Consider the following 56,007-nt stretch of genomic DNA (forward strand, 5'->3'; position numbering starts at 1 on the left):
TCCAGGAAGGTTCGGGCAGTTGCTGCCAATGCGCCTCACTGAAACCGTTGTAACATGTCATCCAATGGATGACAAACATGGTGTCGTCCGATGGATGACTACCTGAGGGAGGTGTCCATGACCCCGGCCGACCAGCCGGCACCGTCCAGCGCCGACATGCCGAGCCCGGTGTCGTTCCTCGCCGCCGCGGCAGCCCTGCACGCCATAGACGACGCCCTGCATGCCGCCCGGCATGAGGTCCCCGAGACTGCCGAGACCCTCGACGTCGGCCCGGAGCAGGCCCTGGCCTCGCTGCTGCTGCTGCGGCAGGTACGCGAGCAGCTCGCCGGATGGGAAACCGGCCTGATCGAGACCGCCCGCCACGCGGGTGCCAGCTGGGCCGACCTCGCCCACCCCCTCGGCGTCGCCAGCCGCCAGGCCGCCGAACGCCGCTACCTGCGCGGCCGGCCCGGCCCGGCCGGAACCACCGGCGAACAACGCGTCCAGGCCACCCGCGAACGCCGCGCCACCGCACGCACCACCGCCACCTGGGCCCGCCGCAACGCAGCCGACCTGCGCCGCATCGCCGGCCAGATCACCGCCCTCACCGACCTGCCGGACGCCGCCCGCAACCCGCTCGACCAGCTCCACGCAGCCCTCGCCCACGACGACCCCGCCGACCTCATCCACCCCCTCAACGCCACCCGCCCCCACCTCACCCCCGACCACCCCGACCTCGCTGCCCAGCTCGATGCCCTGACGAACCCCGCCACGAACCCGGCGGCCTCTCGCCTGAACCGAGATGCGGGATCGACCGTGTGATCAGGCGGCTTCCTGTATCACGTAGCCGTGGACGACGTCGCGCCGTTCCGCGGGACGGGCCTTGTGACGGGTGAGCCGGCGGGTCATCAGCGTGATGGCGGCCCACGTGATCAGCGACTCGCTCATCTCGGGCAGGCGTCCGTGGTCGCGGCAGTGCCGGCGGGCCCTCATGTGGCGCCTACGTGCTCGTCCGCGCGGCCAACGGCAAATCCATCACGGTACGGATCACCAACGAATGCCCCCTGCCCTGCGCACCCGGGCAACTCGACCTCAGTCAACAGGCATTCGTCAAACTCGCCGACCTCAAAGGTCGGCCGGATCCCCATCACCTGGAGCCTGGTGAGCCCCAGCACCTCCGAACCGACATCTACGGCGAACGGCTGACCATCACCGGAATCGCGGTGCGGCCGAACGTCGTACAACCCACCCAGGTCCAGTTCGCCCGACACTGATCCCACCGCCCGCCCAAGGCCGCCGACGACTCCCCACAAGTCTGGACGCCACCTTCGCGGACTACAACGTGCTGCGGGCCGAGGTCGACCGCGCCTGAGGAAGGACGCGGACCGACCTCGGCCCTGATGTCAGGTCAGCCGCCGCTGACGGTCAGGTTGTTGGTGTTGAAGTTGAGCCCGCCGGACGCGACGAGCACCGGATGATCCTCTACGCGCCGGTGAAGCACGTGCGCAGCCGCGGCGCCGCTGCCGTGCTCGCTGCTGGAGGCGCTCGGCGAGGCCGGTTGCTCGTCAGCTCCAGGGAGATGCGGTGAGCCAACTGGTGTCCTGGGGCCACGACTTCGTGGAGTCCCAGGCGTTGGAGCCGCCGTTGCTGGCTATGTAGGCCGTGAAGTTGTAGTGGCGGATGTACTTCGTCGGGTAGTTGACGGACCGGAAGGACTTGCCGACGCCGCTGTTGCCTGCGGTGGGGCAGAAGGTGGCGTCCTGCGCGAAGCTGCCGGCACCGCTGTCGAAGTTCAGGTAGAGCTCGTAGTTGTAGTGGCGCAGGAACTGGCCGGGGTTGTTGGCGGACTCGAAGGACAGGCAGGAGGTGTTGGCCAAGCCGGCGCGGACGATCCAGGTGGCGTCGGCCTTGTCGGTGGCCGGGCTGGAGGAGTTGATGCTGGAGATGACGACCTTGGTGTCGGCGTCGTTGTGGCGGAGGTAGTGCGAGGTGCAGCAGGGGGCGGTGGTGGCCTGCAGGGAGATCCGGGAACCGGGGGTCAGCGAGCCGGTGCTGGTCGAGCCGCTGTTGTAGCCGGCGGCGGTGATGTTGGCCTGTACGGCGTTCTCGGTGGCGTCCGAGGGGTAGCCCTGGGTCATGACGCCTTCGTAGAAGGTGCCCTGGGCCCCCTTGCTGTTGTCACCGCCGATGCCGAGGATGATCGCGCCTTCCTTGTGCATCGGGTTGTAGCCGGAGACGGTGGGGCGTATTCCGTTGTAGAAGGTGGACAGGCCGCCCGACTGGGCGTCGCCGCCGCGGAGGGCCCACTGGTTCGCGCCGCCCTTGAGCATGGCGGTCAGGAACCGGTGGTCGACGCTCGGGTCGCCCGCGTTGAATCCGCGGTTGACCCCGGAGAACAGGCCGTTCTCCAGGTCGGCCATGACCCAGGGGCCGTTGTCGCTGCCCCAGCCCCAGCCCTTGTTGTTGCCGAAGTAGAGGGCCTCCATGTGGCCGTTGCCGGTATCCAGGTTGTTGGTCTCGGCGTTGCCGTAGTCGAAGCAGCAGCCGCCGTTGAAGTGGGTGCCGTCGAAGATCGCGTACATGCCCTCGGGCTGGTCGCCGGTGGCGATGCCGTTGGTGTTGTTGTTGCGGTAGCCGGTGCCGGGGGCGACATAGACGCCGTATGCCTCGTGCCCGCCGACGGTGACCGGCGCCTCGAAGGCGTTGGCGAGGTTGTCCGGCCCACCGGCGGCTCCCCCCGCGGGTGCCTGGGTGAGGTTGTTGCCCTTGCCGGACTGGTCGTAGAGGACGGTGATGACGCAGCTGGTGCCCGCGCAGAAGGAGTCCTGCGCAGCGGCGTTGGCGTATCCGCCGGCGCTCAGCAGGCCGATGTCCTTGGTCGCGTTGTCGGAGGCACGCTTGACCTGGTACAGCGGGCCGTTGTACGTCGCGTACAGGGCGCGGGTGGTGCTGTGTGCGGCAACGCAGGGGGTGCCGCCTGCCGCGTAGATGTCGCATGGCTGCTGGGTGGCCGCCTGCGAGGTGGTGGGCGTGGCGGTGAGCAGGCCGGCGGCGAGTGCGACGGTGGCACCGGCCGAGAGGAGCGCGCGTCTGACGCTTCGTATCCACGGTGGCTTGATCATGAAATGCTCCTTCACAAGGTGGGGTGTGCGGTGAGGCGTCGACGACCCCGCGTTCGGCTATTCGGACAATGTCCGACCTTGCGAACAGAGTGGAATGCGTCGACACCTCCGTTGCTCGTCAGCTCCAGGGCGCGGCGGCGAGCCAGCTGGTGTCCTGGGCCCACGACGACGTGGTGTCCCAGGCGTTGGTACCACCGTTGCCAGCCACGTAGCCGGTGAATCGGTAGTGGCGGACGTACTTGGCCGGATAGTTGAAGGACTGCAGGGAGTAGCCGTTGCCGCTGTTGCCCGGCTTGGAGCAGAAGGTGGCATCGGCGGCGAACTGGCCGGAGCCGTCGTCGGGCTGTAGGTGAAGCTGGAAGGCGTAGTGCCTGAGGTACTTGCCGGAAGCGTCGGCCGACTCGAATGAGATGCAGTCGCTGTTGGCCAGTCCGGCGCGGACGACCCAGGTGGCGTTGCCCTTGTCGGTGGTCGAGCTGCTGGAGGTCACCGGCGCGATCACGACCTTGTCGTCGCTGGTGTCGTGCTGCAGGTAGTCGCCGGTGCAGCAGGAGGTGGTGGCCTGCAGCGACACCTTCGCGCCCGGGGTGAAGGGGTTGGAGGTGTCGGTGCTGTAGCCGGCCGCGGCGATGTTGGCCTGGACCGCGGCGTCGGTAGCATCGGAGGGGTAGCCCTTGACCATGGCGCCCTCGTAAAAGGTGCCCGCGCTCGCGTTGCGGTTGGTCTGGCAGCAGTCGCCACCGCTGCCGAGGATGACGGCACCCTGCTTGTGCATCGGGTTCCATCCGCTGGGCAGTGCGCCGCTGTAGAGCTGGGTCAGGCTCCCGGACTGGGCGCCTGCGCCCTTGAGCGCCATCTGGGTGGTGCCGTTGTTCTTCAGCATCGCGGTGACGAAGCGACTGGTCTCGGAGACCTGGTTGGGGTTCCACGTCTTGCTGCCGCCGGAGAACAGGCCGTTCTCCAGGTCCGCCTGCACCCACGGCCCGGTTCCGCTGCAGCCGCCGAACCAGCATTCCGTGCCGAAGTTGATCGCGTCCATGGCACCGTTGCCGTCGGCCTTGTGGTCGATCTCCGTGTTGCCGTAGTCGAAGCAGCAGCCGTTGTTGACGTGGGTGCCGCTGGTGACCATGTACTCGCCCTCGGGTGAGCTGCCGGTCGGCACGCCCCCAGCGGAGCTGTAGGCGAAGTAGCTGTTGCCGGGCTTGATGTAGAGCGCGTAAGCCTTCTGGCCGCCCACGCTGATCGCTTCGGTGGTCGCGGTGGCCGCCATGTCGGCGCCGCCGGTCCCGCCGGGTCCCTGGTAGACCAGGGTGTTGCCGCCGCCGGTCTGGTCGTAGACGCGGGTGATCGTGCAGGTGGTGCCCGCGCAGAACGAGTCCTGTGCCGCCGCGTTGGCGACGGCTCCGGCCGACAGCACGCCGATGTCGTGCAACGTACTGTCCGAGGCCCGCTGCACTTGGTAGAGCGGTCCGTTGTAGGAGGCGAACAGCGCGCGGGTCGTGCTGTGCGCCGCGACGCACGGCGTGCCGCCCGCCGCGTAGATGTCGCAGGGCCCTTGGTCAGCGGCCTGCGAAGCGCCGGTGAAGGCGACAAGGCCGGTGAGGGCGAGCGCCACTGCAGCCAAGCAGACAACCACCCCCCGGCGCAGTTTTCGGAAAATGAGCAGTTCAGGCACCATGAACTCCCTTGCTCATCGTTACGGGACAGCAACTGTGCATGGGAACCATGCAGGATTCCTTCCTGGGAGACAGAGCGGAAGCCGCTTGTGACCGGGCCTGACAGGTACGGTCACAAGCTTCTGGTCAGGTGCGCGCGGGTCAGCGCTGCAGGGTGAGCAGGCCCGGCCGGTACGGCAGCCTCTCGTAGGGGGTGGTGCTCGGTGTGTTGGGGTCCAGGCCCTGGTAGAGGAACTGCAGGTTGCAGGGGTCGATGGTCATGGTCTGGTCGGGGTTGTTGCGGACCAGGTCACCGTGGCTGATGCTGTTGGTCCAGGTGGCGCCGCTGTTGGCCTTGCCCGCGAAGGGGTTGCTCTCGGTGGCGGCCTGTGCGGTCCACGGACCGTTCAGACTGGAGGCCGTGAACGAACGGAAGAAGCGGTCCTCATTCGCACCGCGAGCCTCGACGATCATGAGGTACTGGTTCTGACCCTGGACCTTGTAGACCTGCGGCGCCTCGAACAGGTTCTTCACCGTGTCGGTCATGACCGTGGTGTACGAGGAGCCGAAGCTGCCCGGGAAGTTCCCGATCGGGATGGTCGACTTGAAGATGCTGCCGTTGTCATTGGCGAAGAACAGGTACATGTTCTGGTCGTCGGCGATCAGGGTCGGGTCGATCGGGCCGCCGCTGGGGAGGCTGCCGGTGAACAGCGCCTGCGGCGCGGACCAGCCGTTGGGGTTGGTGGGGTCGCTGGACGTGCGGTAGGTGAAGGGCCAGGCGGTGCCCCACCCCAGAGAGGCCATCACCCAGATGTTCTTGGGCGCGAAGTAGAACACCTGGGGCGCCACCGCGGACGAGTTCATCGCGGTCTGGGTGGCCGTGGACATGTCCGACCAGTTCGTGAAGGGGCTGAAGCCCATCGAGTGCCAGTTGCCGTCGGAGTACGTCGCGTAGACCAGGTGCTTGCCGTTGTACGTCGTGGTGGTGAAGTCCTTCAGCGAGAGCCACCCGTTGGCCGGCTGCGCCAGCGGACCGGTCGAGGTCCACCGGTACGTCGACGGAAGAGCACACGAGTTGGTCGTCCCCGACAGGCCGGTCCACTTCTGGTTGCCGGCGCCGGTGCAGTTCCAGAGCTGCACAGCCGTGCCGTTGGCCGTTCCGGCGCCCGACACGTCAAGGCACAGCCCGGACTCCACGCCGACGACCGTGCCGTCGGCGTTCACCCGCCACTGCTGGTTCGCACCGCCGTTGCAGGACCAGATCTCCACCTTGGTCCCGGCCGTGGTGGCGTGGCCCGGGACGTCCAGGCACTTGTTGCCGTACACGGTCAGCTGGTTGCTGTCCGTCAGCATCCACTGCTGGTTGGACCCGCCCGTGCAGTCCCAGATCTGCACGTTCGTGCCGTCGGTCTGGCTGGCGCCCGGCACATCGAGACACCGGCCGGAACCAACACCGCGCAGGACGCCGCTGGTGGCCGCCTGAGCCGGACTGGCGACGAGCAGCGCCGCCAAAGAGAGCAGAGCCGCAACCGCGGCGGCGAGCACCGCAGACGGACGTCTGCGGCTGAAACCTTTTCTGTGCATTGGGGCCTCGCAATCCTTGAGTAAGCGGTTCCGGTTGGCCCTGTCGGAGGCTGCCCGGACTGTCGATACGGTGTGGCCCGACCCCGACATGTTCGTCATGTCGAACGAGGGTCGAAGTGTCGAGCAAAGCGGAATGACGGAGAAGGATTAAAAGCTCTGCTTCCGCAACAGCCCCCAGTTCCCCAAGATGCGCCACCGGTTGTCGGCGGTGCCGTCGTCCGCGTCCTGGACCGCGAACGCGCCGACGGCGGTGGAGTTGTCCGCGATGGCGAGCAACTTGCCGCTGTTCACGTTGCGGATCTTGCAGGTCCCGTCTCCCTGGTCGAGCAGCGTCCATCTGTGGTCGGCGGTGCCGTTGTCCGACCACTGCAGGACGGTCGCGCCGTCTGCCGTGGACATGTTCAAGACGCCGAGCACCTTGCCGCTGTGGGCGTTGCGGAAGCGGACCGCGTTTCCGTCGGTGATCATTTGCCAGTTGTGGTCGGCGGTGCCGTTGTCCGACCACTGCAGAGCGCGGCCACCGTCGGCCGTGGACATGTTCTGGATGCCCAGCAGGAGACCGCTGCCCACATTGGCGAGACGGACGGTGGCGCTGGTGTTCCAGTAGACGGTGTAGTTGAAGCCGTGCGCGTCGTGGAACGGGCCCAGGTCGACGGTGGATCCGTTGGCGGTGGCGGTGAAGGCGAGCGAACTGCTGCTGGTCCGTGTGATCGAGGACGTGTTCAGCGTAGGAAGGGAGCTGAGCGCGGTGTCGCCGTAGTTGCCGGACAGGACCACCGGGCCGTAGGTGATCGCGGCGACGTTCGCGTTGTCGTTGGCCACTCGCATGACGACCCGCATGGGCAGGCGGACGGTGACCGTGTCGCCGGAGGCCCACGAGCGGCTCAGGGTGGCGTAACTGCCGGGCGTGGTGGTGATGTTCTGCGTGACGCCGTTGACGCTGACGGTGGCCCCGGAGGTCCAGCCCGGGATGCGGATGCGCATCGCCCAGGTTCCGCTGACGCTGCCGGTGACCTGCAGCGTCGTGGTGTCGCCGACGGGGTACGACGTGGTCTGCGTGACCGTGATTCCGCGCTCCGACCAGTCGAGCACCGAGGGCACGAACAGGTTCACGATCAGTGTGTTGTCACTGCGGAAGTAGACGGAGTCCATCAGCCTGGTATGCATCTCCAGGCCCGTGCCCTGGCAGCACCAGAAGGTGCCGTAGTCGGTGCTCCAGGTGCCGCCGCCCCACGCCGGGCCCACACCGCGCCGGCCTCCCGGGTCGAGCGGGGTGAAGTAGGTGACGTGACCGTGGTCGTCGGCCGGGTTCTGCTGGCCGATCACCTGGTTCAGCCACGCCCGCTCGTAGTAGTCGAACAGTGCGGCCCGGTCCGGGTCCAGCGTGAACAGTTCCCGGGTGAGGGTGAGCATGTTGATGGTGTTGCAGCTTTCGCAGGTGTCCTTGTTCAGGTAGCCAGAGATGGCATTCGGGGCGCGGAAGTGCTCCGCCTGGCTGTTGCCGCCGATGGCGTAGGTGTGCGCGTTGACGCAGAAGTTCCAGGCATTGGCGGCGATGTCCCGGTACCGGGTGGTGCCGGTGGCCTTGTACTCCCGGGTGGCCCCGATCCACTTGGGTACCTGGGTATTGGCGTGCAGTCCGCTGAGCTGGTCCTGGCCGGACGCCAGGGGGTCGAACACCGCGGCATGGTCGAAGCGCCGGGCGGCGGTGAGCCACCGCGCGTCGCCTGTCTGCTGGTAGAGATCGGTCAGCACGGCGTTCATGCCACCGAACTCCGTTCCCAGCATGGCCTGCATCTGCCGGCTGCTCAGCCGGCCGGTGCGCCAGTCGACCCATCCCGCCAGGGCGAGCAGCACGTCCCGGGCCTGTGTGCTGCCGATGTGGCGCCACACGTCCAGCAGGCCGGCGAGGGTCTTGTGGATGGTGTAGTACGGCACGTTGCCGTTGGTCAGGGTCCGCTGCTCGAGAGCGGTGAAGTCGGACTCGGGGTAGCCGGAGAGATACCCGGCGCTGAAACCGGCGGCGCTGTTGTTGGCCTGGCATTTGGCCAACTCCGCGACCATGTGGGTTGCCTTGTCCCGGCAGGTGGTGTCCCCGGTCACCGCGTACAACTGTGCCCAGGCCGTGAGGAAGTGCCCTTGCACGTGGGTGCGGAAGGGAAACGTCGGCGCGTCCCAGCCGCCGGTGGCAGCCGCACCGTTGATGGACAACCGGTGGTTGGCGCGGAAGTTGTACAGCAGTCGGTCGACGTCGACGAACCGCAGGTAGTTCTGCGTACGGTTCTGGTTGTCCAGCCACCGGCTCGCGGTGAGCCGGACCTGGCCGAGTTCGAAGGGGCGCGCGGAGACTCCGATGTCGGCCCTTGCGGGAGGGATGGCTGCCTGGGCGGGGGATGCGCCGATGAAGGATCCGGTGGCAGAGGCGGCGGCGGTGGCCCCGGCTACTTGCAGGAGGCGCCGTCTGCTGACGGAGGAAGACATCTTGCACCTTTCGGTGACGGGAGAGCGATTGCTTGGTCGTTCAGAGCTGTGGAGGGAGACCAGGACCGGTGCCCAGGGGGCGTCCTTCCGGTAGCGGTGAGTGCGACGTACGCGACGCACCCCGGAACGGACACGGTCGGCGGGCGGCTGACGCGGCCTACGGCTTGCGGGCGACGATGTCTGCGGCGGGAGCCGGGGGGATGGAGCGCGTCACCCGCTGCGAGCGGCGACAGAGTCTGCGGACTCCAGGGGGCTAGCGGTGGAGCAGTTTCCCGGCGGCATGTCCTCACTCCGTTCCCGTACGGCAGCACCGCCGCGTGCCCCTTTCGGCTCCCGGATCCTCTCGGAGACCCCTTAGCTGCATGTGCCTGATGTCACGCATGAAACTGCGGCACTCGCCATGCCCGTGTCAACGGGTGTGCAGGGATGAAAAGCACCTTCCGGCTGCGCTTTACTCCCTTTGTGTCTACAAATCTGCCGGTTGCTCGACGCATAAACATGGCATGTCCACGCGCCAGGCGCCGATGGTCCCGGACCGGCTATCGTGCCGGGCGGCAGCGACCCTCCGATCGGGCCAGGCGTGGTAGCACCCAGCCGTGGTGCCGCAGGATCATGCGCATCGAGCGGGGGGGAAGGCCTCAGCCGCAGGGCCGCACTGCGCAGGGTGACGGCCTCCGGGTGGGAAAGCTGCCGGCCCGTCCGGGGCCTGCCGCACACCGCAAGTGTCCTGCTCCGAGCGGTTCCTCCGCGCCGTGGAACTCGAAGCCTCGCCTGGCAGCGACCACCGACAGCGGCATGAACCTCGGAATCCCCTGCCCCCAGGACCGATCGAACGCGGCCCGAGCCACCTGCATCGAGGTGATGCGCCGGCACCTCTGAATGCCCCCGTGATCTTGGTGCCAGCTATCCCTTTGGTGCCAGCTATCCCTCTTTTGTGCCAACTAAAAATCCTCGTCACAGCAGGCTAACGCCGCACCCTCGGCATTCCCAGTCCGATCCAGGCAATGATCTCGCGCTGGATCTCGTTGTTGCCGCCGCCGAAGGTGAAGATGACCGCCGAGCGGTAGCCGCGCTCCAACTCGCCGTGGAGGACGGCGCCGGCGGAGCCTTCCTTCAGCGGGCCCGCCGCGGCGACGGCCTCCATCAGCCAGGCGTAGGCGTCCCGGCGGGCCTCGGAGCCGTAGACCTTGACGGCCGAGGCGTCCTGCGGGGTCAGGGTGCCTTCCTGTACGGCGCTCACCATCTGCCAGTTGAGGAGCTTCATCGCGTCGAGCCGGGTGTGGGTCTGCGCGAGGCGGCGGCGTACCCACGGCAGGTCGATCACCCGGCGGCCGTCGGCGAGTTTGGTCTCCATCGCCCAGCGCTGGACGTCGTGCAGGGCGCGGATGGCCATGGTGCCGTGTGCGGCGAGGGTCACGCGTTCGTGGTTGAGCTGGTTGGTGATCAGCCGCCAGCCCTGGTTCTCCTCGCCGACGCGGCGGGAGACGGGGACGCGGATGTTCTCGTAGTAGCTGGCCGTAGTGTCGTGCGAGGCAAGGGTGTTGATGACGGTGCAGGAGTAGCCGGGGTCGGAGGTCGGCACCAGCAGCATGGTGATGCCCTTGTGCGGCGGGGCCTGCGGGTCGGTGCGCGTGGCCAGCCAGACCCAGTCCGCGGTGTCGCCGTTGGTGGTCCAGATCTTCTGCCCGTTGACGACGTACGCGTCGCCGTCCCGCACGGCCCGGGTCTTCAGGGAGGCCAGGTCGGTGCCCGCGTCGGGCTCGCTGTAGCCGATGGCGAAGTCGATCTCGCCGGAGAGGATCTTCGGCAGGAAGTACGCCTTCTGTTCGTCGGTGCCGAACTGCATGATCGTCGGCCCGACCGTGTTGAGCGCCATCAGCGGCAGCGGTACGCCGGCCTGGGCGGCCTCGTCGAAGAAGATGAACTGCTCCATCGCGGTCAGCCCGCGCCCGCCGTACTCCTTCGGCCAGCCCACGCCGAGCCAGCCGTCCGTACCGAGGCGGCGGACGGTGTCGCGGTAGAACCGCTTCTGCGCGGCCGGGTCGGCGTACCGGGCGTAGGCGTGGTCCGGCACCAGGTCCGCGAAGTAGGCGCGCAGTTCGGTGCGCAGCCGCTGCTGCTCGGGCGTGTGGTCGAGATGCACGGCGCCTCCAGGCTCCCCAAGGGCGGTCCTGACGGCGCACACCGTAGAACGTGTTACAGAAATTGGGAATGGCGTGCCAGGTGGCAATTGGCCCGGGGCTCAATCCAAGGGCTCCTCGGGCTCAGCCCAGGGTCACCAGGAAGTCCGCGCAGGCGTCGGCGCAGGCCCGGCACGCCCTTGCGGCCGACTCGGAGTCGTGCCGGTCCTCGAAAGCGCGCGCACATTCGAGGCAGACCGAGCGGCACCAGTCCAGCCGGACCCGGATCGCCTCCTCGTCCTGCCAGTCCTGCTCGCCGAGGAGGCGGCAGGTCGCGTCGCACACCTCGGCGCACATGACGCCCATGCGGCGGACGCGCTCCTGGCGCTCGGTACCGTCCGGGTCGAGGAGGCCCGCGCGCACCGCACAGGCCCTGGCGCACTCGGTGCACGCCTGGGCGCAGGCGAAGCGGTCCTCCAGGAACCGGTAGAGCTGCTCCTGTGATGCCGGCCGGGTCACACCGGGCGGGTAGCCGGGGCGGGGCGGCGTAAACACCCGTGTCGCGCGGGGGCGCCGCCGGTCGGGGCCGGGTCGCCGTACGTGGACGACCGGTTACCCAAAGTGTCCGGTTCGTCCCGTTCCGGGTGGGGTATTCCTGTCCTATGAGTACCGCAACGATGCAGATGGCCGCGACCAGCGGCCTGATGAGTCTCGGGCTCTTCGTGGTGGCCGTGGGCCTGCTGGCGTTCCTTGCCGGCGGGTTCTGGATGAACTCCCGCATGAAGTACCGCGAGTCTCCCCGGCCGAAGCCCGAGGAGCAGCCGCACCTGCCGCCCGAGGGCCCGATGCACGAGGTCCGGGAGAACCGGGAGTCCCTGGAGGTTCCCGAGATCCCCAAGGGCGGTCGCCCGCTCACCCCTTACGAGGTGGGCAACATCGACTCCAAGCCGAGCGCCAGGAAGGAGCGCCTGCGCTGGAGCAAGGGGTCGAGCGGCTCGTTCGGCGGCGGCGGACTCGGCGCCCACTGAACCCACGCCCTACTGCCCTCCCCCCACCGAACACGACAGCAGTCCCACCGCACACACCACCGGCCCGCGCCGACCGTCCCCGACCCGCCCTAGGAGAGCTTCCGGGCGGCGTCCAGGCGGCCGACGCGGGCCACGTTCTCGCGGTCCACGGCGTCCTCGCTCGGCTCGCCCGCGAACCATGCGTCGAGGATCTCCTTCAGGACCGGCTCGGAGGTGAGCCGCAGGCTCAGCGCGAGGACGTTGGCGTCGTTCCAGCGGCGCGCGCCGTTCGCCGTGTAGGCGTCGGCGCACAGCGCCGCCCGTACGCCCGGGACCTTGTTCGCGGCGATGGCGGCGCCCGTGCCGGTCCAGCAACACACGATCGCCTGGTCGGCCGCGCCGTCGGCCACGTCCCGGGCCGCGGCCTCCGAGCAGGCCGCCCACTGGGGGTCGGCCCCGGGCCGCAGCGCGCCGTGCTCACGCACCTCGTGGCCGCGCCTGCGCAGCTCCGCCACGAGCAGGCGCGCCACGGGTTCATCCATGTCGGAGGAGACGGAGATCCGCATGTCTGGAGCCTAGCGGTTGGACGCATGACCTTCGCTGCCCCAAGCCCGATACTGGTGGCCGAGGTCGAAGGCCCACCTGCCAGGCGTCTGAGGAGAAACCGATGAAGATGCTGATCAACGTCCCGGAGACCGTGGTGGCGGACGCGCTGCGGGGAATGGCAGCCGCGCATCCGGAGCTGACCGTGGACGTGGAGAACCGGGTGATCGTACGCCGGGACGCTCCCGTGGCCGGGCAGGTCGCGCTCGTATCGGGCGGAGGGTCGGGGCACGAGCCCCTGCACGGCGGGTTCGTCGGCCCGGGCATGCTGTCCGCGGCCTGCCCGGGCGAGGTGTTCACCTCGCCGGTGCCGGACCAGATGGCGCGGGCGGCGGCGGCCGTCGACAGCGGGGCCGGGGTGCTGTTCATCGTGAAGAACTACACCGGTGACGTGCTGAACTTCGACATGGCGGCCGAACTCGCCGAGGACGAGGGCATCCAGGTCGCCAAGGTGCTGGTGAACGACGACGTGGCCGTGACCGACAGTCTCTACACGGCGGGCCGGCGCGGCACCGGCGCGACCCTGTTCGTGGAGAAGATCGCGGGCGCCGCCGCGGCCGAGGGACAGCCGCTGGAGCGGGTGGAGTCGATCGGCCGTCAGGTGAACGAGAACTCCCGGAGTTTCGGTGTCGCGCTCAGCGCCTCCACGACGCCGGCGAAGGGCAGTCCCACCTTCGATCTGCCCGGCGGCGAACTGGAGTTGGGCATCGGCATCCACGGCGAGCCGGGTCGGGAGCGGCGGCCGATGATGACCTCCGGGGAGATCGCCGACTTCGCGGTGAACGCCGTCGTGGAGGACCTGCCCCCGCGCAACCCCGTCCTCGTCCTGGTCAACGGCATGGGCGCCACCCCGCTGCTGGAGCTGTACGGGTTCAACGCCGAGGTGCAGCGGGTGCTCCGCGAGCGCGGGGTCACCGTGGCCCGCACGCTCGTCGGCAACTACGTCACCTCCCTCGACATGGCGGGCGCGTCGGTCACCCTGTGCCAGGTCGACGACGAGCTGCTGCGGCTGTGGGACGCCCCGGTGAGGACCCCGGCGCTGCGCTGGGGGATGTGAGTCGCGCCGGTCAACATCCCTACCACACAAGGAGATCCAGTGCTCGACGCCGATTTCTTCCGCCGCTGGATGACGGCGACCGCCGCCTCCGTCGACCGCGAGGCGGAACGGCTCACCGCCCTCGACTCGCCCATCGGGGACGCCGACCACGGCACCAATCTGAAGCGCGGGTTCACGGCCGTGCGGACCGCCCTGGAGAAGGAGGAGCCGCAGACTCCGGGTGCCGTCCTGGTGCTGGCCGGGCGCCAGTTGATCTCGACGGTGGGCGGTGCGTCCGGACCGCTGTACGGCACTCTGCTGCGCAAGACCGGCAAAGCGCTCGGCGATGCTGCCGAGGTCGGCGAGGAGCAGCTGGCCGAGGCGCTGCGGGCCGGGGTCGACGGGGTGATGGCGCTCGGCGGCGCGGCGCCCGGCGACAAGACCATGATCGACGCCCTGGTGCCGGCGGTGGACGCGCTCCGCGAGAACTTCGCCGCCGCGCGGGCCGCTGCGGAGGAGGGGGCGGTGGCCACCGTTCCGCTCCAGGCCCGCAAGGGCCGGGCGAGTTATCTCGGTGAGCGCAGCATCGGTCACCAGGATCCGGGGGCGACGTCGTCGGCGCTGCTGATCGCCGCGCTGGCCGAGGCTGCGGAGGGTTGATCGTGAGCGAGGAGAAGCTGGTCGGGATCGTACTGGTGTCGCACAGCACGGACGTCGCGGTGTCCGTCGCCGAGCTGGCCAAGGGCCTCGCCGGCGGGGCCACGGCCGTGCCCGTCGCCCCGGCGGGCGGCACGGAGGGCGGCGAGCTGGGTACCAGCGCGGAGCTGATCTCCGCGGCGGCGGCCTCGGTCGACCGGGGTGCAGGGGTCGCGGTCCTCACCGACCTCGGCAGCGCGGTCCTCACGGTGAAGGCACTGCTCGCCGAGGGCGACGAACTCCCTGACGGTACGCGGCTGGTGGACGCGCCGTTCGTCGAGGGCGCGGTGGCCGCGGTGGTCACGGCGTCTGCGGGCGCCGACCTGGACGCGGTGGAGGCGGCAGCCAAGGAGGCGTACGACTATCGAAAGGTGTGACCGAAGGGTGCGACTGCGCGAGACGGAGGGACTCGCGAGGACGACAGGGGCCGGGGGCCCGGGCCGATGTCGGCACAGGCGCCCCGGCCGCCCGCGTCGGCGCGGGTTCGGCGACGACAGCGTGTCCGCGCCTGAGGCATGAACTCCCTTTCCTTTTCCGGAAGTTCAGCCCTAGCGACCTCAGCATACGTAACCTCCCGGGGTGGTCACCAACCGCTGCCCTCTTGCTGCGGCCGACCCGGCCGGGCCATATTGGTCCGGACCTTTCCCGTACTGCCGTTCCCGGGAGGCAGAGCCGTGCGACGCGTTCCCCTTCCGCCGGTATTGTCCCCCGCGGCCCTGCTGCTGACCCTGCTGCTGGTCGCGTCCTGCGGCTGGAGCCGGGCGGCCGACGGCGACGACGGCCGCGCGCCCGGCGCCCCGACCGGGGTCACCGCCGCGGCGGGCAGCGCCACGAGCGTGCACGTGATGTGGAACGCCGTGCCGGACGCGCCGGGCATCCGTTCCTATGAGGTCTATCGCGGCACCACGAAAGTGGAGGAAGTACCGGGCGCCCAGCACATGGTGGACGTCACCAGGCTCAGGCCGTCCACCATGTATGCCTTCACCGTCCGGGCCCGGGACACCGACGGGCGTCTCGGCCCGCCCAGCCAGGCGGTGCGCGCGCGGACCCCCGCCCTGACCGCGGCGGACCGCACCGCCCCGACACGCCCGCCGGGACCCTCGGGTCGGGCCGTGGGCAGCCGGGCGGTCCAGCTGTCCTGGACCGCGTCCCGGGACGACCGGGCGGTGGTGTCGTACGACGTCTACCAGGGCGGGGTGAAGATCCACAGCGTGCGCGGGAACCAGACGGCGACCGTGGTCACCGGGCTGCGCCCCGGCACCCGGTACGTGTTCACCGTGCGGGCCCGGGACGCGGCCGACAACCTCTCCCCGGCGAGCGCCCCGGTCCGGATCGCCACGCCGGGCACCGACGACGGGCGGGACAGCGACACCGCGCCCGGCGGCTTCACGGCCACGACCCACGAGGCGGGCGGGGCGTACTACATCGACCTGGCCTGGGATCCGCCGCGCACCGACGGGATGATCACTGAGTACCAGATCCTGCTCGACGGGAGCACGACCACCTCCCTGGTGTGGGGCGGCACACCGCCTCACGGCCGGGCGACGTACAGCTTCTACGCCGGCCGGGACGCCGGGGTGGAACACCGGGTGCGGATGCGGGCGCGGCTGCCCGACGGCACCTGGGGCGGGTACTCCGCGGAGCGGACGGTGACCACGGGCGGCCGACCCGGCTCAACTCACTCAATCGACTCAACCGGCTGATCCAGCTGATCCGGCTGATCGGGCTGATCCGGCTCATCCGGCTGACCCAGCCGATTGAGCCGACCGGGCCGGTCCGCGCGCCCACGGCGTGTCGGCTTGCGCCGGACGAAGGAATCCGTCACCTGGCCGGGTGCGGTCCACGTGCGGAGCCCTCGCGGGCCGCGTTGGCTGCGGGTGAGGCAGCACGGACGCTTCCCCGACCCTCGGCGGCGCATGGGACGTACCGCCACCCGTGCCGCCGGAGGCCAGCCAATGCGCACTAGACGACTCCTTCTCAGCTCCGGCCTGGCCCTCGCGGCTGCCGCCGCGCTCCCGGCCGGGCTCGCCGGGCCGTCCGGCGCGGCCTCGGGCATCTCCGTGAGCACCACCGGGTCCACGGTCTCGGTGGTCACCAGCGCGTGCTCCCAGATCAACGGCAGCTGGGGCACCGCTGCCCTGCTGACCAGCCGTCAGGCGAACTTCTCGCAGGGCCGGCAGGTGAGCCTGTCGGGCACGACCATCAGCCAGTCCGCGGCCTGGTCGGGGGTGAGCTCGGGGACGTACACCGTCGTGGTGATCTGCTCCAGCGGCAGCACGGCCGGCACCCAGTCGGTCAACGTCTCGTCCGGCACGACCCCGACCATCTCGTCGACGACGTCGACGGCGACGGCGACGGCGACGGCGGCGCCCTCCCGGGGCGTGATGGGCGGACTGGGCGGCGCCGCCCGGGACTACGGCACGCTCACCCTGGGGGTGGGCGCGGCGCTGGTGGGCACGGGTGTCATCGGTACGGGCTGGTACCTGCGCCGCCGCTCGAAGCCGTACCGGCTCTGAGCAGCCGTACCGGCTCCGAACTCCCCTACCGGCTCCGAACCCACCGCGCCAGGTCAGGTATTCAGGCGTCCGGGAGCCCGTCCAGCTCCTCCAGGGCGTAGGTGAGCCACTGCGTCCAGAAGGTCTCCAGGTCGATGCCCGCCCGCAGGACCAGATGGCGCAGCCGGTCCTGCGGGGCATCCCGGTCCGGCGGGAAGTCGCGCTTCTCGATGTCCTGGTACTCGGCCAACTGCCGCCGGTGCAGCTCCAGATGGCGGCGCAGGTCGGCCTCCAGGCCGCCCGTGCCGACCACGGCGGCGGCGCGCAGCCGCAGCAGGAGCGTGTCCCGCAGCGGCTTGGGGTCCTGATGGGCGGCCGTCCAGCGGGCCAGTTCGGCGCGGCCCGCGGGCAGGACCTCGTAGCTCTTCTTCTGCCCGCGGGCCGGCTGCTCGGCCGGCAGTGTGCGGATGTAGCCCTCTGCCTCCAGTTTTCCCAGCTCGCGATAGATCTGCTGGTGCGTCGCGGACCAGAAGTACCCGATCGACTTGTCGAACCGGCGGGTCAGTTCCAGCCCCGACGACGGCTTCTCCAGCAGGGCGGTGAGGATGGCGTGCGGCAGGGACATGGGCTCATCCTAAGGAGGCGCGGTGCGCGCCCTACAGCACCGCCGCCACCTCCGTGCCCTGCTTGATGGCCCGCTTGGCGTCCAGCTCGGCCGCGACGTCGGCGCCGCCGATCAGGTGCGCGCTGCGCCCGGCGGCGACCAGCTCCTCGTACAGGTCGCGGCGCGGCTCCTGGCCGGTGCACAGGACGACGGTGTCGACCTCCAGGACCGTGCTCTCCTCGCCGACGGTGATGTGCAGGCCGGCGTCGTCGATCCGGTCGTAGCGCACGCCCGGGACCATCGTGACGCCGCGGTGCTTCAGCTCGGCGCGGTGGATCCAGCCGGTGGTCTTGCCGAGTCCGGCGCCGACCTTGCTGGTCTTGCGCTGGAGCAGGTGGACGGTGCGCGGCGGGGCGGGCCGGCGCGGTGCGGCGAGGCCGCCCGGTGCCGCGTAGTCCATGTCGACGCCCCAGTGCCGGAAGTACGTCTCCGGGTCCTCGTTCGCCTTGTCGCCGCCGTCCGTGAGGAACTCGGCGACGTCGAAGCCGATGCCGCCGGCGCCGAGGACGGCGACGCGCTCGCCGACGGGGGCGCCGCCCTGCAGCACGTCGAGGTAGCCGACGACGCGCGGGTGGTCGACGCCGGGGATGTCCGGGGTGCGCGGGGTGACGCCGGTGGCGACGACGACCTCGTCGAAGCCCTCCAGGTCGGCCGCGCTCACCCAGGTGTCGAGGCGTACGTCCACGCCGTGGGCGTCGAGCTGGTGGCGGAAGTAGCGCAGGGTCTCGTCGAACTCCTGCTTGCCGGGGACCTTGCGGGCGACGTTGAGCTGGCCGCCGACCTCGCTCGCGGCGTCGAACAGCGTGACCTGGTGGCCGCGTTCGGCCGCGCTGACGGCACAGGCGAGTCCGGCCGGACCGGCGCCCACGACGGCGACGCTCTTGCGCCGCCGGGTCGGCGAGAGCACCAGCTCGGTCTCGTGGCAGGCGCGCGGGTTGACCAGGCAGGAGGTGATCTGGAGGTTGAAGGTGTGGTCGAGGCAGGCCTGGTTGCAGCCGATGCAGGTGTTGATGGCCTCGGGCGTCCCGGCGGCGGCCTTGGCGACGAAGTCGGGGTCGGCGAGCATCGGGCGGGCCATCGAGACCATGTCGGCGTAGCCGTCGGCCAGCAACTCCTCGGCGAGCTCCGGGGTGTTGATGCGGTTGGTGGTCACCAGTGGCACGGACACCTCGCCCATGAGCTTCTTGGTGACCCAGGCGTAGGCGCCGCGCGGTACGGAGGTGGCGATGGTGGGGATGCGGGCCTCGTGCCAGCCGATGCCGGTGTTGATGATCGTCGCCCCGGCGGCCTCGATCGCCTTGGCGAGGGTGACGACCTCGGCCAGGGAGGAGCCGCCCGGCACCAGGTCCAGCATGGACAGCCGGTAGATGATGATGAAGTCCTCGCCGACGGCCTCGCGCACGCGCTTGACGATCTCGACGGGGAAGCGCATCCGGTTCTCGTACGAGCCGCCCCAGCGGTCCTCGCGGTGGTTGGTCTGCGCGGCGGTGAACTCGTTGATCAGGTAGCCCTCGGAGCCCATGATCTCGACGCCGTCGTAGCCGGCCTGCCGGGCGAGGCGGGCGGCGCGGGCGTAGTCGTCGATGGTCCGCTCGATGTCGGCGTCGGTCATCGCGCGCGGCGGGAAGGGGCTGATCGGGGCCTGCAGGGCGCTCGGCGCGACCAGGTCCTTGTGGTAGGCGTACCGGCCGAAGTGCAGGATCTGCATGGCGATCCGGCCGCCCTCGCGGTGCACGGCCTCGGTGACGACCTTGTGATGCTCGGCCTCCTCCTCGGTGGTGAGCTTGGCGCCGCCCTCCCACGGCCGGCCCTCGTCGTTGGGCGCGATGCCGCCGGTGACGATGAGGCCCACTCCGCCGCGCGCGCGGGCCGCGTAGAACGCCGCCATGCGCTCGAAGCCGCGCTCGGCCTCCTCCAGGCCCACGTGCATGGAGCCCATGAGCACGCGGTTGGGCAGTGTGGTGAAGCCCAGGTCGAGCGGGGTCATCAGGTGCGGGTATCGGCTCATCCGGCCCTCCGTGCGCAGTGTCGTCGCCTCTTGTTGTAGAGGAACCGCGAGCCTTATGCAACTAGTTGCATAAACGCGCCGAGGTGAGGCCCATCACTCTGTACCTACTAGTATGTACACTCAGGTCGGACCGACGCCCGCTCGGAGAGGAAGTCCCGACATGCCCTTCGTCCGCATCGACACCCTCGGCACCGACCGCGACCGCCTGGAGGCACTGGGCCGGGCCGTCCAGGACGCGCTCGTGGAGACGATCGGTGTCCCGCCCGACGACCGGTTCCAGGTGCTGACCGGCCACGACGGGGTGACCGGCACGCTGCGCTACGACGACTACCTCGGCGTGCGCCGCGACGACGGCCTGGTGTTCGTCGCGATCACCATGCGCTCCGGGCGCAGCGCGGAGCAAAAGCGCGCCCTGTACCGGCGGATCGCGGAGCTGGCGCAGGAGTACGCGGGTACCGAGCCGCGCAACGTGTTCGTCACCGTCACCGAGAACGAGTCCTCCGACTGGTCCTTCGGCCACGGGCTGGCGCAGTACGCCCCGGCCGACGGGGAATCGGCCGGGGCGTTGTCGTAGCGCGCTTGTGTCAGCGGCTTTCCAGGCGGAGGTGGAGGTCCCTCTCCTGGTCGCCGGAGGCCGTGCAGGTCTCGTGGACGGTGAACATGGAGTCCAGGGTGCGGCGGAAGCGGTCCACGGCCCAGTACCCGCCCTGGACGTCCGCCACGACGGAGTGGCCGAGGTGGACCGGCGGGCAGCTCTTCCCGCGGGCCTGCGCCACGTCGTACGTGCCGAGCCACACCATCGGACGGGTCTCGTGGATCTGCTGCGGCACCTCGTCCGGCCCGCGGTCGGAGGCGAAGCACAGGCCGAGCACGTCGAAGACGACGCGGGCGTCCTCCTTGGAGCATCCGCTGATCTCCACCGAGACGGTTTCCGGGTGCGACCGCTCCGTGTTCGTCATTGATCGCTCCTTTCATGGCCCGCTGCGGCGGCACGGGTACCCCCGCCCCACCGCGTCCACCCCCAGCAAAGCACCACCGGCCGGTGAGCACTACCGCTGCGGACCCGGTCAGGTCAGCCGCGGAAGAACGTGTCAGCCCCGGGAGAACTTGTAGGTCTTGCTGTCCGTGAGCACGCAGAACCCCGGTGACACGACGATCGCACGCAGGATGCCGGTACGGCGGTCGTAGTCGATGCCCTCCGCCTCGAAGGTTCCCGAGCAACCGCTGCGCAGCGGCAGTTGGCGCAGGGCCGTGACGTGGCCGGAGACGTCCGCGGAGCCGTTCGGGGCGGCCGACAGGTCGATCTGGAGCAGCGGCTTGGTCAGGCCGAAGAGGCTGCCGTCCGGGTCGTCGGAGGAGCACAGCAGGGTCGTCGGGCCGGAGAAGTCGCAGCCCTGGACGTCACGGACCGGGTGGTCGAGGCGGACCGTGGCGGCCTGCGGGAGGTTCACCGAGGGCGAGGTGCTCGCGTTCACGCCGGGGGTCGGGAAGACCAGCAGGCGGCTCATCGTGCCCCACTCACCCGACAGCATCCACTGGCCGTCCGGGGAGATCGCGTCCCAGGAGTTGTTGAGGGCCTCGCCGGCGCTGAGCGTGTGGACGTACTCCGACCAGGTGCCGCCCGGTGCCTGCACCCGGAACATCTTCGAGTTGCCGGAGTCCCGCTGGTAGGGCTCGATGTAGTAGCCGTTGTACGAGGCATCGGGGTCGCCGACGTGATTCCAGCCGCGCATGGAGACGCTGAAGGGAATGGTTCCGATGCCGGTGTAGTGGTTGGGGCTGCCCGCCGGGACCTCCACCGAGGCCAGGCCCTGGCTCTCGGTCAGCGGGTCGGCCCGGTCTGAGCCGGTCTCGGTCCAGGTGTCGGCCGCGGAGGCGGGTGCCGGTGCGGCGAGGGACACGACGACGGCGGTGGCGAGCGTGACGAGTCCCGTCAGGACTGCGCGACAACGGTGTCTGGCGGTTGCGGGCACGGACGCGGGCATGGCCGACTCCTCGGACGGGGGGTGGGGGCACTCGGTCGGCGGACAGTCTGGCCCGCCCGAGTGGTCATGTACAGACCAAGACAGCAAACATGGGTCCGGACTCTCACGGCCCCGGGCCCCGCGCTGTACGGTCTGGGCAGGAGTCCGCCGCACCGCGCACGCCCCCGGCGCGGTGACTCCGGCGCACGCCTGCCGCCGCGGTGAGAGATGGTGGAGAGATACGGCGACGGAGAGTCGACGGAGAGGCGGGTGTGAGCGCGCTGGAACAAGGGGAGTCGGCACGGGGGACGGCGTGCCGTGCGGACGGGCGAAGGCGGTGCGTGGCATGAGTGCAGCCGAGGTCCCGGCGGCAGCGGACGGCGGCGAGCCTGCGCGCGGTCCGGTGCGGCCGGGCGGCCTGCTCGACGTGCTGGGCGTGGCGTCGGTGGTCCTCGACACCGACGGCCGGATCGTGCTGTGGAGCCCCCAGGCGGACGAACTGTTCGGATACACCGCGCAGGAGGCGCTCGGGCAGTACGCCGCCCGGCTGGTGGTGCACGAGCAGCACAGAGAACTGATCGGCAGGCTCTTCGCCGACGTGATGCGCACCGGGCAGAGCTGGGCCGGCGGCTTCCCGGTCCGGCACAAGGACGGCAGCACCCGTCTGGTCGAGTTCCGCAACATGCGCCTGCTGGACGACCGGGGCGACGTGTACGCGCTCGGACTCGCCGCCGACCAGTCGACCGTACGGCGCCTGGAGCAGGACGTGGCGCTGTCCGAGCGAATGGTGAGTCAGTCACCGATCGGACTCGCCGTCCTCGACATCGAGCTGCGGTTCGTCTCCGTCAACCCCGCCCTGGAGAAGATCAACGGAATCCCCGCCGCCGAGCAGGTGGGGCGCAGGCTGCGCGAGGTGCTGCCGCAGCTGGACGCGGACGTCCTGGAGGGCGCGGCCCGGCGGGTGCTGGAGACCGGTGCGCCGCTGATCGACGACCGGATCGTCGGCCGTACCCCCGCCGACCCCGACGAGGACCACGTGTGGTCGCTGTCGCTGTACCGGCTGGAGGACGCCATGAACAACGTGCTCGGTGTGGCGGTCTCGGTGTCCGACATCACCGAGCAGCACCGGGCCTCCGTGGAGGCCGAGGCGGCACGGCGCCGGCTCGCGGTCATCGCCGACGCCTCCGCCCGGATCGGCACGACGCTGGAGCTGGAGCGCACCGCCTTCGAGCTGGCCGAGGTCGCCGTACCGGAGCTGGCCGACGTGGCGGCCGTGGATCTGCTGGACGCGGTGGTGGAGGGCCGGCCCAGCACGCTCGGCCCGTCGGAGGCCGCAGTGATCCGCGCCCTGGCGGTGCGTGCAGAGGGCGGCACGGACGCCGTACAGGCCGCCGACCCGCCCGGCCAGACCGCCCGGTACGAGCCCGACCGGCTGGTCACCGAGTGCGTCCGCACGGGTGACCCGGTGCTGGTGCCCCAGGTGAAGGACGAGGACCTGCCGCGCATCGCCCGCTCCCCCGAGGCTGCCGTCCTGCTCGGCCGGGCGGGCCTGCACTCGTACCTGGCGGTACCGCTGATCGCCCGCGGCGAGGTGCTGGGCGCCCTCGACCTCAAGCGCACCCGCAACCCGGCGCCGTTCGACGAGGACGACGTGCTGCTGGCCCGGGAACTGGCCTCGCGCGCGGCCGTGCAGATCGACAACGCGCGCTGGTACCAGAACGCCCGCAACACCGCGCTCACCCTCCAGCGCAGCCTGCTGCCGAGCCATCCGCCGGTGACGACGGGCCTGCAGGTGGCCTCGCGCTACCAGCCGGCCGGCGCGACCAGCGAGGTCGGCGGCGACTGGTTCGACGTCATCCCGCTGGAGGGCGGCAGCACGGCGCTGGTGGTGGGTGACGTGATGGGCAGCGGCATCAACGCGGCGGCCACGATGGGCCGGCTGCGCACCGCGACCACCACCCTGGCCTCCCTCGGCCTGGACCCGGCACTGCTGCTGGAGCACCTGGACAAGACCACCTCGGCCCTGGACCACTCCATCGCGACCTGTGTGTACGCCGTCCACGACCCGCATCTGCGCCGGTGCCGGATCGCCAACGCCGGCCACCTGCCGCCCGCCCGGGTCCGCCCCGGCCGGCCGCCGGAGCTGCTGGACCTGCCCACCGGGGTGCCCCTGGGCGTGGGCGGGGTCGAGTTCTCCACCGTCACCGTCGACTTCGAACCGGGCGACGAACTCGTCTTCTACACCGACGGGTTGGTGGAGACCCGCTACCACTCCCTGGACGAGCGCCTGGACTTCATGCTGTCCCTGCTCGACGACCCCTCCCGCCCCCTGGAGGAGGTCTGCGACCTGCTCCTTCGGACGCTGCACCACCCCGACAACCACGACGACGTGGCCCTGCTCATCGCCCGGGCGCAGGAACTGCCGTAAGGGGCACTTTCGTTACGGCTGTTCCCGTACGCCGATCACCACATGCGCGTACGCCTCGTCCGCCACCGCCACACGGGTCGTCAGACCTGCGTCGGTGAACGCCTCCGCGGCGGACCGCGCCTGGCGTTCGCTGGTCTCGGTCAGCAGGCAGCCGCCCGGCGCCAGCCACTCGGGGGCCCCGGCGGCCACCCGGCGCAGGACGTCGAGGCCGTCCGCGCCGCCGTCGAGGGCGGTCAGCGGCTCGTGGTCGCGGGCCTCGGCCGGCAGGAGCGCCACCTCCGCGCTGGGCACGTAGGGCACGTTGGCCGTCAGGATGCCGACCCTGCCCCGCAGTCCGGCGGGCAGCGCGTCGAACAGGTCGCCCGCGTGGGCCGTGCCGCCGTAGGGAGCGAGGTTGCGGCGGGCACAGCGTACGGCGGCCGGGTCGATGTCGGCGGCGTGCACCTCGGCATCGCCCAGGGCGGCACAGAGCGCGGCACCGAGCGCGCCCGAGCCGCAGCACAGGTCGACGACGACCCGCGCCTCCGGGGCCTGGGCCAGGGCCTGGTCGACCAGGAACTCGGTACGGCGGCGGGGGACGAAGACGCCCGGTTCCACAGTGATGCGCAGTCCGTGGAACTCGGCCCAGCCGAGGACGTGTTCGAGCGGGACTCCGGCGACGCGCCGGTCCACCATCGCGGCGAGCTCCTGCGGGCCGCGAGCGGTGGCGAGGATCAGCTCCGCCTCGTCCTCGGCGAAGACGCACCCGGCGGTGCGCAGCGTGGAGACGACGACGGAAGGGGAGAGCGGGGACGGGGAGGGAAGAGAGGGCATGAACACCGAGAGCCTTTCGGAAACCTGAAGCCGAAGGGCGCTCTCGCGGTCACCGGTGCCGGCGTTCCGCGCTGTCACAGACGGCTGTCACAAGAAGAGAGCACCCCAGCTGACACAGCGGTAATGGGTCTCACCTCCTCGACAGCCCGAAGCCGCGCACGTCCGCGGCAGGACGGCCACCATACCCCAGCACCCGCAAAGCCCGTCGTCCACGCCGAGTTCGAAACTGTCTGGCGCCGCGGAGTGGGGGCCGTTACGATCGCCGCGATGACCACGCACTCTGTTTTCAGATTGGGGGACCCGTCCGCGCAAGGTGAGTGCTGATGCTCACTGAAACCGCGTACGGGGATTCCCGGCTCTCTTTGTGGCGGCGCGTGCGCGAGTACGCCGTACCGCCACCCATGATCGAAACCGCGACCGCCCGCCGCCGCGCCGGAGACTGGGCGGGGGCGTGCTCCGCCGCCGGTGTCGACGTCGACCTCGATCTGCGTACCGTCGCCCGCGCCCACGGCCGGGAGCTCGCGGCCCGGCTCCGCGCGGATCTGCGCCGTCTCGCTCCCGATTTGCTGCGCTGGCACATGCCGAGGATCGCGCCCGACGGGCTGTTGCGGCCGGGGCTCACCCTCACGCTGGCCCGCTACGAGGGGCGTGACCCGGCCTGCCCGGTGCACCTCGTGGCACGGACTCCGCCTGCCTGGGCGGACGCCGGCCAGCGGATCGGCCTCGCCCTGTGGGACGGCTCCCGCCCGGCGGCCGGCCACCATCCGCATCCACACCCCAGCCCGCGCTACCGGCTCGATCTGCACCGGCACTTGTGGGACGCCTCCCGGGCCGCGGAGCTGCGTGTCCGGTCCGGGGCCGAACATCCGCCGGGCGACGGCGACTTGGGGCCACCGGACGACGCAGTGCTGGCGGCCGTCCCGGCGGGGCGCGGCTGTGCCGTCGACCGCTGGGCGGCCGAGGCGGGGATCCTGCTGCGCGCGGAAGGGCGAGCCGACGGCACCTTCGCCGTACGTCTGGGCGGCCGGCACCGACTGGTACTGGAGCTGGTCCAGGACGCCGGCGGTCCGGCCTCGCCCGCCCTGCGGCTCGTGGCAGCGCCGGACGGCGACCGCTCCGCGGTGCCCGTGCTGCCCGACGTGGCGACCTGGGTGCCGCCCGACCTGGAGCTGCTCCGCGCGGGTCTGCTCGGCCCCGAGCAGACGCACCCGCTGGTCGCCGCCGCGCTGGTCCCCGGGCACGTGCCGTCCGGTGCGCCGCGCGGTCCGGACCCGGTCGGCGCGCCACGGCTCGTGGAGTGCCGGGGCGCCCAACACCGCATCGGTCTGGTCGACGGCGTACTCGCCCCGCTGGATCACGGTCCGGACGAGGTCCGGCGGGAGGAGCTGCTGGTCGCGCTCGGCGGCACGCCACTCCCCTGTCTGCGGGCCATCGACGAGGCGCACCGGCGCCCGGACTGCCTCACCGGGGTCCGTGAGCGCCTGGACCACGGAGACACCGCCGGTGCGCTGGCCGTGGTCGAGGGGCTGCTGGGACCCGACGCGCTGCTGCGCGCCGGCGCCCTGCGGGACGAGCTGCAGGCGGCGGCGGAGCGCCGCATCGCCTACGGCCTCTACCGGGCGGGGCTGATCGGCACCGGCCCGAACCCCGCTCCTGCGGACCGCCGCCGCACCCGGGCCCACCGCCGCCGCCCACGCCACGCGGTGCGCGGCTGATTCCGGCCCCCATCGCCTGATTCCGGCCCGCTGTCCCCGACGCGGTCTCCTTGTCTTCTTCTCCGGCTCAACAGCCCTTTCTGCTCGGCCTGTTCCGTCCGTCACTCGCCCCTAGGTGATCATCATGCCCCTGCACACCGCTGCCGCCCCGCTGTCCGCCCTTCCTCCCGCCGCTCAACTCGACGTGGCCGCCGGCCTGTTGGCTCTGCTTCGGGAGACAACCACCGAACCCCGCGCCGACATCCAGCTGGAGGCGCTGACCTTGGCCGTTGCCGCCGATCTTCCGGTGCTCCTGTGGGGTGAGCCGGGCATCGGCAAGACCGCGGCCCTGACGCAGCTCGCGACCGCCCTGGACCTGCCGCTGACCACCGTGATCGCCAGCGTGCACGAGCCGTCCGACTTCTCGGGGCTGCCCGTCGTGGGCGACGATCCGGCGGAGCAGGGGGTGCCCATGGCCCCGCCGGACTGGGCGGTGCGGCTGGTCCGGGCCGGCCGGGGCCTGCTGTTCCTGGACGAGCTGTCCACCGCGCCCCCGGCCGTGCAGGCCGCCCTGCTGCGGCTCGTGCTGGAGCGGCGGATCGGCGCGCTGCAACTGCCGCCCGGGGTAAGGATCGTGGCCGCGGCCAATCCGCGGTCCTCGGCGGCCGACGGCTGGGAGCTGAGCCCTCCGCTGGCCAACCGGTTCGTACATCTGCAGTGGACGCACGATCACGACGTCGTCGTACGCGGCCTCGGCGGGACCTGGCCACGGGCGACGCTGCCCCGGCTGGAGCCCGAGAAGCTGCCGGAGGCCGTGGCGTTCGCGCGGCGCGCGGTATGCGGCTTCCTCTCCGCGCGCCCGGGGCTCGTGCACCGGCTGCCCCAGGGCGAGACCCGCCGGGGCGGTGCCTGGCCGTCGCCCCGGAGCTGGGAGGCGACGCTGCGTCTGATCGCGTTCGCGACGGCCGCCGACTCCTCCCGCGATGTGCTGTCCCTGCTGGTCAGGGGCGCGGTCGGGGACGGTCCGGGCCTGGAGCTGCTGGCGAGCCTGGACCGCCTCGACCTGCCGGACCCCGAGGTGCTGCTGGCCGACCCGGCCGGTGCGGTGCTGCCCGAACGCGGCGATCTGCGGCAGGCCGTGCTGGACGGCGTGGTGGACGCCGTCCGCAAACGGCCGGAGCGTCCTCGCTGGGACGCGGCCTGGGCGCTGCTGGTCCGCGCGCTGGACACCGGTGCCCCGGACGTGGTGGTCGTCCCCGCGACCACGCTGGCCTCGCTGCGCCGGGACGACTGGGACGTACCGGCGGCGATCGAGCGGCTCGCCGGGGCGGTGAAACTGTCCCGGAGGGCCGACGACGCGGCGCACCGGGCGAAGGTAGGCAGCGGGGCGCGCCGGTGACGGCGGGCACGCACATGGAGGAGGACGCGCCGGGGGCGCTCGACCTGGACAAGCTCTTCGCCGCCCGGTTGCACGCGGCCCGGGTCCGGCCCTACCTGGCCACCGCGCTGTTCGCGCTGCATCCGGTGGAGTCGCGGCAGGTGCCGACGATGTCCGTCGACCGGCACTGGCGGTGCTATGTCTCGCCGGGGTTCGTGGACCGCATGCCGGTCGAGGAGCTGGCCGGGGTGTGGGTGCACGAGGTGTCGCATCTGCTCCGCGACCATCACGGACGTGGCGACCGGGTCGCGCGGGAGCACGGCCTGACCGGCCCGGGTGAACGGCTGCGGATGAACATCGCCGCGGACTTCGAGATCAACGACGATGTCTACGGTGAAGGGCTGGTGCGGCCGGAAGGCGCCGCGGCCCCAGAGGACCTGGGGCTTCCAGAGGGGCGCCTCATGGAGGAGTACCTGAGGATGTTCCGGCTCGGTGGGCGGCTGGACCGGCTGGCCTGGCTGGACTGCGGCAGCGGGGCGGACGGCCTGGAACGCCCTTGGGATCTCGGTCCGGACGGTGCGCACGGCCTGAGCGACCAGGAGCGGGACGCGGTGCGGTTCCGGGTGGCGCAGGGCATCAACGGCCGCCCCGGCGATGCCCCCAAGGGCTGGCGGCGCTGGGCCGAAGAGGTGTTCCATCCGCCGCTGCCCTGGCGGGAGTTGCTGGGCGCGGCGATCCGCTCGGCGGTCTCCGGTCCGGGCGCGGGCGATGACTACACCTACGGCCGCCCGTCCCGGCGCGCGGCCGGGATGCCGGGGGTGGTGCTGCCGAGCCTGCGGCGCAAGCCGCCCAGGGTCTCCGTGGTGATCGACACCTCCGGGTCGGTCAGCGACACCGAACTGGGCGGTGCGCTCCTGGAGGTCGCCGCGATCTGCCGTGCCGTGGGCGGCCGTTCGGACCTGGTCACCGTGGTGTCCTGCGACGCGGCGGCGCAGAGCGTGCATCCGCTGTGCCAGTCGGCGGGTATCCCGCTGATGGGCGGCGGCGGGACGGATCTGCGGGCGGGGTTCGCCCGTGCGCTGCGCGCACGGCCCCGGCCCGACGTCGTCGTGGTCCTGACCGACGGGCAGACGCCCTGGCCGGACACCCGGCCACCGTGCCGGACCGTGGTGGGACTCTTCCCCCGGCACCGGTCGCCGGCCCGGCGGTGGAACGAGAACAGTCCCGAGTACCGGCCGGACGCGCCACCGGCGTGGGCGCGGGTGGTGACCATCGGGTCTGCGGCCTCATGAGCACTTGCGGAAGAGGGGGCGTCGCCCGTCGGCCGGGTGGCGCCCCTCAGCGCGGATTGCGGTACGGGTCCTCAGACGCCGACCGTCTCCTCGATCTCTTCCTCGGTCTCCGCCTCGGCCTGTTCGTGGGTCTTCCGCTCCGCCTTGCCTTCCGTCTCCAGGTCGGTCCGGTCCGCGGCGGGGGTGGAGTCCGGGAGGGCGGGTGTCTGCTGGGTGGTGCGGGTGCGTTCGTAGCGGCCGGCGGTCGTGGTCACGGCCAGGCCGACGAGGAGCCAGACCGCGAGGGTCCACGCGTTGCGGGCGAGGCCGTCGTTGCCGAAGTAGAGCAGGCTGCGGATGCCCTCGACGAACCCGGCGCCGTTCCAGAAGGCGTGCAGGGTGCCGAAGAAGCCGTTCTGCAGCTCGGGCCGGAACAACCCGCCGGAGCTGGTGAAGTTGAGCATCACGAACAGCACCATCATCGTCAGCGTGGTCCACCGCTTGAGGAAGGTGTGCAGGCCGACGCCGATGAGGAGGATGCCGGCGGAGTACAGCCAGGCCATGCCCCACACGCCCGCGAGGTCGTGGTGCGCGAGGTGGAAGACCGGCCCGGCGAGCAGCGTGCCGATGCCGGCGACCACGGCGGAGACGCCGAGCGCGAGCAGTGCCCGTACCCGCATGGGCAGGGCGGCGCCCGCGGCACCGAGGGCGGCGACCGAGGCGTAGGAGCCGATGCTGACCGCGATCAGGAGGAAGAACAGGCCCTGCCCGGTGGGGTCGTCGGCGACCGGCCGGGCCACGTCGGTGACCTTCAGCGGGACGCCCTCCTTCGCGGCGACCGGCGTGAAGATCTTCTCGACGGCCGTGGCGCCCATGTCGGAGGCGGCGCTCGCCACCAGCAGCTCGGGCGCCTTGGTGCTCGGCACATAGGCGCCGGTGACATCCCGGGACCTGAGCAGGTCGACGGCGTCGGCACGGGTGGCGACGGTTCGGACGTCGAGCTTGTCCCCCGCGGTGTCCTTGACCGTCTGGGCGAACACCTTCGCCTTCGGAGCGGTCCCCACGACGGCGACGGGCAGGTGGTGCGGCTCCGGGGTCACGAAGGCCCCCATGTACGCAAGCCCCATGCCTGTGCACATCAGGAGCGGGGTGATCAGGTGCGTGAGCACATGGCGCAGTGCCGGTGACCTCATCGGGCGCGAACTCCTCAGGTAGTTGGGTTATACAACCTTCACTTCAAGTTGTACTATACAACTAGAGTCCCGGAGGAGGTAATCCCGTGAGCACAGCGAAGTCGGCCGTCGAGACGATCCAGCGCGAGATGACGCGCTTCGCCCGCCGGGCGCGTGCCTCGGCGGGACGCATGCACCCCGAGCTGTCGCTGGTGTCGTACACCCTGCTCGGCCACCTGGAGGAGCGCGGCAGCTGCCGGGCGACCGACCTGGCGGCGCACTACGCCCTGGACAAGTCCACGGTGAGCCGCCAGGTGGCCGCGCTGGAGCGGGCCGGGCTGATCGAGCGCCGCCTGGACCCGGAGGACCACCGGGTCCAGGTGCTGCATCTGACGGAGGCCGGCGAGGAGATCCTCGCCCAGGTCACCCGCAGCCGCCGGGCCGCCTTCCAGGAGCGGCTGGCGGACTGGCCGGAGGAGGACCTGGTGCGGTTCGCGGCCTACCTGGAGCGGTACAACGCCGCCGCGGGCGGCCCCGCGGCCGGCTGAGCCAGGCCCCACCGGATCTCGTACTGTTGAACCATGAACGTCACCCGAGGCTTCACGGGTCGCCCCCGCGTCCACAACCCGGGGCTGCCGCCCGGTCAGTACGACGCGCGCGACGAGTGGCCCGTCCTGTCCGCCGAGGTCACCCCGGACCTGTCCCCCGCCGACTGGTCCTTCCGCATCGACGGCCTGGTGGAGCGGCCGTACACCTGGGACTGGGAGGCGGCACGGGCGCTGCCCGCCGCGGGGTACGAGGGTGACATCCACTGTGTGACCGGGTGGTCGAAGTTCGGCGTGCGGTTCGGCGGCGTCTCGCTGGACGCCTTTTTCAATATGGTGCGACCCCATGGGTCCGCCACACATGCGATCGCCTATTCACACACGGGCTACACCACGAACCTGCCGCTCGCGGACCTCACCGGCGGCCGGGCCTGGATCGCCTGGGAGTACGACGGAAAGCCGCTGCCGCCCGAGCACGGCGGCCCGGCGCGGCTGCTCGTGCCGCACCTGTACTTCTGGAAGAGCGCCAAGTGGATCGCGGGCATCACGCTCCTCGACCACGACGAGCCGGGCTTCTGGGAGGGCAATGGGTATCACGAGCGGGGCAACCCGTGGGAGGAACAGCGGTACTCCGGTGACTGAGACTGTGACGACGACTTCGTTCGCCGTGCCCGGGCGCATCGCAGTCAGCGAGCAGGTGGCGTCGGTGTGGCAGACGGCCACACTGACCGACATCCGGGCCGAGACGCCGCACGCGGCCACCTTCCGCCTCGCGGTGCCGGGCTGGGCGGGGCATCTGCCCGGCCAGCACCTGATGCTGCGGCTGCGGGCCGAGGACGGCTATGTGGCCCAGCGCCACTATTCGATCGCGTCCGCGCCGGACGACTCCGGGCACATCGAGCTGACCCTGGACCGGGTGCCGGACGGCGAGGTGTCGGGCTGGTTCCACACGGTGGCCAGGCCCGGTGACACGGTCGAGGTGCGCGGCCCGCTGAGCGGCTTCTTCGCCTGGCCCGGTGACCGGCCCGCGCTGCTGCTCGGGGCGGGTTCCGGGGTGGTACCGCTGATGTCGATGGTGCGCCACCACCGGGCGCGCGGCCTGGCCGTGCCGCTGCGGATGCTCGTGTCCGCCCGCAGCCCCGAGGAACTGATCTACGCCGGGGAACTCGGTCCGGAGACGACGACCGTGTTCACGCGCAGCGCTCCCCAGGGGGTGCCGGTGGGACGTATGGCCGCGGCACATGTGGCACCGCTCCTGGCGGAGCAGCCCGTAGGTGGGTGGGAGGCCTATGTGTGCGGCTCCAACGGCTTCGCCGAGCATGCCTCCCGGCTGCTGGTCGACGCGGGCCAGCCGGTGCACCGGATCCGCATCGAACGCTTCGGCTGAGGGGCGCCTCCCGCGTTCCTGGGGCGCGAAGTGGACGTCGTGCTCCAGGTGGGCTGGAACTCGCGGTTCGCAGCGTGAACGAGGTGCTCCGTACGGGGTACGAGACGGGTGTGAACGCTCGTCCGCGTGAGCGGCGGCGGGGGTGCGGCGGGCCGTGATGCGGCTCGTCCGGCTCGCCGGCTCCAGCGGCGGCGAGGAGGTGGACATGCGTACCCAGGTGCGCGGCTGGCGCTGGCGGCGCAATCCGCTGCGGCGCCGGTCGGACGTCGTCGAGGCGTGGACACTGCTGCTCGTCGCCGTCCTGCTGTTCGTGGTCTCGCCCCTGGTCGGGGTGGCGGCGGGCCTGCGCGCCCATGACCAGGCGCAGGGCCGCGCGGACGCACAGCGGGCCGAGCGGCACCGGGTGCGTGCCGTGGTCGTCGGCGACACACCTTCGCAGCTGCCCTCGGTACAGGGCGACCGTGATCACCCGTACCGGGCCGAGGTCCGCTGGACCGAGCCCGGCAAGGGGGCACGGACCGCGCCGGCCCGGGTCCCGGCGGGCGTCCGGACCGGGGACGTGGTCTCCGTGTGGTTCGACGCCAAGGGCCGTAACGTCGCCGCGCCGCCCGACGCCGTCGAGGTCTGGCAGCACACCGTGACCGTCGGCCTGTCCGCGGCGGGCGGCGCGGCGGGCGTGGTCCTGCTCGGGCTCGCTGTCGAACGCCGGATCGCCCTGCGCCACCGGCTGGACGAGTGGGAGCGGGAGTGGGCCCTGACGGGGCCGAAGTGGAACCAGCCCAGGGCGTGAGCCCCGGGTGACCCGGTCACCGGCCCGACCCGCTCTCGCGCGCCGGAGCAACTCACAGCAGCTCACCTGCTCGTCACGGCAAGCGCTTGCACATACGGTGAGAGAACGCGGCCTCCCGTCCGACGACCTGTCCCGAGTCCCGTCCGAAGCGCCCTCCCGAAGGTGGTTGTTGATGGCCCTGTTCGACCTCCCCCTCGACGAACTCCGCGAGTACCGCAGCGCGTCCACCGAGCCCGCGGACTTCGACTCCTTCTGGGGCAAGACCCTGCAGGAGGCGCGCGAGCACGAGCTGGCGGCCCGTTTCGAGCCCGTGGAGGCCGGGCTGGCCACGGTCAGGGTGTACGACGTGACGTTCGCCGGGTTCGGCGGGCACCCGGTCAGGGGCTGGCTGCGGGTACCGACCCACGCAACGGAACCGCTGCCGCTGGTCGTGGAGTTCATCGGCTACGGCGGCGGGCGCGGGCTGCCGCACGAGAAGCTGCTGTGGGCGTCGACGGGCCGGGCGCACTTCGTCATGGACACGCGCGGACAGGGCAGCGGCTGGGGCGGCGGCACGCCGGACCCGGTGGGCGCGGCGCCCGCCTACCCTGGTTTCATGACCCGAGGCATCGAGGCACCCGAGAACTTCTACTACCGGCGTGTGTTCACGGACGCGGTACGCGCCGTCGAGGCGGCCCGTTCGCACCCGCTCGCCGACGCGTCGCGGACGGTGGCGATCGGCGAGAGCCAGGGCGGCGGCATCGCCCTCGCCGTAGGCGGGCTCGTCCCCGACCTGGTCGCGGTCGCGCCGGACGTGCCGTTCCTGTGCGACTTCCCGCGCGCGGCGACACTGACGGACCGTCACCCGTACCGGGAGATCGGCATGTTCCTCAAGACGCACCGCGGTCGCTCGGCCGAGGTGCTGCGCACCCTCTCCTACTTCGACGGCGTGCACTTCGCGGCCCGGGGCCGGGCCCCGGCCCTGTTCTCGGCGGCGCTGGAGGACCAGACCTGCCCGCCGTCGACGGTGTTCGCGGCGTTCAACGCCTGGGCGCACGGCGTCAAGGCGATCGAGGTGTACGACTTCAACGACCACGAGGGCGGCGGGCCGGTCCAGGAGGCGGAGAAGGTGCGCTGGCTGCGGTCGTACGCCTGATTCACGGAGCCCGGGGGCGCAGCGTCGGGACGCCTTACTGGAGCGGGAGGTGACCGGGCCGCCGCGCTCGCGGCGCCGACGGTGTGTTTCGGCCGAACCGGCAGGCCGCTCTTCCCTTGTGGTTTAGACCAATGCTAGATGTGGTCGCGCAATGAGCCCGCACGGCTACGTCTTGTCACCAACAGGAGGCGCGGCATGGCCCGCACCACCCCGCACGACCCCCCGCACGACTCACCAGGGACCGAAGGCCAGCCCCTGTACTGGCAGATCGCGACGCTGCTCCTCGACGAACTGCGCGCCGGCAGCATTCCGCCGGGCGAACGGCTGCCGGGCGAGCGGCACTTGGCCCGGCACTTCGGGGTCAGCCGGGAGACGATCCGGCAGGCACTGGAGGTGCTGCGCCGCGGCGGTCTGGTCGCGACCGACCGGCGGGGCAGCCACGCTACGCTGCCCGGCCGCCCGGTCGAGACGGCGGACGCGCTCACCTTCCCGGTGGGGGCGCGTCCGGGGGACCCATGCACGGTGGATCTGGCCACGGTGGCCTGGGAGGCTCCGCCGCCGGAGCACGCACAGGCGCTGGGGCTCACCCCGCACCGGCCGACGCTGGTGCACCGCTACCGGTCGCAGACGCCGGACGGCCGGTCGCTGCGTACGGCGGTGACGTCGTTCTCGGCCGTGGCGCTGGCCGAGGTGGCGGAGCTGGGGCGGTACCGCGACCGGGCCGACGGGGCCACTCCGGCGCAGTTGCGCCTGGCCTACGACTGGATGCGCAAGGCCGGCCTGGCCCTGCATCACCGGGACTCCATCACCCAGCTCGGCGACGCGTCCTCGGTCCGGGTGACCCGGCGGGTGCACGATCAGTACGCCCGCCCCCTGGAGATCACCGACCTGGTGGCGAACGCCGAACAGGACGCCCTGGTCTACGAGTTCACCCTGCCGGCGGCGGGCTGAACGCGCGCCACCACCAGCCGGGCCCGGGGGCTGCCGTCGCCGCGCCGTCCGAACTCGGGCAGTGCCCGCAGGTCGACGGTGAAGCCGGCCCGCGCCAACTCCCCGAGCACGTCGGAGAGTCGGAACGTGCGGTAGTACATGACGAACGGCGGGCGCCACACGGCGTTGCGCACACGCATCACCGCGTCGAAGCCGAGCAGCATCCAGTAGGCCGGGCTCGTAGGGCGCGGCGGTGCGGGCACCGGGAAGGCGAAGCAGCCGCCGGGCCGCAGCACCGAGCGGACCTGGGTGAAGAGTCCGGGCAGCTCCCGGGGCAGGAAGTGGCCGAACGCGCCGAAGCTGACCACCAGGTCGAAGGCCGCCGTGAAGGGCAGGGCTCGGGCGTCGCCGCGTACCCAGGCGACGCCCGGCCCGCCGGCCCCGGCCAAGCGGCGGCGGGCGACGTCGAGCATGCCCGCGCTGAAGTCGACCCCGGTGACGCTGCGCCGGCACACGGTGGTGAGCACGTCCAGCCCGGCACCGGTGCCGCAGCACAGGTCCAGACCGTCCTCGAACGGGCCGAGCGGCGCGAGCGCCTTCGCCACGGACTCCAGCACCGGCCCCGGCGTGCGGAACGGGGTCCGGTCGAACTTCGGTGCGAGCAGGTCGTAGCCGTGCTCGACGGACGACAGCGCCTGCACGGCGAGTTCGCGGAGGGTCGGTCCCTCGGGGCTGAACATGGCGTCAGCCCAGGGCCACGCGCTGTTCGAGGACCGCGAGAGCCCGCCGGCACCAGCGCTCGTTCTCCTCCTCGAAGCCGATCCCGGCCATGAGGGTGAGATACGGCCCGACGCGGTCGGCGGTGCGCAGGTACTCCTCCTCGGTCCGCCCGTCGAGGAGGCGCTCGCGCACCCGCCGGTAGCGGTCGAGCTTCCCGCGCGCCCAGCCCAGGCGCTCCTCGATCAGCGCCCGCGGCACCTCGGGGTCGCCGTCGTCCATGGCCTGGATCTTGATGAGGAGTTCGTCCCGGATGGCGGTGGGCCGCTTGGGCGGCTCGGCGGCGAAGGCGCGCAGCTGCTCCCGGCCGGCCTCGGTGAGCGTGAACATCCGCTTGTTGGGCCTACGTTCCTGCTGCACGACCCGTGCCTCGACGAGTCCGTCGCCGGCCAGGCGTTCCAGCTCGCGGTAGAGCTGCTGGGGGGTGGCGGGCCAGAAGTTGGCGAGCGAGACGTCGAACACCTTCGACAGCTCGTAGCCCGAGGCCTCGCCCTCCAGAAGGGCGGCCAGGACGGCGTACTTGAGCGACATGTGGACAGGCTAGCAGTGATTGATTACTCTCACCTGCACCTATTCAATTAATTGAGTATACGGATGTGGGGTGATCCGATGCGTGCGTTCCGCGAGGCGGTCGAGGCCTGGGACATGGACGCCATCGAGGCGCTGCTGGCGGAGGACGTGGTCTTCACCAGCCCGGTTGTCTTCAAGCCGTACCCGGGCAAGGCGATCACCGCGGCGATCCTGCGCGGGGTCTCCCGGGTGTTCCAGGACTTCCGGTACGTCCGCGACATCGGCGACCCGGACGGCACCGACCACGCGCTGGTCTTCAAGGCCCGGGTGGGCGACCGCGAGGTGACCGGCTGCGACTTCCTGCATGTGAACGAGGACGGGCTGATCGACGACTTCATGGTCATGGTCCGCCCGCTGTCCGGCGCGCACGCCCTCGCCGAGGCCATGGGCGCGCAGTTCGAGCAGATCGCGCGGGAGGCGGAGGCGCGGTCCGCCTGAGCGACCGCGCCTCCGCCCCGTACGGATCAGCGCTTCAGCTGGTCCAGCGTGGCCTTGGCGTCCGTCTTCAGCCAGCCCGACACGTCGGAGATGGACGGCGGGTTCTTGTCGTCGTCGTACGAGCTGAGGTAGGAGCTGTAGCTCATCGTGTACGTCACCCAGCCGTCGCGGACGGCGAGGGTGGCGTAGCGGGAGCCGCTGGAGGAACCGCTCGTGGTGTCCTCGGTGACGAGGTAGGCCTCGTCACCGAGACCGCTGACCGAGGTGACGTCGTAACCCTTGTGGCTGTCACCGTAGTTCTTCCAGGTGGCGGTGAACTCGGGCCCCGGGTCGGTCTTCTTGTGCAGGTCCAGCTGGAGGGTCAGGTAAGCGTCGGAGAGCGTGGAACTGCTGCTCTTCTTCAGGCCCAGGCTGCAGTAACCCTCCTCCAGCGCCGGCTGCTTCAGGGAATTGTTGATGGGCGAGGAGTCGCCCTCGGGGTACTCGTCCTTGAAGGACGAGTAGTCCGCGCCGGAGCAGAGGTTCGTGGGCGCCGAGTAGCCTCGCAGGTCCGCGCTGTCGCCCTTGCCGCCGATCAGGAAGACCCCGCCGGCCCACACGGCGGAGGCGACGACGGCGCCGACGACGCCCCACAGCACCGCCCGCCCGACACCACCACCGCCACCAGTGCCACCGGACGGCGGCGCGGGCACAGGACCGTACTGCGGCGGCTGCGCGTACGGGTTCCCCGGCTGCGGCTGGCCCGGCACAGGCTGGACGGCGGGCTGGCCGACCATCGTGGGCTGCGCGTAGAAGTTCCCCGGCGGGGGCGACTGCGGGTTCGGATACGGGTAGGCCGTCGGCTGCGCCGGGACCGCCGGCTGCGCTGCGGGCGGCTGGGGCTGGGGCGGGGGCTGCGACCCTGGCTGGTCGGCCGGCTGCGGTGGCTGCGGTGGCGTGGACATGTCGTGAAGATAATGCACGCTTGGCGGTCAAGTCCCCTGTCGTCCGGGATCGTTATGGTCTGGGGATATCTGATGCGGCTCGGTGACAATCTCCCGCATCCTCAGTCATCCGTCTTCCCAAGACGCACCGGCAGAGCGCGCACACCGTTCCCGACGCAGCTGGCATGCCGAACCAACTCACCCTCATATTCTGCGAGTTCGCGTGCGGGTAAGCGAGTGAAGAGCTGTTCCAGTGCGACCGTCGCCTCAAGCGGCCGTCGGCGGTCGGCGTGGGCAGCGCGAAGTGCCGCCGCAGATCGGCGACCCCGCCCGCCTCCGCGGCAGCCCGTCCAGGCCGTCCAGCCGGGATGCCGTCAACTCCTTCGTGTGCGGCCGCAGTTCCTTGACCCGGCGAGGTGTGAAGGCCCGGCTGACCAGGGACCGCAGCCGCCGGTGGTCCGCCCCGTCGGCGGCGTGCGTTCTTGGCGACTTCGGGATGCTGGAGGAAGTCCTTCAGCGCGTCATGCCCGAGTACGGCCATGCCCTGGATCTCGGCAGGGGCGGTCCGTGCCAGGCAATCAACCACGAGCCGGGGAATACATCAGCCCGCTGGCCTGTTGACGGAGGCAGAACGGCCGCTATAGTGCAGTCAGCACTTGTGTACGCCCCCTCACATGGGCGCCGGTGCCAGTTCCTCCCTCAGCCGGCCGGTCCCAACCTGCCGCTTCTCTCAGCACCACCTCGCGCCGAGGCCGTCTTCGCCGCCCCGAGGTGCCGTTCCCGCCGCCCGGAGACGCAGCCGTACGCAGCCGTACGCATCCATACGTCTCCCGCTCGCGGCCTTCCCCCCTTCTCCACCGCTGTCCGTCCGCGAAAGGACCTTCCACCCATGACCACCACACTCGAACATCCCCCTGCGGCACCGCAGCCCCAGGCCGCCGACCGGCTCGTCACCGGTGTCCTCGACATCGACGCACACGGGAAGGGGCACCTGCGGTCCGCGAGCCTGCTCCCCTCCCCCGCCGACCCGCAGGTCCCCGCCGCGCTGATCCGCCGTCACGCACTGCGCAGGGGCGACCTCGTCGAGGGCGTCCGCGCAGCGCAGCGCGCGCTGAGCGAGGTCTCGCGCGTCAACGGCCGCGCGCCCGGCGGGAACCGCCGCGCCTTCCAGAAGCTCACGCCGCTCCACCCCCACCAGCGCATCCGGCTGGAGCACCCGGCCTCCGGCCTGGCCGGCCGCGTCACCGATCTGTTCGCGCCGGTCGGCAAGGGCCAGCGCGGGCTGATCGTGGCGCCGCCGAAGAGCGGCAAGACGGTGCTGCTCCAGCAGATCGCCGCAGCCGTCGCCGGCAACCACCCCGAGTGCCGCCTGATGGTCCTCCTGCTGGACGAGCGGCCCGAGGAGGTCACCGAGATGCGGCGCTCGGTGCGCGGCAAGGTGTACGCCTCCACCTTCGACCGGTCACCCAAGGAGCACATCGCCCTCGCGGACCTGGTCGTCGAGCGGGCCAAGCGGCTCGTCGAGGCCGGTGAGGACGTCGTCGTCCTGCTGGACTCCCTGACCCGGCTGTGCCGGGCCCACAACAACGCCTCCGCCGCCGGTGGCCGCACGCTCAGCGGCGGTGTCGACGCGGGCGCGCTGCTCGGCCCCAAGCGGTTCTTCGGCGCCGCGCGCCAGGCCGAGGAGGGCGGCTCGCTCACCATCCTCGCCACCGTCCTGGTGGACACAGGCTCCCGTGCCGACGGCTACTACTTCGAGGAGCTGAAGAGCACCGGCAACATGGAACTGCGGCTGGACCGGGAGCCCGCCGCCCGCCGAGTCTTCCCGGCCGTGGACATCGACGCCACCGGCACCCGCCGGGAGGAACTGCTGCTCGCCCCGGCCGAGTTGACGGCCGTACGGGGTCTGCGCCGGGTCCTGCGGGCCCGGGAGGGCGGACCCTCGGGGCTGGAGACGCTGCTGGAGCGGATGCGCGAGACCCCGGACAACGCCGCGTTCCTGCGCCGCGTCCAGCCGACCCTGCCGTCCGGCTGACCCTGCCCTCCGGACCCTGCCCTCCGGCCGACCCCGAGCCGGCCCTGCGAACGGCGGGGCCGTGCGGCGTCCGGGTTGCTCCATGGGGCCGTCCGGCCCACCCAGCGCGACCCCCAGCGCACACCTTCGTACGTTGCTCATATGATCACCGGATTCCGTTATCGGGCGGCCGTGTCGGTCTGTGCGGTCTGCGTGGCGGGCATGCCGGCGCTCACGCCGGCCGCCGCCGCACCGCATGCCGCGCACCTCGGGCCGCCCGGGCCGCAGGCGGCGGTGCCCCAACCGTCCCTCCTCTACGACTCCGGCACCCAGGTCAGGCCGCACCCCGGCGCGCCAGAGCTTCCGGACGTGTCCGCGCTGTCCTGGCTCGTCGCCGACGCCGCAAGCGGCGAGGTGCTGGCCGCGAGCGAGGCCCACCGCATGCTGCCGCCCGCGAGCACGCTGAAGACCCTGTTCGCGCTCACCCTGCTGCCGACCCTGCCCGCCGACCTGCGGCACCAGGTCCAGAACGCGGAACTGGAGGACGTCGGCGAGGGCAGCAGCCTGGTCGGTGTGGAGGAGGGGCACACCTACCAGGTGGCCGACCTGTGGCGCGGGGTGTTCCTCAGCTCCGGCAACGACGCCGTGCACGTCCTCGCCTCGCTGGGCGGCGGCTGGGAGGCCACGGCCAAGCGGATGCAGGCCAAGGCCCGCTCGCTGGGCGCCCTGGACACCCATGTCGTCTCCCCCGACGGCTACGACACCCCCGGCCAGGTGTCCTCCGCCTACGACCTGGCGGTCTTCGGCCGGGCCGGGCTGCGCGACCCCGACTTCGCCCGATACTGCTCCACCGCCGAGGCCTCCTTCCCAGGTGACGGTTCGTCGTTCGCCATCGAGAACACCAACCGCCTGCTGACCGGCGAGGACGGCGTGGCGCCGTACCCGGGGCTGATCGGCATCAAGAACGGCTACACCAGCAACGCGGGCAACACTTTGGTCGCCGCCGCGCGCCGGGGCGGGCGCACACTCGTGGTGACGGTGATGAACCCTCAGGTGGGCAATGGGTTGACCGTCTACGAGGAGGCCCGTGAGCTGCTCGACTGGGGTTTCGCGGCGGCCGGGCGCGTGGATCCGGTCGGCTCGCTGGACGGGCTGCGCCCCAAGGCCCCGCAGACCCCCTCCGCCGCACCGGTGGCGGCAGCCAACTCGGCCGCGCCGGACGACGACTCGGGCTGGTCGGACACCGCCGTGGTGGCCGGTCTCACCGGGCTCGGCGCCGGGGCCGTGGGGCTGGCGCTGCGACTCAAGGGCAACCGGTCCACGCGAGGCTGACCCGTCGGCAGACCCAGCAGCAGGCCCAGCGTGATCCAGGTGTAGACGTTGCTGCCGAGGAAGCCGCCGATGCCGGAGGCGTCGTCGAACCACAGCCAGACCACGCTGGTGCACAGCACGGCGTACAGGGCGCCCGCGGTCCGCCGGTGCCCGGCGCGGACCAGCACCGCGAAGGACGGCAGCAGCCACACCAGGTGGTGCACCCAGGTGATCGGACTGACCAGGCAGGCCGCCGCACCGGTGAGCGCGAACGCGGCCGTCCAGTCGCCGGCCGCCACCGCCTGGCGCGCCCGCCACGCCCATACGCACAGCGCCAGCAGGACCGCCGTCGCCCACAGGGGGCGTCCGGGTTCGCCGAGCCGGGCGAGGACGCCCTGCAGCGACTGGTTCGACACGTAGTCGAGGTGCCCGACGCGGCCGGTGTCCCACAGGGCCACCGTCCAGTAGAAGCGGGAGGCCGCGGGGTCCGCCCAGGCGGCCAGCGCGGTCGCCGCGAGGGCGACGGCCGTCGCGATCCCCGCCGCCCGCCGCCGCCCGGCGAGCAGCAGCAGGCCGATGAACAGGGCGGGCGTGAGCTTCACCGCGGCGGCGAGCCCGATCCCGGCGCCCGCCCACCGGCCCCGCCCGGTCGTGAGCAGCCAGCAGTCGATCAGGACGAGCGCGAGCAGCACCAGGTTGACCTGGCCGAAGCTGAAGGTGTCCCGCAGGGGTTCGAACAGGGCGAGCAGGCACAGGCAGAGCGACCAGCGGTACCAGCCGTGCCGCCGCCAGCCGGGCCCGGCCAGGATCCGCAGGACGGCCGCCAGCGCGGCCAGGTTCACCAGCATCGAGGCCGCCGTCGCGGTGGTCCGGCCCAGCAGCGCGAGCGGCAGCATGGTGACGGCGGCGAACGGCGGATAGGTGAAGCCGTACGGCGTGCCGGGCACCCGGTAGTCGTAGATCCGGCCGCCGTGGTGGATCCACATGTGCACGGTGCCGTAGTAGACGCGCAGGTCGAAGAAGTCGCGCAGGAGCGGCACGGTGGCCGTGAAGACGGTGACGGCGACAACGGCGGCCAGCACGAGCAGCAGGCGGCCCCGGAGCGTACGCGGGCCCGTCATGCCGTACCGCCCGGGGCCGAGGCCTGGTGGGCCTGTGCGACCTGGGAGGTCTCGTGGGCCTGCCACAGGACGACGAGGCCGAGCACCCCGCCGGAGACGGCGAGCACCAGCTGTCCGAGGTCGGCGGGGTCGCCGCTGGGCAGGACGACGAGGGCCAGCACGCCCGCCAGGGCCCCGACCCGGTGCCGTACCGAGGTGCTGGGCGCGGCCGCGGCGATCAGGAACAGGCCCCACAGGACGTACCAGGGGCGGATCGCCGGGCCGAACACGGCGACCGCGAGCAGGCTGAGGCCCAGCGCGTACACCGGCCGCGGGCGCAGCCGCAGCCATATCAGCGCCACGGCGACGGCGGTGACCGCCAGGCCGAACAGGTGCCAGGCCGGGACGGCCAGCGGGGCGAGGCCGCTGCCGAGGTGCTCCAGCAGGGCACCGGTGGCGCGGCCCAGCAGGCTGGTCAGCGCCCAGTTGTGCGAGGAGACCGGGGTGTCCAGGGCGCCGATCCAGCCGTATCCCGTCCCGGCGACGGCGGTGGCGGCGGCCGTGGTCCCGGCGGCGGCGACCGCCGTCGACACGACCGTCGGCAGCGGGCGCCGGCCGGTGTGGACCTGGAGGGCGATGACCGCGAGGAGACCGAGGGCCGCGGGCGCCTTCACCAGGGCGGCGAGGGTGACGAGGGCGGCGCCCAGGGCGGGGTGGCGGCCCCGCGCGGCGACCAGGCCGAGCCCGAGCAGGCCGAGCATGAGGGCGTCGTTGTGGGCGCCCGCGACCAGGTGCAGCAGGACGAGCGGGTTGAGGGCGCCCAGCCAGAGCGCGGCGGCCGGGTCGGCGCCGCTGTGCCGGGCCAGCCGGGGCAGTGCCGCCGCCATGAGGGCCACGCCGAGCAGGGCGACCAGGCGCATGCCCAGCAGGCCCGCGGGCAGTTCGCCGCGGGTCAGGCCGGACAGGGCGGAGGCCAGGCCCATGAAGGCGGGCCCGTAGGGGGCACCGGTGTGCTGCCACATCGGGGCCACCTCGTCGGCGAGCGGGCCGCCGAGCATGTCGGGCCCGTTGGTGTAGACGTCCATGTGGGCGTCGACCATGGCTCCCTGGGCGAGGTAGCTGTAGACGTCCCGGCTGAACAGCGGCGGCGCGAGCAGCAGGGGCGCTGCCCACACGGCCAGGACGAGCAGCAGGGCGTGCGGGGCGGGCGGGCGCGGGCCGCGCACCAGGCGGCCGAGGAGCACCCAGGCCGCTATCAGCAGCACGACACCGAAGTACACCCCGACCAGGCCGAGCGCGGCCTGCGCCGAGGCGGGCGCCAGGAGATCCTGGACCGGCAGGGCACCGGCCGTCTCCCCGCCGAGCGCGAGGAAGGCGGTGCCGGCCAGGCCGAGCAACTGGCAGCGGCGGAGATCGACGGGAAAAGCCATGGCCAACACCAGTTCAGCGTGTCGATGGCGGATGGCCAGAAAGCGACGTACCACTCACCGGCGGGCGGCCCCCGCGTGACCGGCATGTGAGGAGCGATGAATTCTCCGCAGCCGGGAAGTCACCACTGCACCGAATGCCGACGGAAACGGACGTGATGACAGTGGCGAACAGTTCCTCCTCCTCCAAGACCGGGGACTACGTGAAGCTCGACGGCCTGGAGATGTACTACGAGGTGCACGGCGAGACCAACGACCGCCGGCCCCTCGTACTGCTGCACGGGGGCGTGTGCACCATCGACCTGACCTTCGGTGCCGTGCTGCCCGCCCTGGCCGCCGCACGCCAGGTGGTCGCCCCCGAACTGCAGGGCCACGGGCACACCGCGGACATCGACCGGGAGATGTCGGTGCCGGCGCTGGCCTCGGACGTGGTGGCGCTGCTGGACGCCCTGGGCATCGGGCAGGCCGACCTCCTCGGCTTCAGCCTGGGCGGACTCACCGCGCTGGAGGTGGCCGTACGGCATCCGGAGCGGGTCGGCCGGCTGGTCCTGGCCGCGGCCCACTACCACCAGGACGGGTACCACGAGGAGGTCCGCAAGCCGGACTTCGGCTCACCGCGGCTGCCGAGCGAGGCGGACTTCCAGGAGATGACCGAGGCCTACACGGCCGTCGCACCGCATCCCGAGCGCTTCCAGGACCTCCTCGCCAAGTGCGGGGCCGCCGCGCACGCCCCGCTGCCCTGGACCGACGGCGACCTGCGCGGGCTGCGGGCGCCCACGCTGCTGGTCATCGGTGACACGGACTTCGTACGCATCGAGCACGCGGCCGAGATGCGGCGCCTGATCCCGGACGCCCGGCTGGCGGTGCTGCCCGGCACTACGCACATGTCGCTGATGCGCCGTACGGCTCCGCTGCTCCCGCTGCTCGACGAGTTCCTGGACTGAGGCTCAGAACACCGACAGCCCGGTGAGCGTCGTGAACCGGTCCAGGGCGGCCACCCCGGCCACCGAGTTGCCCCGCTCGTCCAGCCCCGGGCTCCACACGCACAGCGTGCAGCGTCCCGGTACGACCGCGATGATGCCGCCGCCGACCCCGCTCTTGCCGGGCAGGCCCACCCGGTAGGCGAAGTCACCGGCCGCGTCGTACGTCCCGCAGGTCAGCATGACCGCGTTGACCTGCTTGGCCTGGCTGCGGGTGAGGAGCCGGGAGCCGTCGGCGCGGATGCCGTGCCGGGCCAGGAAGCCGGTGGCGAGGGCGAGGTCGGCGCAGGAGGCGGTGACGGAGCACTGCCGGAAGTACTGGTCGAGCAGGACCGGCACATCGTTGTCGATGTTGCCGTAGGACGCCATGAAATGGGCGAGGGCGGCGTTGCGGTCGCCGTGCGCGGTCTCGGAGGCGGCGACCTCGTCGTCGAAGTCGAGGGCGGGGTTGCTGCTCTCGGCGCGCAGGAAGGCGAGGAGTTCCCCGGCCGCGTCTCCGGTACGGGTCTGCAGGCGGTCGGTGACGACGAGCGCGCCCGCGTTGATGAAGGGATTGCGCGGGATGCCGTTCTCGTACTCCAGCTGCACCAGGGAGTTGAACGGGTTACCGGAGGGCTCGCGGCCCACGTGCTCCCAGAGTTCGTCGCCCTCGCGGGCCAGGTCCAGGGCTAGCGTGAAGACCTTGGTGATGGACTGCGCCGAGAACGGCTCCCGCCAGTCCCCGACCCCGTACACCGTGCCGTCCAGTTCGGCGACGGCCATGCCGAAACGGCGGGGATCGCAGGCCGCGAGGGCCGGGATGTAGTCGGCGGAGCGGCCTCGGCCCGGGGTGTGTTCGATCTCCGCCATGATGCGATCAAGAATCGGTTGGAACTGCGAGGACATGATCGTCATCATGCCGCACTCCTGACCGGGGAGCGCCTCCGGGTCGCTGTGCGCCTGCGTTCGCGCAGCGGGAGGAGGCCAATCAGGCATGTCTTGGCGCGCACTCCGCGTGCTGGCCCGCCGTTCAAGGTTCCGCGCGTCAGGGTGAGTTCCGCGGTCTCCGCGGACCGGAGCCCGTTCGATCAGCTCGTTCGACCACCGAGAGACAGGAGCGATCTTGCGTCGGCGGAACGTTTACAGGGGCACTGTGCTGGGCCTGTGCGGGGCGGTCTCACTGCTGGCGGGGTGCGGCATGCCCACTCCCTATGTTCCCGTGCTGGAGAACCCGCGGGGAGGTCGTACGTTCTATCTCAGTCCGGACGGTGACGACACGGACGACGGCCGGACTGAGCAGACCGCCTGGCACACGCTGCGGCGCGCCGACGCCGTACGGCTGAAGCCGGGCGACCGTCTCCTGCTCAGGGGCGGCGCACGGTTCGCGGGCACCCTGAGCATCGGCCAGGGTGATGCGGGCAACGCCCGCAGGCCCGTCGTGATCGAGTCCTACGGCACCGGGCGTGCGGCGATCGCGGCCGTCGGCACCCGCGGCATCGAGGTGCACAACACGAGCGGGATCGTCATCCGCAACCTGATCCTCACCGGGAACGTCAAGGCCTTCCGGAAGCAGGACGGCATCTCCCTCGTCAGCGACCTGCCCGGCCGGCGCAAACTCCCGTACATCCGGGTCACGGGCGTCGACGTATCGGGCTTCCGCAACGGGATCCGGATGCGCGGGGGCGCCGGAGGATCCGGCTTCCGGGACGTGGTGATCCGCGACTGCGCAGTGCACAACAACCAGGACGCGGGTGTCGTGACGGACGGTCCTGGCTTCGACGCCGCCGCTCCCGTCTACGCGCACGAGGACGTGACGGTCTCGAAGGTGATGGCGTTCCGGAACGACGGCGACCCGCAGGCGGCCGACCGCAACACCGGCAGCGGCATCGTCCTCGGCAGCGTACGCCGTGGCGTGGTGGAGGACTCGAACGCGCATGGCAACGGGAGGTTCTCCTCTGCCAGGGCCGTGGAGGGCCCGGAGGGCATCTGGACGTACGACGCGACGCGGATCGTGTTCCAGCGCAACATCGCCTACGACAACCACACCGGCTCCAAGGTGGACGGCGGCGGGTTCGGGCTGGACAACAACGTGTCCCACTCGCTGGTTCAGTACAACCTGTCCTACGACAACGACGGTGCGGGCTTCCTCGCCTACTCCGCCGTCCCGAACCACGCCCACACGGACAACGTGATCCGTTACAACATCAGCCGGGACAACGCCCGCAAGCTCGAGGACTACGGCGGCATCGTGGCACTCGGGTCGTGGGTGTCGAACCTCGCGATCTACCAGAACACGGTGCTGGCCACGGCACACGGTTCCGTACGGGCACCCGCGCTTCGGCTCGAGCCCAATCTCGGTGCCGTCTCCGTGCGCAACAACGTGTTCGTCACCGGCGGTCCCCCGCTGGTGGAGGCGGACGGCCACTTCAACACCTCGGAGGTGGTGATGCAAGGCAACGACTATCACGGCCTCAAGGGCTGGACCCTGCAGTGGGGCGACGGCCGGTACACCGACCTGGCCACCTGGCGGCAGGCGTCGGGCCAGGAGCTGCTCGGCCCTCGGGCCACCGGGACCAGCGCCGACCCGTGCCTGACCGAGCTCCCGGTGTCCGCGAGCGGTCCCGGCGTGCACGGCACCGGCAGCGGCGCGACGCGGGGCGCACTGGTGGCCCAGTGCGCCCGAGCGCTGTCGGGTGCCGCCGTGCGACTGAGCACGGTGGGCATCGACCCGGGGCCGGTGGACTACTTCGGCACGCGGCTGACCGGCTCCCCGGGGACCGGAGCCGTGCAGGTGCCGCCGAAGGCCTGAGGGATCGTCACCCGCAGGGCGTCACCCGCGCCCGGCTGCGGCACGTGTACGGGTCGTCCCAGGGCTCGGACGTGCCAGCCGGCCGCGTGCCAGGCCGCCTGGTCCAGGGCGTTGCGCGCGTCCAGCATCCGCGGCGTGCGGACCACCCGGGCCAGCAGCGCCGGGTCGAGTTCGCGGTAATCGCGCCACTCGGTGAGGTGCAGCACCACCTCCGCGTCCCGGCACGCCTCCATGACGTCCGTCTGATACGAGGGGCCGGGCAGGGCGGCCTGCGCGTTGTCGACGCCCTCCGGGTCGTGCACGCGGACCTCGGCGCCCTGCCCGACGATCTCCGCGGTGACGGCCAGCGCCGGCGAGTCCCGCACGTCGTCGCTGTCCGGTTTGAAGGTGGCGCCCAGCACCGCGACGCGCCGCCCGGCGAACGAGCCGCCGAGGAGGTGACGGGCGAGCTCGACCGTGCGGGTGCGCTGCCGGTCGTTGATCCGGTCGACCTCGCGCAGGAACGACACCGCCTCCGAGACCTGCAGTTCCTCGGCGCGGGCGAGGAAGGCGCGGATGTCCTTGGGCAGGCAGCCACCGCCGAAGCCGAGGCCGGCGGAGAGGAAGCGGCGCCCGATGCGGTCGTCGTGGCCGAGGGCGTCGGCGAGCGTCACGACGTCGGCGCCCGAGGCATCACAGACCTCCGCCATGGCGTTGATGAACGAGATCTTCGTCGCCAGGAAGGAGTTCGAGGCGACCTTCACCAGTTCCGCGGTGGCCGGGTCGGTGCTGACACAGGGGACGCCGGCCCGCAGCATCGGCTCGTACACCTCGCGCAGCAGCCGGTCGCCGTGGGGTGCGGTGGCCCCGACCACCAGCCGGTCGGGGTGCAGGGTGTCCTGGACGGCGAAGCCCTCGCGCAGGAACTCCGGGTTCCAGGCGATCTGGGCCTCGACGCCGGGCCGGACCCTCGCTGCCACCCTGCGGCTGAGGGAGCGGGTGGTGCCCACCGGCACGGTCGACTTGCCGACGATCAGAGTGTCGCGGGTGAGGAGGGGCGCCAGCCCGTCGACGACCGCCTCGACGTGGCTCAGGTCGGCGGCGAGCGATCCGGGGCGCTGCGGTGTGCCGACGCACACGAAGTGCAGGTCGGCAAAGTCCGCGGCCTCCTGGAGGGAGGTGGTGAAGCGCAGCCGCCCGGCCTCGGTGTTCCGGGCGAGGATCTCCGGCAGGCCGGGTTCGAAGAAGGGCACCCGGCCGGCCGCGAGGGCCTCGATCTTGCGGGCGTCGGTGTCGACGCCGAGGACGTCGTGTCCGATCTCCGCCATGCACGCGGCGTGCACGGCTCCTAGGTACCCCGTACCGATGACGGTCAACCGCATGGGCATTCTCCTGTCTTGGGTTCGCCGACGCGCGGCGGGTCAGCGGGCGTAGCCGCGGGGGTTGAGTTCCTGGAACCGCCAGGCGTCGCGGCACATGTCGGTCAGGTCACGCGTGGTGGTCCAGCCCCAGGCGGCGGCCACCGCGCTCGCGTCGGCGACGAGGGCGGCGACGTCGCCCGGCCTGCGGCCGGCCACCTGGTACGGCACCGGGTGGCCGCTCGCCTCCCGGAAGGCGGCCACCAGTTCGAGCACGGAGGTCCCCGTGCCGGTGCCGAGGTTGAACACCCGCATGCCCGTGTCGTCGTCGAGGTGTCCCAGGGCGACGCGGTGGCCCTCGGCGACGTCCATGACGTGGATGTAGTCGCGCACTCCGGTGCCGTCGGGCGTGGGGTAGTCGTCTCCGAAGACGCTCAGTTGTTCCCGGCGGCCGACGGCGACCTGTGCGACGTACGGCATCAGGTTGTTGGGGACCCCCCGCGGGTCCTCGCCGAGCAGACCGCCCGGGTGGGCGCCGACCGGGTTGAAGTAGCGCAGGGCGAGCACCTTCAGCTCCGGGACGTGGGCGCACACGTCCTTCAGGATCTGCTCGCACATCAGCTTGGTGCGGGCGTACGGGTTCGTGGGCGCCACCGGGCTCCGCTCGGTCAGCGGTACGGTCCGTGCGTCGCCGTAGACGGAGCACGACGAGGAGAACACCAGCCGGTGGACCTCGTGTTCGTGCATGACCGAGAGCAGGGCGCAGGTGCCGCCGACGTTCGCGTCGTAGTACTCGACCGGCAGGGCGACCGACTCCCCGACGGCCTTGTGGGCGGCGAAGTGGATGACCGCGTCCACGTGGTGGGCGGCGAACACCTCGGAGAGCGCCTGCCGGTCGCGCACGTCGACCTGGTAGGCGACGAGCGGCCGTCCCGCCGTCTTCGCGATGCGGTCCAGGGCCTCGGGAGAGCTGTTGACGTGGTTGTCCACGACGACGACCTCATAGCCGTGGTCGAGCAGTTCGACGCAGGTGTGACTGCCGATGAAACCGGCGCCGCCGGTCACCAGAACCGTTTCGGGCATGGGGAGACCTCGTTTCGTCGAAGAGCGTGGCTGTCCCGGCGGCGGGCGGGTCGGGGTCAGCCCGCGGTGAACCCGCGCAGGTACAGGGGGAACAGGAGCAGCGCCCAGCCCAGCGGAAGCAGCGCCACGCATCCCGCGGTCAGCGGCAGGGCGACGGTGGACAGGGCCTGGCGCACGCGGACGCCCGAGGACCGGGCGGTCTCCCGGGCGTGCAGGGCGCTCACCGCGAGCGTCACCGTCCCGTAGGAGAGGGAGCCCAGCAGGCACAGGAACACATAGCCGACCGCGGGCCCGGTCAGCTCCCCGATGACGGCCGCGCCGGACAGGATGACGGTGATCAGGAGGTAGGGCAGCACCAGCCGCAGCGGCAGCGGTTCCAGGCCGCCCCGGTTCTTGGGCGTCACCTTGAAGACGATCTTCTTCGGCCGCAGCCGCTGCACCACCGCCGCTGCCACTCCCCACGCCACGTACGGCCAGCGGGTCAGCCCGAACAGCCAGCCCTCCCAGCTCAGCAGCGGCGCGTGGACGGGCCGCAGCAGTCTGCGGCTGCGCAGCAGCAGGGTGAGCAGGATCAGGAAGGACGACATGGACCAGAAGTGCAGCAGGAACGCGGCGTAGTCGACGTTGATCCACGGGATGCCCGTGACCGCGGCGATGGGCGGCAGCAGCAGGCCGCCCGTGGTGGTCAGGGCGAGCAGCGGATAGTACGAGAGGGCGAAGGCGAACCGCAGCCGCAGCCGGCCGGGCATGCGCCGCAGGTGCTTGGGGACCATGCCGAACAGCATCACCATCAGGCTCCGCGACCACTGGAACTCCTGGGTCACCATAGCGCCGAAGGTGAGGGGCCCGTCGCCGTGCGCCTCGGCATCGATGGCGAACGCTCCTTGCCAGCCTGCCGAGTTGAGAAGGAAGGTGGTCGAGAAGTCCTCGGCCAGCTCGGGGCCGAGCCCGCCGATGTCGCGCAGGGCGTCGGTGCGTACGGCGTAGTGGGAGCCGATGCACAGCGGTGCCAGGCCGTCGGTGTGGCCCAGTTGCATCGGCCCGTGGAAGGCGGCCTCGCGGTGCAGCCGTCCGCGGGCCGCCCACGAGGTGCGGGCGTTGGCGTCGCAGACGCTGGGGGCGGCGACATAGCCGACGGCGGGGTCGGCGAACGGCCGGACCATTTCCCGCAGATAGCCGGCGTGCGGCACGTGGTCGACGTCGAGCTGGGCCACCACGTCGTACTCCCGGTAGCCCCAGTGGTCGTAGAAGTGGGCGAGGTTGCCCTCCTTGCACCGGGTGCGCCGGGGCCAGGAGTCCCGGTGGTAGGCGGCGACGCCGCGGCGGCAGGACACGCGTACGCCGCTCGCCGCACACCAGTCGAGGATCTCCTGGTCCGGGTCCTCGTCGCACAGCCACACGTCGTACGGGTGCGGGAAGTTCTGGCGCAGCATCGCGCTCAGGGTGGTACGGGCGACGTCCCAGGGCTCGGAGGGAGCCCGGGTGACCACGAACGCCGTACGCAGCCGGGGCACTTCGACGGCGGGGTCGAGGGTGCGCAGCCGCAGCACCACCGCGATGAAGCACATCGGGAGCAGGGACAGGTACAGCAGCAGCGCGCTGTTCACCGCGAACCCGGCCCAGCCGACCCGGTGTTCGGGACGCAGCCACCACTGCCAGAACCACACGAGGGCGCCCAGCCAGCACAGCGAGAGCAGCCCCACCCGCACCCGGTCCGCCCGGCACAGGCGGGGGATCCAGGCCCCGGCCGCCGGCCGGAGGGAGCGGGGCGGGCGGCCGAACACGGGGCCGTCGGGCGGGGTGTCGACGACATTGCCCGCCGAGAGGGTCAGCAGATGGGTGCGCAACGCCTCCTCGGGGTCCTGCCGTTGTGCGGCGAGGCGGGTCGAGGTGTCGGGGCCGAGCTCCGTCTGGGTCACGAGGCCGTGGGGGTCGCACCGACCAGGCGTGGCTCCGCGGCGGCCACCCCGTCCTGCTGCCCGCCCCGGATCGCCACGAGCGCGGCGGCGATGTCGCTGGGCCGCTCCGCGAACCACCGCACGGTACGGCGCAGGCCCTCCTCGATGCCCACCTCGGGCACCCAGCCCAGGCGCTCCGAGGCCCGCGCGATCACCGGCCGGCGGCGGGTGGGGTCGTCGACGGGCAGCGGATGGAACTGGACCTCGGCCCGGGAACCCGTCAGGTCGAGTACGAGTTCCGCCAGTTCGAGCACCGTCAGTTCGACGGGATTTCCGAGGTTCACCGGTCCGGGCTCGTCATGGTCCAGCATGGCGACGATTCCGCGCACCAGGTCGTCGACATAGCAGAAGCTGCGCGTCTGCTTTCCGTCTCCGTAGACGGTCAGGGGTTCCCCGGCGAGGGCCTGGACCACGAAACTGGAGACGACCCGTCCGTCGTGCGGGCGCATGCGCGGACCATAGGTGTTGAAGATGCGGACGATTCCCGTATTCGTCCCGCGGTGGCTGCGATAGGCCTGGGTCAGCGCCTCGGCGAAACGCTTCGCCTCGTCGTAGACGCTGCGCGGTCCGATGGGATTCACGTGCCCCCAGTACGACTCGTCCTGGGGGTGCACCTCGGGGTCGCCGTACACCTCGCTGGTCGAGGCGAGGACGAAGCGGGCGTCGTGGTGTGTGGCCAGCCGGAGCGCGTTCTCCGTGCCGCGGCTGCCCACGGCCAGCGTCTCCAGCGGGCGCCGCAGGTAGTCGGGGGGCGAGGCCGGCGAGGCGAGGTGGGCCACCGCGTCCACGGTGCCCCGTACGTCGATCGACCGGCTGACGTCCGCACGGACGAGTTCGAAAGCCGGGTTCCCGAGAAAGGCGGCGATGTTCGCGGGGTCGCCGGTCGAGAAATCGTCGAGGCAGACGACTTCGTCGCCACGCCGCAGCAGCGCTGCACAGAGATGCGACCCGAGAAAACCACCGCCACCTGTCACGGCCACACGCATGAATTCTCCTGGTTTCACCGAGAAATTCCGGCGCCCGGGCCGGGCACCGGGCACATACGGACCGTTTGCCAGGACGGGCGACGGCCTTTACCGAGGCCGCGAATTCAGCTTATGAGCGTTAGTAGCACTTTCCGGAGAGCGGCGAGTCGGACTGAGCCGATCGGCCGGTCCCCCCTGTGGGGGACGGCCGTCGGACGCCCCGCCGCACCTGCGCCGCGCGGGGCGCGAAGACACCCGGCATGGGTCATCCCTGAGTGTGACGGCACCCGCGTGTCCGGTCCGGTCTCCGGCGGCCCGCCGGATCAGATCGCCGGCATCGCGCGGCTGCCCGCGAGCACCTCCGGCCGGAGCAGGGCCTCCAGCCGCTCGGCCGGCAGCAGACCCTTCTCCAGCACGAGTTCGGCGACGCCGCGGCCGGTGACCAGGGCCTCCTTGGCGATGTCGGTCGCGGCCGTGTACCCGATGTGCGGGTTGAGTGCGGTGACCAGGCCGATGGAGTTCTCCACGGTCGCGCGCAGCCGCTCGGTGTTGGCGGTGATGCCGTCCACGCAGCGCTCGGCCAGCGTGACGCAGGCGCGCTCCAGGTGGGTGATGGACTCCGACAGGGAGTGCAGGATGATCGGCTCGAAGGCGTTGAGCTGGAGCTGGCCGGCCTCGGCGGCCATGGTGATGGCGACGTCGTTGCCGATCACCTCGAAGGCGACCTGGTTGACGACCTCGGGGATCACCGGGTTGACCTTGCCGGGCATGATGGACGAACCGGCCTGCACGGGCGGCAGGTTGATCTCGCCGAGCCCCGCGCGCGGGCCGGAGGACAGCAGGCGCAGGTCGTTGCAGCTCTTGGAGAGCTTGACCGCGATCCGCTTGAGCACGCCGGACATCTGCACGAAGGCACCGCAGTCCTGGGTGGCCTCGACCAGGTTGGCCGCGGTGACCAGGGGCAGTCCGGTGATGCCGGCGAGGTGCCGGCGGGCCGCCTCGGCGTATCCGCCGGGGGCGTTGAGGCCCGTGCCGATCGCCGTGGCGCCGAGGTTGATCTCGTGGATCAGCTCGACGGCCTCGGCGAGACGGCTGCGGTCCTCCTCGATCATGACGGCGTAGGCGGAGAACTCCTGGCCGAGGGTCATCGGCACGGCGTCCTGCAGCTGGGTACGGCCCATCTTGAGCACGTCACGGAACTCGAGGGCCTTGCGGGCGAAGGCGTCCTGGAGGACGGCCATCGCCTTGAGCAGGCCGCGCACCGCGAAGACCGTCGCGATCTTGACGGCGGTGGGGTACACGTCGTTCGTGGACTGCCCGAGGTTGACGTCCTCATTGGGGTGCAGGAACCCGTACTCGCCCTTGGCGTGGCCCAGCAGCTCCAACGCCCGGTTCGCCACGACCTCGTTGGCGTTCATGTTGGTGGAGGTGCCCGCGCCGCCCTGGATGACGTCCACGACGAACTGGTCGTGCAGCTTGCCGGCGCGGATCTCCCGGCAGGCGGCGACGACGGCCGCCGCCTTTTCCGGTGCCAGCAGGCCGAGTTCCTCGTTGGCGAGGGCGGCGGCCTCCTTGACGGCGGCCAGGGCGTCGATCAGGTGCGGGTAGGCGGAGATCGGGGTGCCCGTGATGGGGAAGTTCTCCGTCGCGCGCAGGGTGTGGATGCCCCAGTACGCGTCGGCGGGTACGTCTCGGTCGCCGAGCAGGTCGTGTTCGCTACGGATGGGCGCAGTCATGCGGGTGCGGCCTCTTTCTGAGGTGCGGAAGTACGAGGGTGGGGGTCGGGTCTGGCTCAGGCGCAGGCGGTCAGCGGGACCGGGTCCAGGGCGCGCACCGGGCGCACGCACCCCACCGGCTCCCCGCCGCCGAGCAGCGGCTCGCCCGCGAACGCGTCGAGCAGCTCCGGGTCGACGCCCGCGCGGGCCAGGGCTGCCGCGGCGACCGGGATACGGGCCCGGTTCGCGCCGTCGGCGATCTTGACGGCGATGGCGCGGCCGTCGGGCAGCGCGGCCACCTGGACCCCCTCGAAGCCGTCCTTGGCGAGGAGGCCGGGCACGGTCCGCATGAGCGCGGCGACGTCCCTGGTGGCGCCTGAGGCCATCTCGGCGTGCTCGCGCATGGCGTCGGCGACGCGTGCCTCGTGGGTGCCGGGCGCCGCCGTGGTGATGCGGGCGACGGCGCGGGCGAGACCGTGCAAGGAGATGGCGAACAGCGGGGCGCCGCAGCCGTCCACGGTGACGTGGGCCACGCGCTGGCCGGTGAGGTCCTCGACGGCCGCGGCGACGGCCTGCTGGAGCGGGTGGGCCGGGTCCAGGTAGTCCGCCAGGGACCAGCCGTTGAGCTTGGCCGTCCACAGCATCGCCGCGTGCTTGCCGGAGCAGTTCTGGGCGAGCCGGTCGGCCGGCCGGCCCTCGCGCACCCAGGTGTCCCGGACGGCCGGGTCGTAGGGCAGGTCGGGGACGTTGCGCAGGTCGTCCTCGGTGAGGCCGGCGAGGGCGAGGATGCGCCGGGCGCCGGCGAGGTGGCGTTCCTCGCCGGAGTGGCTGGCGGCGGCCAGCGACAGCAGTTCCCCCTCGAGCGGCAGCCCGGCCCGCAGCATGGCCACGGCCTGGACGGGCTTGAGGGCGGAGCGCGGGTAGAACGCGGCCTCGATGTCGCCGAGCTGGAACTGGACCTGGCCGTCGGCGCCGAGGACGACGACGGAGCCGTAGTGGATGCCCTCGACGACACCGCCGCGTATGAGGTGGGCGACGGGGGCGTGGAGGGGCTCACGGACGACGGGTGCGTCCGCGGGGGAACTGCTGTACATCACTGCCTCTTGTCAGGAGAGCGCTGCGCGGGTTACGCGCCTGCTCGGGTGGTGGAGTTGCGCGCGGCGCGCCCGCGGACGGCGTACCAGCCCGCGACCAGAGCTGCGACGATCAGCGGCAGGCACAGCACGGTGGTGCGTCCCGCGCCGCCGTCGGCGTACATGAGGACCAGGACCGAGGCGAGGAACGCCAGCGTCACCAGTTCGGTCCAGGGGGAACCGGGCAGCCGGTAGGAGGGCCGGGCCAGTTCGCCCTTCTGGGTCTTCCGCCAGAAGAGCAGGTGACAGATCATGATCATGCCCCAGGTGGCGAGGATGCCGATCGCCGCGAAGTTCAGGACGATCTCGAAGGCGTCCGCCGGGACGACGTAGTTCAGGCCGACGCCGAGCACACAGATACCACTGGTGAGCAGGATTCCGCCGTACGGGACCTGGCTGCGGCTCATCCGGGCGGTGAACTTCGGCGCCGAGCCACTGACCGCCATGGAGCGCAGGATGCGGCCGGTGGAGTACAGGCCGGAGTTGAGCGAGGACATGGCCGCGGTGAGCACGACCAGGTTCATCACGTCG

Annotated in this window: 48 protein-coding genes and 4 pseudogenes (1 of these 52 only partly in view); 24 read left to right on the plus strand and 28 right to left on the minus strand. The window is 71.5% G+C overall.

The features are described from left to right. Positions 1-117: 117 nt before the first annotated feature. Entirely contained in the window at positions 118-801 is a 684-nt protein-coding gene (locus ACWD3E_RS31315; RefSeq protein ID WP_451391063.1) for a type III effector protein, read from the plus strand. A 66-nt stretch (positions 802-867) separates the two neighbouring features. On the opposite strand, the pseudogene ACWD3E_RS31320 reads toward ACWD3E_RS31315, so the two are convergent. After that, positions 868-1,005 (minus strand): annotated as a pseudogene (locus tag ACWD3E_RS31320) (IS5-like element IS4811 family transposase); the annotation flags it as partial. Between ACWD3E_RS31320 and ACWD3E_RS31325 the strand changes: the two are divergent. Further along, positions 969-1,253 (plus strand): annotated as a pseudogene (locus tag ACWD3E_RS31325) (RlpA-like double-psi beta-barrel domain-containing protein); the annotation flags it as partial. The pseudogenes ACWD3E_RS31320 and ACWD3E_RS31325 sit on opposite strands and share 37 nt — an antisense overlap. 291 nt (positions 1,254-1,544) lie before the next feature. Here the strand turns inward: ACWD3E_RS31325 and ACWD3E_RS31330 are convergent. The 6 genes from ACWD3E_RS31330 to ACWD3E_RS31355 form a co-directional block, all read right to left on the minus strand. Further along, on the minus strand, positions 1,545-3,101 hold the full coding sequence (locus ACWD3E_RS31330) for an alpha-L-arabinofuranosidase B (RefSeq protein WP_451390912.1): 1,557 nt from the start codon (positions 3,099-3,101) through the stop codon (positions 1,545-1,547). 118 nt (positions 3,102-3,219) lie between these two features. Further along, positions 3,220-4,779 (minus strand): alpha-L-arabinofuranosidase B, encoded by a 1,560-nt coding sequence (locus ACWD3E_RS31335; RefSeq protein ID WP_451390913.1) that lies wholly within the window; start codon positions 4,777-4,779, stop codon positions 3,220-3,222. Between the two features lie 139 nt (positions 4,780-4,918). After that, positions 4,919-6,340, minus strand: a complete 1,422-nt coding sequence (locus ACWD3E_RS31340; RefSeq protein ID WP_451390914.1) for a non-reducing end alpha-L-arabinofuranosidase family hydrolase — start codon at positions 6,338-6,340, stop codon at positions 4,919-4,921. A gap of 147 nt (positions 6,341-6,487) precedes the next feature. Further along, positions 6,488-8,821 carry a beta-L-arabinofuranosidase domain-containing protein gene (locus tag ACWD3E_RS31345; RefSeq protein WP_451390915.1) on the minus strand — a complete coding sequence of 778 codons (2,334 nt, stop codon included), beginning with the start codon at positions 8,819-8,821 and terminating at the stop codon, positions 6,488-6,490. Between the two features lie 964 nt (positions 8,822-9,785). After that, a complete protein-coding gene (locus tag ACWD3E_RS31350) occupies positions 9,786-10,964 on the minus strand; it encodes an acyl-CoA dehydrogenase family protein (protein ID WP_451390916.1) in 1,179 nt (392 codons plus the stop codon). Between the two features lie 121 nt (positions 10,965-11,085). Next, the gene (locus ACWD3E_RS31355; protein WP_451390917.1) at positions 11,086-11,460 is read right to left on the minus strand and encodes a ferredoxin; all 375 of its coding nucleotides are present in this window, start codon (positions 11,458-11,460) and stop codon (positions 11,086-11,088) included. Between the two features lie 143 nt (positions 11,461-11,603). Here ACWD3E_RS31355 and ACWD3E_RS31360 point away from each other — a divergent pair, with 143 nt between their 5' ends. After that, complete coding sequence (locus ACWD3E_RS31360; protein ID WP_451390918.1) at positions 11,604-11,969, plus strand: DUF6479 family protein; 366 nt, start codon at positions 11,604-11,606, stop codon at positions 11,967-11,969. 89 nt (positions 11,970-12,058) lie between these two features. On the opposite strand, the gene ACWD3E_RS31365 is transcribed toward ACWD3E_RS31360, so the two are convergent. Next, positions 12,059-12,514, minus strand: coding sequence for an RpiB/LacA/LacB family sugar-phosphate isomerase (locus ACWD3E_RS31365; RefSeq protein ID WP_451390919.1), 456 nt, complete (start codon positions 12,512-12,514; stop codon positions 12,059-12,061). 101 nt (positions 12,515-12,615) lie between these two features. Between ACWD3E_RS31365 and dhaK the strand changes: the two genes are divergently transcribed. The 5 genes from dhaK to ACWD3E_RS31390 all read left to right on the plus strand — a co-directional run bounded on the left by dhaK (position 12,616) and on the right by ACWD3E_RS31390 (position 16,799). Then, positions 12,616-13,608: a dihydroxyacetone kinase subunit DhaK gene (gene dhaK, locus ACWD3E_RS31370; protein ID WP_451390920.1), complete on the plus strand. Its 993-nt coding sequence runs from the start codon at positions 12,616-12,618 to the stop codon at positions 13,606-13,608. 39 nt (positions 13,609-13,647) lie between these two features. Beyond that, entirely contained in the window at positions 13,648-14,247 is a 600-nt protein-coding gene (dhaL, locus tag ACWD3E_RS31375; RefSeq protein WP_451390921.1) for a dihydroxyacetone kinase subunit DhaL, read from the plus strand. A 2-nt stretch (positions 14,248-14,249) separates the two neighbouring features. Continuing rightward, on the plus strand, positions 14,250-14,660 hold the full coding sequence (locus ACWD3E_RS31380; RefSeq protein ID WP_451390922.1) for a PTS-dependent dihydroxyacetone kinase phosphotransferase subunit DhaM: 411 nt from the start codon (positions 14,250-14,252) through the stop codon (positions 14,658-14,660). Positions 14,661-14,957: 297 nt separating this feature from the next. Further along, positions 14,958-15,986, plus strand: a complete 1,029-nt coding sequence (locus ACWD3E_RS31385; protein ID WP_451390923.1) for a fibronectin type III domain-containing protein — start codon at positions 14,958-14,960, stop codon at positions 15,984-15,986. A gap of 252 nt (positions 15,987-16,238) precedes the next feature. Further along, complete coding sequence (locus tag ACWD3E_RS31390; protein WP_451390924.1) at positions 16,239-16,799, plus strand: hypothetical protein; 561 nt, start codon at positions 16,239-16,241, stop codon at positions 16,797-16,799. 61 nt (positions 16,800-16,860) lie between these two features. Here ACWD3E_RS31390 and ACWD3E_RS31395 read toward each other — a convergent pair whose 3' ends face one another. Both ACWD3E_RS31395 and ACWD3E_RS31400 read right to left on the minus strand, forming a co-directional pair. After that, a complete protein-coding gene (locus ACWD3E_RS31395; RefSeq protein WP_451390925.1) occupies positions 16,861-17,403 on the minus strand; it encodes a PadR family transcriptional regulator in 543 nt (180 codons plus the stop codon). Positions 17,404-17,434: 31 nt separating this feature from the next. Then, a complete protein-coding gene (locus ACWD3E_RS31400) occupies positions 17,435-19,450 on the minus strand; it encodes an FAD-dependent oxidoreductase (protein ID WP_451390926.1) in 2,016 nt (671 codons plus the stop codon). Positions 19,451-19,610: 160 nt separating this feature from the next. Here ACWD3E_RS31400 and ACWD3E_RS31405 point away from each other — a divergent pair, with 160 nt between their 5' ends. Continuing rightward, the gene (locus ACWD3E_RS31405; RefSeq protein ID WP_451390927.1) at positions 19,611-20,024 is read left to right on the plus strand and encodes a tautomerase family protein; all 414 of its coding nucleotides are present in this window, start codon (positions 19,611-19,613) and stop codon (positions 20,022-20,024) included. Between the two features lie 10 nt (positions 20,025-20,034). On the opposite strand, the gene ACWD3E_RS31410 is transcribed toward ACWD3E_RS31405, so the two are convergent. Together ACWD3E_RS31410 and ACWD3E_RS31415 are read right to left on the minus strand one after the other, a co-directional pair. Then, positions 20,035-20,409: a hypothetical protein gene (locus ACWD3E_RS31410; RefSeq protein WP_451390928.1), complete on the minus strand. Its 375-nt coding sequence runs from the start codon at positions 20,407-20,409 to the stop codon at positions 20,035-20,037. A gap of 132 nt (positions 20,410-20,541) precedes the next feature. Next, on the minus strand, positions 20,542-21,423 hold the full coding sequence (locus tag ACWD3E_RS31415) for a hypothetical protein (RefSeq protein ID WP_451391064.1): 882 nt from the start codon (positions 21,421-21,423) through the stop codon (positions 20,542-20,544). Positions 21,424-21,760: 337 nt separating this feature from the next. Between ACWD3E_RS31415 and ACWD3E_RS31420 the strand changes: the two genes are divergently transcribed. After that, entirely contained in the window at positions 21,761-23,842 is a 2,082-nt protein-coding gene (locus ACWD3E_RS31420; RefSeq protein ID WP_451390929.1) for a SpoIIE family protein phosphatase, read from the plus strand. A gap of 12 nt (positions 23,843-23,854) precedes the next feature. Here the strand turns inward: ACWD3E_RS31420 and ACWD3E_RS31425 are convergent, their stop codons facing one another. Next, a complete protein-coding gene (locus tag ACWD3E_RS31425) occupies positions 23,855-24,655 on the minus strand; it encodes a putative protein N(5)-glutamine methyltransferase (protein ID WP_451390930.1) in 801 nt (266 codons plus the stop codon). A gap of 323 nt (positions 24,656-24,978) precedes the next feature. Here ACWD3E_RS31425 and ACWD3E_RS31430 point away from each other — a divergent pair, with 323 nt between their 5' ends. From ACWD3E_RS31430 to ACWD3E_RS31440, 3 genes are all read left to right on the plus strand, one after another. Next, complete coding sequence (locus ACWD3E_RS31430) at positions 24,979-26,370, plus strand: hypothetical protein (RefSeq protein ID WP_451390931.1); 1,392 nt, start codon at positions 24,979-24,981, stop codon at positions 26,368-26,370. Positions 26,371-26,494: 124 nt separating this feature from the next. After that, positions 26,495-27,748 carry an AAA family ATPase gene (locus tag ACWD3E_RS31435; RefSeq protein ID WP_451390932.1) on the plus strand — a complete coding sequence of 418 codons (1,254 nt, stop codon included), beginning with the start codon at positions 26,495-26,497 and terminating at the stop codon, positions 27,746-27,748. A gap of 14 nt (positions 27,749-27,762) precedes the next feature. Continuing rightward, on the plus strand, positions 27,763-29,019 hold the full coding sequence (locus ACWD3E_RS31440) for a vWA domain-containing protein (protein ID WP_451391065.1): 1,257 nt from the start codon (positions 27,763-27,765) through the stop codon (positions 29,017-29,019). A gap of 71 nt (positions 29,020-29,090) precedes the next feature. Here the strand turns inward: ACWD3E_RS31440 and ACWD3E_RS31445 are convergent, their stop codons facing one another. Next, positions 29,091-30,191, minus strand: a complete 1,101-nt coding sequence (locus tag ACWD3E_RS31445; protein ID WP_451390933.1) for a hypothetical protein — start codon at positions 30,189-30,191, stop codon at positions 29,091-29,093. Positions 30,192-30,319: 128 nt separating this feature from the next. Between ACWD3E_RS31445 and ACWD3E_RS31450 the strand changes: the two genes are divergently transcribed. From ACWD3E_RS31450 to ACWD3E_RS31475, 6 genes are all read left to right on the plus strand, one after another. After that, positions 30,320-30,718 carry a MarR family winged helix-turn-helix transcriptional regulator gene (locus ACWD3E_RS31450; protein WP_451391066.1) on the plus strand — a complete coding sequence of 133 codons (399 nt, stop codon included), beginning with the start codon at positions 30,320-30,322 and terminating at the stop codon, positions 30,716-30,718. Between the two features lie 33 nt (positions 30,719-30,751). Continuing rightward, positions 30,752-31,357: a sulfite oxidase-like oxidoreductase gene (locus ACWD3E_RS31455; protein ID WP_451390934.1), complete on the plus strand. Its 606-nt coding sequence runs from the start codon at positions 30,752-30,754 to the stop codon at positions 31,355-31,357. Beyond that, complete coding sequence (locus tag ACWD3E_RS31460; protein WP_451390935.1) at positions 31,350-32,102, plus strand: ferredoxin reductase; 753 nt, start codon at positions 31,350-31,352, stop codon at positions 32,100-32,102. The genes ACWD3E_RS31455 and ACWD3E_RS31460 overlap by 8 nt, the downstream gene beginning before the upstream one ends. A 157-nt stretch (positions 32,103-32,259) precedes the next feature. Then, on the plus strand, positions 32,260-32,892 hold the full coding sequence (locus ACWD3E_RS31465; protein WP_451391067.1) for an Rv1733c family protein: 633 nt from the start codon (positions 32,260-32,262) through the stop codon (positions 32,890-32,892). 172 nt (positions 32,893-33,064) lie between these two features. Next, positions 33,065-34,027 carry an acetylxylan esterase gene (locus tag ACWD3E_RS31470; RefSeq protein ID WP_451390936.1) on the plus strand — a complete coding sequence of 321 codons (963 nt, stop codon included), beginning with the start codon at positions 33,065-33,067 and terminating at the stop codon, positions 34,025-34,027. Between the two features lie 195 nt (positions 34,028-34,222). Further along, positions 34,223-34,978 (plus strand): GntR family transcriptional regulator, encoded by a 756-nt coding sequence (locus tag ACWD3E_RS31475; protein WP_451390937.1) that lies wholly within the window; start codon positions 34,223-34,225, stop codon positions 34,976-34,978. Here the strand turns inward: ACWD3E_RS31475 and ACWD3E_RS31480 are convergent. Together ACWD3E_RS31480 and ACWD3E_RS31485 are read right to left on the minus strand one after the other, a co-directional pair. Then, on the minus strand, positions 34,948-35,697 hold the full coding sequence (locus tag ACWD3E_RS31480) for a class I SAM-dependent methyltransferase (RefSeq protein WP_451390938.1): 750 nt from the start codon (positions 35,695-35,697) through the stop codon (positions 34,948-34,950). The two genes, ACWD3E_RS31475 and ACWD3E_RS31480, sit on opposite strands and share 31 nt — an antisense overlap. Positions 35,698-35,701: 4 nt before the next feature. Continuing rightward, complete coding sequence (locus tag ACWD3E_RS31485) at positions 35,702-36,265, minus strand: PadR family transcriptional regulator (RefSeq protein ID WP_451390939.1); 564 nt, start codon at positions 36,263-36,265, stop codon at positions 35,702-35,704. Positions 36,266-36,343: 78 nt separating this feature from the next. Between ACWD3E_RS31485 and ACWD3E_RS31490 the strand changes: the two genes are divergently transcribed. After that, positions 36,344-36,742, plus strand: coding sequence for a nuclear transport factor 2 family protein (locus ACWD3E_RS31490; RefSeq protein WP_451390940.1), 399 nt, complete (start codon positions 36,344-36,346; stop codon positions 36,740-36,742). Positions 36,743-36,768: 26 nt separating this feature from the next. Here ACWD3E_RS31490 and ACWD3E_RS31495 read toward each other — a convergent pair whose 3' ends face one another. Both ACWD3E_RS31495 and ACWD3E_RS31500 read right to left on the minus strand, forming a co-directional pair. Next, positions 36,769-37,686: a hypothetical protein gene (locus ACWD3E_RS31495; RefSeq protein WP_451390941.1), complete on the minus strand. Its 918-nt coding sequence runs from the start codon at positions 37,684-37,686 to the stop codon at positions 36,769-36,771. A gap of 265 nt (positions 37,687-37,951) precedes the next feature. Further along, a pseudogene (locus ACWD3E_RS31500) lies at positions 37,952-38,206 on the minus strand (cytochrome P450); the annotation flags it as partial. 348 nt (positions 38,207-38,554) lie between these two features. On the opposite strand from ACWD3E_RS31500, the gene rho reads away from it, so the two are divergent. Then, positions 38,555-39,700 carry a transcription termination factor Rho gene (rho, locus tag ACWD3E_RS31505; protein WP_451390942.1) on the plus strand — a complete coding sequence of 382 codons (1,146 nt, stop codon included), beginning with the start codon at positions 38,555-38,557 and terminating at the stop codon, positions 39,698-39,700. Positions 39,701-39,901: 201 nt separating this feature from the next. Next, positions 39,902-40,669, plus strand: a pseudogene (locus ACWD3E_RS31510) (D-alanyl-D-alanine carboxypeptidase family protein); the annotation flags it as partial. Between the two features lie 83 nt (positions 40,670-40,752). On the opposite strand, the gene ACWD3E_RS31515 reads toward ACWD3E_RS31510, so the two are convergent. Together ACWD3E_RS31515 and mptB are read right to left on the minus strand one after the other, a co-directional pair. After that, positions 40,753-42,111: a glycosyltransferase 87 family protein gene (locus ACWD3E_RS31515; RefSeq protein ID WP_451390943.1), complete on the minus strand. Its 1,359-nt coding sequence runs from the start codon at positions 42,109-42,111 to the stop codon at positions 40,753-40,755. After that, positions 42,108-43,520, minus strand: coding sequence for a polyprenol phosphomannose-dependent alpha 1,6 mannosyltransferase MptB (gene mptB, locus ACWD3E_RS31520; protein WP_451390944.1), 1,413 nt, complete (start codon positions 43,518-43,520; stop codon positions 42,108-42,110). Before mptB ends, ACWD3E_RS31515 begins: the two co-directional genes overlap by 4 nt. 155 nt (positions 43,521-43,675) lie before the next feature. Between mptB and ACWD3E_RS31525 the strand changes: the two genes are divergently transcribed. Next, complete coding sequence (locus ACWD3E_RS31525; protein ID WP_451390945.1) at positions 43,676-44,461, plus strand: alpha/beta fold hydrolase; 786 nt, start codon at positions 43,676-43,678, stop codon at positions 44,459-44,461. A 3-nt stretch (positions 44,462-44,464) separates the two neighbouring features. On the opposite strand, the gene ACWD3E_RS31530 is transcribed toward ACWD3E_RS31525, so the two are convergent. Next, positions 44,465-45,394, minus strand: a complete 930-nt coding sequence (locus ACWD3E_RS31530; RefSeq protein ID WP_451390946.1) for a glutaminase — start codon at positions 45,392-45,394, stop codon at positions 44,465-44,467. 280 nt (positions 45,395-45,674) lie between these two features. Here ACWD3E_RS31530 and ACWD3E_RS31535 point away from each other — a divergent pair, with 280 nt between their 5' ends. Continuing rightward, on the plus strand, positions 45,675-47,285 hold the full coding sequence (locus ACWD3E_RS31535) for a right-handed parallel beta-helix repeat-containing protein (protein ID WP_451390947.1): 1,611 nt from the start codon (positions 45,675-45,677) through the stop codon (positions 47,283-47,285). Here the strand turns inward: ACWD3E_RS31535 and ACWD3E_RS31540 are convergent. The 7 genes from ACWD3E_RS31540 to ACWD3E_RS31570 all read right to left on the minus strand — a co-directional run. Then, on the minus strand, positions 47,219-48,646 hold the full coding sequence (locus tag ACWD3E_RS31540; RefSeq protein WP_451390948.1) for a UDP-glucose dehydrogenase family protein: 1,428 nt from the start codon (positions 48,644-48,646) through the stop codon (positions 47,219-47,221). The two genes, ACWD3E_RS31535 and ACWD3E_RS31540, sit on opposite strands and share 67 nt — an antisense overlap. Before the next feature lie 39 nt (positions 48,647-48,685). Beyond that, positions 48,686-49,705, minus strand: a complete 1,020-nt coding sequence (gene galE / locus ACWD3E_RS31545) for a UDP-glucose 4-epimerase GalE (RefSeq protein ID WP_451390949.1) — start codon at positions 49,703-49,705, stop codon at positions 48,686-48,688. Between the two features lie 56 nt (positions 49,706-49,761). Next, positions 49,762-51,624, minus strand: coding sequence for a glycosyltransferase (locus ACWD3E_RS31550; RefSeq protein WP_451390950.1), 1,863 nt, complete (start codon positions 51,622-51,624; stop codon positions 49,762-49,764). Continuing rightward, positions 51,621-52,649 (minus strand): UDP-glucuronic acid decarboxylase family protein, encoded by a 1,029-nt coding sequence (locus ACWD3E_RS31555; protein WP_451390951.1) that lies wholly within the window; start codon positions 52,647-52,649, stop codon positions 51,621-51,623. The genes ACWD3E_RS31550 and ACWD3E_RS31555 overlap by 4 nt, the downstream gene beginning before the upstream one ends. A 302-nt stretch (positions 52,650-52,951) precedes the next feature. Further along, positions 52,952-54,364: an aspartate ammonia-lyase gene (gene aspA, locus ACWD3E_RS31560; RefSeq protein WP_451390952.1), complete on the minus strand. Its 1,413-nt coding sequence runs from the start codon at positions 54,362-54,364 to the stop codon at positions 52,952-52,954. Between the two features lie 56 nt (positions 54,365-54,420). Continuing rightward, the gene (locus tag ACWD3E_RS31565) at positions 54,421-55,437 is read right to left on the minus strand and encodes an asparaginase (protein WP_451390953.1); all 1,017 of its coding nucleotides are present in this window, start codon (positions 55,435-55,437) and stop codon (positions 54,421-54,423) included. Between the two features lie 32 nt (positions 55,438-55,469). After that, positions 55,470-56,007, minus strand: partial view of an amino acid permease gene (locus ACWD3E_RS31570; RefSeq protein ID WP_451390954.1) — the end only. The gene runs 905 nt beyond the window's last position; the window shows 538 of its 1,443 coding nt (coding positions 906-1,443); the start codon falls outside the window, past its right edge; the stop codon is at positions 55,470-55,472.

This window comes from Streptomyces sp. NPDC002676, assembly GCF_053592455.1.

Excerpts from the sequence above, each read along its gene's own strand:
- ACWD3E_RS31315 (WP_451391063.1), top strand. The coding sequence starts at position 118 with ATGACCCCGGCCGACCAGCCGGCACCGTCCAGCGCCGACATGCCGAGC.
- ACWD3E_RS31330 (WP_451390912.1), bottom strand. The coding sequence starts at position 3,101 with ATGATCAAGCCACCGTGGATACGAAGCGTCAGACGCGCGCTCCTCTCG.
- ACWD3E_RS31335 (WP_451390913.1), bottom strand. The coding sequence starts at position 4,779 with ATGGTGCCTGAACTGCTCATTTTCCGAAAACTGCGCCGGGGGGTGGTT.
- ACWD3E_RS31340 (WP_451390914.1), bottom strand. The coding sequence starts at position 6,340 with ATGCACAGAAAAGGTTTCAGCCGCAGACGTCCGTCTGCGGTGCTCGCC.
- ACWD3E_RS31345 (WP_451390915.1), bottom strand. The coding sequence starts at position 8,821 with ATGTCTTCCTCCGTCAGCAGACGGCGCCTCCTGCAAGTAGCCGGGGCC.
- ACWD3E_RS31360 (WP_451390918.1), top strand. The coding sequence starts at position 11,604 with ATGAGTACCGCAACGATGCAGATGGCCGCGACCAGCGGCCTGATGAGT.
- ACWD3E_RS31365 (WP_451390919.1), bottom strand. The coding sequence starts at position 12,514 with ATGCGGATCTCCGTCTCCTCCGACATGGATGAACCCGTGGCGCGCCTG.
- dhaK (WP_451390920.1), top strand. The coding sequence starts at position 12,616 with ATGAAGATGCTGATCAACGTCCCGGAGACCGTGGTGGCGGACGCGCTG.
- ACWD3E_RS31390 (WP_451390924.1), top strand. The coding sequence starts at position 16,239 with ATGCGCACTAGACGACTCCTTCTCAGCTCCGGCCTGGCCCTCGCGGCT.
- ACWD3E_RS31395 (WP_451390925.1), bottom strand. The coding sequence starts at position 17,403 with ATGTCCCTGCCGCACGCCATCCTCACCGCCCTGCTGGAGAAGCCGTCG.
- ACWD3E_RS31400 (WP_451390926.1), bottom strand. The coding sequence starts at position 19,450 with ATGAGCCGATACCCGCACCTGATGACCCCGCTCGACCTGGGCTTCACC.
- ACWD3E_RS31405 (WP_451390927.1), top strand. The coding sequence starts at position 19,611 with ATGCCCTTCGTCCGCATCGACACCCTCGGCACCGACCGCGACCGCCTG.
- ACWD3E_RS31410 (WP_451390928.1), bottom strand. The coding sequence starts at position 20,409 with ATGACGAACACGGAGCGGTCGCACCCGGAAACCGTCTCGGTGGAGATC.
- ACWD3E_RS31420 (WP_451390929.1), top strand. The coding sequence starts at position 21,761 with ATGAGTGCAGCCGAGGTCCCGGCGGCAGCGGACGGCGGCGAGCCTGCG.
- ACWD3E_RS31425 (WP_451390930.1), bottom strand. The coding sequence starts at position 24,655 with ATGCCCTCTCTTCCCTCCCCGTCCCCGCTCTCCCCTTCCGTCGTCGTC.
- ACWD3E_RS31430 (WP_451390931.1), top strand. The coding sequence starts at position 24,979 with ATGCTCACTGAAACCGCGTACGGGGATTCCCGGCTCTCTTTGTGGCGG.
- ACWD3E_RS31435 (WP_451390932.1), top strand. The coding sequence starts at position 26,495 with ATGCCCCTGCACACCGCTGCCGCCCCGCTGTCCGCCCTTCCTCCCGCC.
- ACWD3E_RS31440 (WP_451391065.1), top strand. The coding sequence starts at position 27,763 with ATGGAGGAGGACGCGCCGGGGGCGCTCGACCTGGACAAGCTCTTCGCC.
- ACWD3E_RS31445 (WP_451390933.1), bottom strand. The coding sequence starts at position 30,191 with ATGAGGTCACCGGCACTGCGCCATGTGCTCACGCACCTGATCACCCCG.
- ACWD3E_RS31450 (WP_451391066.1), top strand. The coding sequence starts at position 30,320 with ATGACGCGCTTCGCCCGCCGGGCGCGTGCCTCGGCGGGACGCATGCAC.
- ACWD3E_RS31455 (WP_451390934.1), top strand. The coding sequence starts at position 30,752 with ATGAACGTCACCCGAGGCTTCACGGGTCGCCCCCGCGTCCACAACCCG.
- ACWD3E_RS31465 (WP_451391067.1), top strand. The coding sequence starts at position 32,260 with ATGCGGCTCGTCCGGCTCGCCGGCTCCAGCGGCGGCGAGGAGGTGGAC.
- ACWD3E_RS31470 (WP_451390936.1), top strand. The coding sequence starts at position 33,065 with ATGGCCCTGTTCGACCTCCCCCTCGACGAACTCCGCGAGTACCGCAGC.
- ACWD3E_RS31475 (WP_451390937.1), top strand. The coding sequence starts at position 34,223 with ATGGCCCGCACCACCCCGCACGACCCCCCGCACGACTCACCAGGGACC.
- ACWD3E_RS31480 (WP_451390938.1), bottom strand. The coding sequence starts at position 35,697 with ATGTTCAGCCCCGAGGGACCGACCCTCCGCGAACTCGCCGTGCAGGCG.
- ACWD3E_RS31485 (WP_451390939.1), bottom strand. The coding sequence starts at position 36,265 with ATGTCGCTCAAGTACGCCGTCCTGGCCGCCCTTCTGGAGGGCGAGGCC.
- ACWD3E_RS31490 (WP_451390940.1), top strand. The coding sequence starts at position 36,344 with ATGCGTGCGTTCCGCGAGGCGGTCGAGGCCTGGGACATGGACGCCATC.
- ACWD3E_RS31495 (WP_451390941.1), bottom strand. The coding sequence starts at position 37,686 with ATGTCCACGCCACCGCAGCCACCGCAGCCGGCCGACCAGCCAGGGTCG.
- rho (WP_451390942.1), top strand. The coding sequence starts at position 38,555 with ATGACCACCACACTCGAACATCCCCCTGCGGCACCGCAGCCCCAGGCC.
- ACWD3E_RS31515 (WP_451390943.1), bottom strand. The coding sequence starts at position 42,111 with ATGACGGGCCCGCGTACGCTCCGGGGCCGCCTGCTGCTCGTGCTGGCC.
- mptB (WP_451390944.1), bottom strand. The coding sequence starts at position 43,520 with ATGGCTTTTCCCGTCGATCTCCGCCGCTGCCAGTTGCTCGGCCTGGCC.
- ACWD3E_RS31525 (WP_451390945.1), top strand. The coding sequence starts at position 43,676 with ATGACAGTGGCGAACAGTTCCTCCTCCTCCAAGACCGGGGACTACGTG.
- ACWD3E_RS31530 (WP_451390946.1), bottom strand. The coding sequence starts at position 45,394 with ATGATGACGATCATGTCCTCGCAGTTCCAACCGATTCTTGATCGCATC.
- ACWD3E_RS31535 (WP_451390947.1), top strand. The coding sequence starts at position 45,675 with ATGCCCACTCCCTATGTTCCCGTGCTGGAGAACCCGCGGGGAGGTCGT.
- ACWD3E_RS31540 (WP_451390948.1), bottom strand. The coding sequence starts at position 48,646 with ATGCGGTTGACCGTCATCGGTACGGGGTACCTAGGAGCCGTGCACGCC.
- galE (WP_451390949.1), bottom strand. The coding sequence starts at position 49,705 with ATGCCCGAAACGGTTCTGGTGACCGGCGGCGCCGGTTTCATCGGCAGT.
- ACWD3E_RS31555 (WP_451390951.1), bottom strand. The coding sequence starts at position 52,649 with ATGCGTGTGGCCGTGACAGGTGGCGGTGGTTTTCTCGGGTCGCATCTC.
- aspA (WP_451390952.1), bottom strand. The coding sequence starts at position 54,364 with ATGACTGCGCCCATCCGTAGCGAACACGACCTGCTCGGCGACCGAGAC.
- ACWD3E_RS31565 (WP_451390953.1), bottom strand. The coding sequence starts at position 55,437 with ATGTACAGCAGTTCCCCCGCGGACGCACCCGTCGTCCGTGAGCCCCTC.